The following is a 55,007-nucleotide window of genomic DNA, read 5'->3' as shown; positions in this document are numbered from 1 at the left end:
GAGCTTGCGTGATGCTCATGGCTTCACTTGCTGTTGCGGCAGTAATCATGGCCCAACATACGGACGCTGCTCGAACCAGTGCGATGGTGATTGCTCAAGCGCACGACCGGTGCATGGCCGGTTTTGCTGTGCGTCTTACCAAGACCTCAGCCACTGACGATGCAGTCTACTCTGAGGCGGTGGCGGGTTGCAGAGCGCTCCGCGAGCAGCGTGATGCTGCTGTTGCGCGGGAGTTTGCGCCCGAACAGGCTGCCCACCTAACCAGATTCTTCGAGGCGCAAGCCAAGCCAAGCTTCCTTCGTCTGCTTGAACGGATAAGGAACGACCGTCTGCAAGGAAGGAATGTAGAAGCTCATTGAGGGTAACCTTGCGAGCTACCTGCTCATGTCCGCTTTCCACCCAAAGCGGACATTCCGCTTTTGACCCATTCCGGACATCAAAGCGCGGCGCATGTTCGCTTTTACCGTTCACGATTACTCGGAGGCGGCATGGCCTCCGAGAACGAGCGTCCTCGGTTCTGAACTCGGCGGCTCGTCTCGGTCGCGGACCTTGCTATCGTGCTGGAGTGCGACCTTCCTCGACCATCGTTCCGGAAAGGACGTCGGCCACCCTGAAATAAACGATCTCGTTCCTTCCCTCGGGCGAAGCGTTTTCGCCCTCAGCAAGCATCTGTCCCACGATGCGGCACTGAGCGAAGTTGCCTCGATAGCCACAATCGCTGACCTTAATGACGGCCATCCGAGGCATGCTTTTGGCATGAGCAAGTTCCGCCATGCGAATGAGCACACCTTGCTGAACTAACTTCACGCTCATGCCGGAGCGTCCTTGCCCATAAACTCTGATTTGGTTGTTCTTCCTGTATGCTTGGTCGACACCAACCTTTTGACCATTTGGTAAGACGACCCATCCATCGCTGGCGTATGCAGGTATGGACGAGAGGAGAAGCCAAGCTAATAAGAAAGAACGCATTCCACTTCTCCTACGGGTTGGTGAGTAGCATGCTTAGCCACTACGCTGCTTGCTGCAATTGACTTGCCCGCGACATGCATCGATCCTGCGCAACTGCGGCACATCTGCATCCCTACCGCTCGCTAGAGATTCATCGCGTATGTCGGAAGCTGCGCTTACAAGCCTTGGTCGAAAGTCCGATTTCCGCCCAAAGCCGACAGTCCGCTTTCGACCCATTGCGGACATTCAGCAGATGGTTGAGAAGAGGGCCATGCGTCCGTTGCAACTTCTGGCATTCGTGTTGATGTCTGCTCATTGCGCTGTCGGCAATGCGCAGCGCACGCCCGTGATTGCTCCTCCGGCCACTCGCCAGCTTAGTGGCTTAGGGTCGCCCGAGGCCGATTCACTACTCGCCAAAGTAAAGGACGCGCAGAGGCGATTATCGGCAGGCGAAGTCCAAACCTTTGAACTCTTGGCTGGCTCGGTTGCCTCGTCTGAAGCTGCAAGAATCTCACCGCGCGAGGCTTTCTTAGGGGTGCCCTTTGACAAAGTTTGGAAGATAGAAAGAGTCCGCACCGACAATCGTCTTTGGCAGCCTTTCAAACTTGCCTACGCACCAAAGGGACTGGGTCAGCTATACTGGGATATAGAGGTGGTTCTGGGCTTCAACGGCGACATCGAACAAGTGTCTATGACATACAAAGTGCCCGCACCCTTCTGAGGCTAATGTCTGCTTTCGACCCAATTCGGACAACTCTAATCAGGAGGCGGTGCACCATCTGAGCTTTGGCCTTAGTGGCGATCGTTCAGCCCGCGATAGATCAGAATAGAGCCCAATAGGATTAAGAAAGCTGCCTCGACCCAAAACAGCAGAGGATCCTCTGCCGCGCTTATGGTGCTCCGGCGCAGCTTTATCTCGCCGTCGACAATCTGCGAGAGAACGATTGCGTGCACAAGTAGACCTAGCCCAACTGTAGCGCAGCCTCGCATAAATCGTCTTTCGCTACTTGCTTTTGCCTCAATAGCACGCTGGCGTCAGCACAAGCATAGCCGGTTGCTCAAGACAGACACTAGGTCCGTTTTCCACGCATTGCGGACGTCAATTACCAATCTCTTGTCAGAAGCACCTCGCCCAGCCTGCGCAGCACGGCGGGCAGTGTGAACCACGCGATGGAGAGCGCCAGCCAGAGAACGATTAGCAACTTGGCGGTCCGCCCGCGAAGCCAAAGACCCTGGCGGATAGGAAAATGACCGCGCTTCCAAAACCAGATTGCGAGAGCAACGGCAGCGCCGTTGAGCCACAGCCATATCAGGAGTGGATTGCTCGTTGTGAAGTCCGGAATGTCGAGATCGAGTGCGCCTCGAAGAACGGTGTAAAGGAGGCCGAAGTGGATCAGCGCTACTGGAACTGCATAGTAGCCCACTTTCGCGAACAGCCTCGCTTCTTCGATTGCAGTGGACTCCTCATCAGAACCTACGCGGGCAAAACCTTCTGCCGGTTCAGGCCCATTCTCCTCCGTCTCATGAGACTCCCGGTAACCCATGACTTTTCTCTGACAGAGCAAACGTCCGCTTTCCACCCGAAGCGGACATCAGGAAGGTGAGCAGCAGCCTGCAACCCCGGTCTCCCGTGCTTCCTGTATGGGCGGGCATGGAACGTCACCGTATGAGCAGTAAACGCAGCAATCGCCCTTGAGTGGGCGAAGGACGGCGCTGCAATGCTTGCAATCGTAGAAAAACTGACAAGCGTCGGTGGGCATCTCGTCGGTGGAAGCTCCCCCACATTCAGGGCAGGTGAGTGTCGATGCTAGAAGAGTCATGTGCCAACTACTTTCGTGAGCGGCGCTTCAATGAACGGCCACGCCGCTGCAATGACCACGAGAAGCGAGGCCACTATCAAAAGCAGAAACGTCGTTTTCGATGGAGGCGCGCAATCAACGCCCACGGCACATGCCCGACGGCGGTGCAGATAAAGAAACCATCCAGTCGCGACCGCAACAAGAGCGATGACCGACAGTGGCCAATGGAATGGCACCATCGGCGTCAAGGCGCCCGCGCCGACGCCGACACCGGCGAGCATCAACGGAAGCACGCAGCATGCCGCGCCTGCGGTTGTAGCTCCAAGGCCGGTTGCCGCCGCAATCGCAGCGAAAGTTGTTTCCGAGAACTTCATGCCGCTGCTCTAGATGTCAGGGTAGGCTTGAGCAACGTCGACAGTCGCCCCCATTGCGATCAAGGAGGAGCGGGCGTTATGCTACTCAGGGAGACCGCTAGATGGATCACGCGACGCCGAACCTGCCGAGCCGGGACTTCGAAGCGACATCGCAGTTCTATCGGAAGCTAGGTTTCGACGAGGGCTGGCGTGACGACGGGTGGATGATCCTGAAGCGCGGCGGCTCGACGCTGGAGTTCTTTCCTCATCCGGATCTGGACCCTGCAACGGGCAACTTTAGCTGCTGCCTGCGTCTAGATGACATGCAAGAACTCTACGAAATCTGCAAAGCTGCTGGATTGCCAGAGCAGTGTTGGGGGTGGCCTCGCCTTCATCCGCCAACCGAAGAAGATAGCGGTAAAACCATCGCCTACATGGTCGATCTAGACGGAACGCTCGTTCGCCTCATCCAAAACTGACGAAATGTCTGCTTTCCACCCGTAGCGGACATGAGCGCGTCAGCGCGTGTCCTCGCTCTTCTGCGCCGTGTCCGCGAAAGCGGAAGTGCAGGTCAGCCGACGAAGAAGGGCAGGGCCAGGAACATTAGACTGGTCGGCGCCAGGGCGACGGCGAAAAGCTTGAGAACTGCGGCGGCGCCCTGCCTCTTTGCCTCCTGCTGACGAGCCAACATGAGGAGCAGCGACGCGACGACCAGCAGCAGGCCCGAGATGGGGCTGATCTGAACGCCGTCGCGGCCGGCGAGATCGGCGAAGGTGCGGCTGCCGGCAACGCCGAGCCAAAGGGTCAGCGCGGCACCGCCAAGGGCCAGGGCGAGCGCCAGGACCGTGGCGAGGGCGCGGTGGCGACGCGAGGGCTGCCAGGGGGTCACGAGACGCCAGCGATGAGGACGATCGCGGCAACGATGAGCCCGCCGACGAACAAGCTGCCGAATACCCACCATAGGCCCTGCCGTTGCTCGGCCCTCGTCATCACGCGGCCGGGTCCGCGGCGCGAGTGGAGGAGGATCGCGCCCGCACCAAGCAGCAGGAAACCGGGGGCCGGGCTGCCAAGCACGGGTTCGATCCAGCCAACCTGTCCGGCCCAGTACAGACCGATGACGATGGCGCCCACGGTGTCGAGGGAAACGCCGAACCATTGCGTCCGATTATAAGGGCGCGCTGGCGGGCCCAGCGTCGTCGCCCGCGGATCGTAGGAGGAGGTGCGGTAACTCATCGCGCGATCTCCAGCAGCAGGTCGCTGCCGAGTGGGAGAGGAGTGATGACAACGCCGAGGATGGTGTATGCGATCGCCCAGCGACGGGCTGCGCGGGGGCTAAGGCGATCGTCGGGCTGCGGCTGGCTGGCCCGCAGCCACATAATGCCCGCGAAGATCCACATGAGGGGTCCGACAGTGGTGAACTTGTCTTGCCAGGCGCTCAGCGAAGGAAAGACGCCCGCGTCGAGAAGCGCCAGGAACGCCGTCAGCAGCGCGATAGCGACGGCCGCGAAGGCGAAGCGCCCCTCCGCCGGAGTCGCAGTCGCGCCAGGATCCGAGCGGTAGCCGGCCATCATCGTGCCGCTCCGAGCAGGCCGTCGAGGAAGCCAGCAAGGAACAAAGTGGCGGCAGCCGAAAGGATAGCGGAGCCAACAAGATGCTTCACCCGCTCGCGTGCGCTGTTGGTGCGGCCAAAGCACCGGCCGAACAGGAATGCCGCAGCGACAAAGCCAAGGAGCCCCGCAGACAAACGAAGACCAGACCGTGCCTCGACCGGCACGCCCAACGACGAGCCAATTGGGCTACTGGCGATTAGCAGAGCAAGGCCGAAGACTAGCGCAACGAGGCCGAGAACGAGACCGCGTCCGCCCGTCTCCGAGTGCCTGGTTTGAAGAAAAGGGTTGCGAATCATGCCCCTGCTCCTTTGGCGAGAGAACGGAAGCTTAGCCGAGCCAACCCTGCCGACGAGCAACGTCTGTCAGACGAGCCAAGGAATTCGACCAATGGCACATTGCGACTGAGGGCCGTAACGAAGCCGGTTTATGTCCGCTTTCCACCCATTGCGGACGTTGGCACTAGGACCGATTGTGCATGGGTGCCGCACGTCTTTGCTGATCTGGATGCCCTTGCTCATGCCTTAATGGAGAGGCTGGGGGCAGCCGCCATCATCGGGATCGATGGGTGGACCGGGAGTGGCAAAACCACCCTCAGCAAAGCACTAGCCGACAGAGTGGGCGGTTCCACCTTCGATCTGGATAACGCTCTTACCCGTGACCTGAGGCGGTACGTTACCGCAATCCGGCTCGATGAAGTCGCGGTCGCTCTAAGCCACACAGACCGATTGATGTTCGTGTCAGGCATATGCCTCAGGCAAGTCCTGACGAACGCAGGTTGCGCTGCTTCAGTCCACATCTACGTCAAGCGAATGGCCGCTTGGGGTTGGGCTGATGAGAATGAGCTAGTCCCTGGGCTAATACCCGAGGTTCGAGGAGCAAGCGGAGAGCTGGTGCGGCAAGAGCTCCGTTCCTACCACGAACGGTGGAGGCCACACCTTCAGGCTGACTTCGAGTTTCAGCGCCCCGGCTAGGCGTCTAAATGTCTGCTATGGGTCGGAAGCGGACTGTCGGCTTTGGGTGGAAAGCGGACCTTCGGCTAAGGTGTGCGCTAAGGATTGTCCACAGGATTAAGAAGCAATGGTTCTTTGCCAAAACCCAGGAGATACACAGGTCCGCGATAACGCCCCCCGTAGCTGTAGAAGCAGGTGAGGGCTGACAACACGTCGGCTGCGTAGCTGTCCGGCTCGCCGTGCCCGACCGCTGACTTGAACGGAAGCAGCCCCAACTCGATGCGAGCATTTGGATAGCATGATACGCTGAACGGCTCTTTGGAGGTCGGTTCTGGATGAACAAATCTCAAGCCGATCCGATTGTAGTGTAAGGGGACCGAGAACTCGCAATCAGGTGCTGCAAAGCGAAACACGGCGTAGTTCTCGTCGAAGCGCCCGCCCCTCAACTCAAGACTCAGATTGCGTTCGCGATCTACGACCTTGTCGTCAGTGTCAGCTACGAAGCCCATCTTACCATGGTAAGCTGCCACAGAACGTCCGCAATGGGTCGAACTCAGATGTCCTTCTTGGATGTCCGCATTGGGTGGAAAGCGGACTTCGGCAAGTCTATGCCATCAACATGTGGCTCGCGCTTACGGCCTTGTTTCTCGTCGCAGCAGCAATAGCCTCCGCGTCCAATGTCGTCTTCGGACAGCGTGCCGAAAGCTACTCGGCCAAGGCGGGCTGCCTTTCGATCATGCTCCCTGTGGTGATGACCTTGCTCGCGAGCTTTGGCCTTGCCTACTATCTGGCAAGTTCCTGTGCGCCTGGCTGTGACGGCGCAGGGCCAGTGATGATCGGGGCCTTCGGACTGTTGGCCACCATTCCCGCAGGACTGGGTGGAGGGACCGGATACATTCTCGCTGGTCTTTGGACTGGGAGAAAACGGCCTGACGGCGATTAGATTCGTCCTACTGTCCGCAATGGGTCGATTCGGGATTTCGAGGCGTGCTGATCTCCCAGCCCGCCGAGCAGGGGATGGCGTAGATGCGTCAGCGAAGACTATTTGGCGTTGCGGGCTTGCTGCTCCTAGGCGCAATGGTCGGGCCGCCCTTGGCTGGCTCAGCATCCACTCTGTTCTGGAATGAAGCGGCTGATGGGAACACGGCGTCCAGCGTCGCTGCGCGCATGTATGATCGCATCTACCCGCTTCCAGTCGGATTGATCTTGGTCCCCGAAGAGGAACGCATGCTCGACGTGAGTCTCGGCATATCTTGCGCGCAACCATACCTCGAGAGGATGGCGACTGGCGACTGGGGGACGATAGTGCTCGAGGAGACAGTCAGACAACACTCAGCAAGGAGGCTTGATAACCTGCTGAACGTCGAACCTGCTCATGCTGCTCTCTTGTCCGTCCCTCTTCCGGTACTCGGCGCACTTGATGCCTGCATTGGCGGCAGCCTTTTGCTCGGCGGTTTCTGCGAAGCTTTTGCGCGAAGGATCACCGACAAAGCTCGCTCAATAGCCGCTTCAAAGCGGGCGGAGTTCGCCAATGTCGTTCAGCGTGAAACCGAGCCGATCTGGTGTGCGGCTGCGCAGAAGAACAACGACGGCAATTCAAATTAAAACAGGGCCAACCGCTCATAACCGGATGTCTCCTTTGGGTGGAAAGCAGACATTGAAAATGATGACCGGAATGGGTGGGAAGCGGACGTCGGCGATTGGCTGTTTGCCTCGCATTGATAGGCGGCTCCACAAGAGATCAGTTGAGCTGCTCGTTCAGGTAACGCGCGAACTTGGTCTCTGCCTTTGCCAGGGCTGCTTGATACCCCTCGGGATCAATGAACGGCTTGGCAGGGTCCGTGCCAGCCTGCCTCTCCTGAAGCTTGCGCCAGCGTCCGAAGTCACGGGCATGCGGCGTCAGGTAGATGTCCGCCTGCAGGGCCTTCAGCCGGCCTAGACTCTGCCCGAAGGCCTGCTTGACGCCGGGGTAATCGCCTCTCCTGCCAATTGGCTCAAACGGCGACGGGCTGAGACTGCAGATATTTACCGCGAGCAGGTCGCGCCCGGCATCCCGCACCGGAAAGGACCAAGAGGTGCAACCGCGCGTGTGCCCGGGCGTGATATGCGCCGTGAGCTTCACCGGACCGACACTTGCGATCGCGCCATCAGCGATCCTTCGATCAACCTTAGCACCTGGAAAAGCGAGGAGCCCGCTTGCCGCGAGGAATCTTAGCGGACCTGACGACTGGTCCGCGGCCCCTCCACTCTCCACCGCATCGGCGTCGCCTTCGCTGACCCACAGTTGCGCGCCGCTCGCTCGTTTGAGTTCGGCGAGCCCACCGGCATGGTCGAAATGCCCGTGTGAGTTGAGCAGGAGTCTGACGTCTTCGATACGGAAGCCAAGCTTCTTGATGCTCGCAATGATCAGCCGCGCCGTGCCCGGATAGCCACCGTCGATCAGTACGTGTCCTTGCGGACCTGTAATCAGGAAGGCGGTCACGTCGTTCGCCCCGACGTAGTAGAGATTGCCGGCGATACGGAACGGGGCAACCGCCTGCTGCCCGCCATCGTAGCTGGCTGCTTTCCAGAATTGATGCGCGGTCACCAGACCTATTGCAAGAAAACTGGCGAAGACCCAGCGCCACTTAACCCTGAAGTCCTTGAGTTGCAGCATCCGACCTGTCCTTTGTTACGCGACGTCGGATCTGACTGTTTGTGCGACTGAAGACATGAGCGGAATGTGAGCATTCCATGATGCCGTAACCGGCAGGCTCGATGCACCTAGGAGGTGGCACGACCAACGCTTCAACCCCAACCAGCAAGCCATGTAGGCCACAAAGGCGGCTCGCAAGGTCGGCAGGGTGCCTACCGCTGCTAGTGCGTCCCACCTGCGTGAAGTCTTGTCGGCATATGCCATGCGCCATGAACGTGACTACACCCGCAATGTCCGCAACGGGTCGAAAGCGGACATAGCCGCTAAGCTGAACGGGCGTCAGCATTCGGCCTCCACGCGTTAGAATCGGACGGTCTCCTGGCGGCCACTTTCCGACAAAAGAGCTACCTGACCCTAGGGTCTGCTCGTGGTGGCAAGCGGACAGGCAGCTTTCGGGTTGGCACTGTCACATAGAAGACGTTCGTTCAGGTGGACGAAATTGTCAGCTTAGCGCCCATCTTAGTTGCACAGGCAAAGCTCTCGGCACGCGAATGCTGACGCAAGCGGAGCAAAACGGGCGCGAGACCCGTCAGCTAGGCTCAGAGTTCCAACGGCCTGGAGGCTGCCCGCTTGATCAGCGGAGCCGCAAAGTCGAGCTCCCGGGCCTGTCCCACCAGCTCCGCAGGCTTGGTCTCGACGTCGGCCACAATGCGCCTTCGGGCGGACGGCAGCGCCTTGTCTTGGGCTCCGCCGCTGTACCAGTCATCGATCAGCTCGATGAACGAGCGGACGAAGGTCCTCGGTTCGGTGGTCTGGATGTGTACCGGATCGATTAGTACCTGTATCCGCCTTCCATCGCGGTGGACCACTACGATGTGCGCCAGCTGGGCGTTCACCAGCCGCAGGCCGAGCGCTCCGATCTCGTCGAAGCCCCATTCCGCCATATGCCACTCGCGGTTATCGTGCAGGCCATGGATCATCCGGTCGGCCCCGACCAAGAAAAGAATGTTGCCGTGTTGCTCCTCCCGATCGTCGGCCCCAAAATTAGCGTAGGCGAGATAGATGCGGTTGGCGGCCCGCTCCCCGATTCTCTGTGCCTGATCCACCGCGGCCGCGTCGACATTGCCATGGACCTTCTTCACCATCCTGAGATGGCGCCCGCTGAGCGCAGTTCCCGCTCCCGCGACGAGCAGGAAGGTCGCAAGCACGCTGAAGCCTTCCACGGCCATGTAGAGGAAGCAGGCGACGGCAATAAGGATTCCGTAGGGCACCAGGGAATCGTAGCCCCTTGCGATCTGCGCATCTCGCTGGCGCCACAGGGGAAAGGATTGGCCCGGTCGGTAGGGCTCCGCCGCCTTCAGCCCGATGATGAGGAAGGTTGCCCCGAGCCCGCCGAAGACGAGCAGGAAGGCCCAAGACAAAAAGCCGCCGCCGCCGAGAACGAAGAGGGCGGCCAATGCCGCGATCGACAGGAAGCCGATGCAGAACTTTCGGTACCTTGCCGGGGCGAGCAGCCGGATGACCTGCAGATCGTTCAGCACCAGCATTATTCGTCCCCCTGCCCCGTCCTTCGCCCGACCCGTCGAGCTCCGCAGGACTCAGACCTCAAGCCTTCTGGCCGTGGGTGAGAAGCTGGGGGAGATTTCCTCAATGATCGGCGTGGCGAACGCGATGCCTTGCGCCTGGCCAACCAGTTCGGGCTTTCGCTCCCCCTCACTGCCCATGTCCGTCACCACCCGGCGACGCGACGCCGCAGCCGGAGTCGCAGCCCCGTCCAGTGCCCAATGGTCAATCAGCTCGAGCAGCGAACGGATGAAGGTCCGCGGCTCGGTGGTCATGATTAGCGCGGGGTCGAGGGTGATGAGGGTCGACGTGCCATCCTCAAATTCGAGGTATATGCAGCTCTCGTGCTGCTCGGTCTGGCGAAGACCGAGCGCATGGATGCGGTCGAACGGCTGCTCGGTCGAACGCCAGTCGTGGCCGTCATGATGGCAGGTGATCACCCGGTCCGCGCCGACCAGGAAGATCATGTTGCCCTTGCGCTCCTGCGGATCATCAGCCCCGTAATTGGCGTAAGCTAGGTAGATGCTGTTGCGGCCTTTCGCGCCGAGATCCGCGGCAATGCCGACTGCGGCTGCGTCGACATCGCCGTGCGCGGACTTGGCGATTAGGCCATAGTAAGCATAGCCGGCGAGGCCGAGGCCACCCAGCAGGCCCTTGGCGAGGCCAGCATTGAAGCCGGAGTTAAAGCCCCAGAGCAGGGCGGCACCGGAGAGTGCTAATCCAACAACGATCATCAGCTTGTAGCCAAGAACGATCTTGCTGTCAGTGCCGCGCCACCCTTTGAGAGAGCGCCGCGGCTGGTAAGGTTTCGGCGGCAGCAAGCCCATGAAGGTCACGACCGCGCCGCCGCCGCCGAAGAAAAGGAGGCAGGCCCAAGCGACCCAGCCGCCCTCGTCCGCGACCATAAACAGGGCGAGGACCGTGAAGGCCGCAACACCCGCGACCAAGGCCCAGAACACCCCCTTCCGTGTACGCCTCATCACGTGAACCGGATTCAGTACCAGCATCCTCTTCAGCTCCTCTCTTGCGCTCGTCTGTCAGAAATCCAGCGCGCGTCCGCCGACCGCCTGCCGGTCCTTTGCTTCGCCCGGAGCCGTCATCCTATGCTCCGGAATGGTCGCGGCCACCGCATTTTCCGACGCCCAGCGCCGCACTTTGCTGATGTCCGTTGCCCGCATTTTGGCCATAGGCACCAACCGCGCGATGGTGGTCTCGAAATCCCCCATGCCAAGGATTGAGTCACCACCCTCGAGGTGGCGCCGCCAAGCTTCTAATAAGGCATCGTTGACCCAGCTCTCCAGCTCAGCCCCCGAAAGTCTGATCTCGTCACCGAACCGCTCCTCGCCGGACGCGGCGGCGAGCCGTTCAAGGTCCAGCCCGGCCTCTGCCCGTCCGCGCCGCCGGAGGTGGATGTCTAGGATCTGCGACCGCTCCGCTCTAGTCGGCAGGTCGACGAAGAAGATCTCGTCGAAGCGACCCTTGCGAAGCAGTTCGGGGGGAAGGCCGCCGATGTCGTTCGCTGTCGCGATCACGAACACGGGGGCGCTCTTGTCCTGCATCCAGGTGAGCAGAGTTCCAAACACTCGCGCCGACGTTCCGCCGTCGCCGCCCGATCCGCCGACCCCAGAAAGGCCTTTCTCGATCTCGTCGATCCAGAGAACGGCCGGAGCGATCGACTCCGCGGTCGAGATTGCCTGCCGGACATTGGCTTCCGAGGAGCCGACAAGTCCCTGGAACACCTTGCCGACGTCCAGCCGGAGCAGCGGCAGCTGCCAGGCCGCGGCGACGCACTTTGCGACCAGCGACTTGCCGCAGCCCGGAATTCCGGTCAGCAGCACGCCCTTGGGCGCCGCCAGCCCGAAATCCCTCGCCGCCGGACTGAAGGCAGTGGCCCTGAGCGCCAGCCAGCGCTTCAGGGTCTCGAGCCCACCGACGCTCTGCAGCGACAGGCCGCCGGTGTCGACATATTCGAGGATTCCGCTCTTGCGGACTATTTGCCGCTTTTCCTCCAGAATGATCGCGACCGTGTCGGCATTCAGCGACCGGGTCGCTACCAGCGCCCGGGCAAGGCAGTTCTCCGTCTCAATGGTCGTCAGGCCGAGCGAGGCCTCGACAAGCGCCGAGATCGTCTCGGGCCTTGAGTCGATGCGCAACCGCTCGTCGCCCGCCCGCTCGCTCGCGAAGGCGCCGATCAGTTGCTGCAATTGTGACCTCGTCGGAAGCGGATAGTCGAACAAGGCGACGTCCTTGACCAGGTCCTCCGGTGGATTTGCTGACACGCCCAGAAGCAGGCAGTTGGCGCGATAGCCTTGCGTCCGGATGGCGTTGGCCAGCTCCTTCAGCCGCCGCCGGTAGATGGGTGGAGACGTCTTGGTCAGGAAGGCGTCCGCGTCGACGAACACCATGAGCAGCGGCTCGCCGCTCCGCGCGCGCTGCTCGCAATAGTCAATCGCGGCGCGGAGGTCCGAGGTCTTCTCGCCCGCTACCTTGCCGCGCACCTTGACGCCTTCGGTGGAGGTCCAAACGAGCAGGTTGTGCTGGAGTTCGCTGGCGATCCGCTCGAGGTCCGCCAAGGACCTGCTTTCCTCCGCCGACACTATCTGGATGAGCGCGTAGCGCGCGCGGATGGCACTCTTCAGTTCTTCGTAGAAGTCCACGTCTTTCTCCGTGGGTAGCCGGTGACGGTTGCATTCGGCCCCGTCCCGACCACCAGTTCGATTATATGATGGGGGGTAAGCTCGTCCGCCCGGATCCGCCCGCCACGAAGCAGCAGCGACTTGCCGGCAAAGGGATGGTCGTTCGCAGCCGAATAGCGGCCGGCTAGGACCGCATCGCAACGGGCAATGACCGCGCGCATGACGCTGCTCCGGCGAATCTCGGCAAGCTCGTGACCGGTGAACAGAAGCACGTCGAGAGCGGGGTCAAGCCTGTCGAGCAGATGCGCCACGGCCCGCGCTTGAGCGAGCGGTTCCCCGCCACTCAGCGTGAGTCCGCGGAGCCCTGAGGCGCGGGCCGAAGCGTTCACCTGCCTGGCAAGCGCCGGCACCTCGATGATCTCGCCGTTGGCCTTGGCATGGCTGTCAGGGTTGAAGCAGCCTTCGCAGGCAAGCGCGCAGCCCTGTGTCCAGACCACGAAACGTTGGCCGGGGCCGTTTGCCAACGACGATGGACAAAGGGAATGCACCCGTAGCTTCAAGCGCCCAGCCTCAGCACCTGCACCACTTCATCGTCGATGGTCTCGTGGTACGAAGGCTTCCACTCCGTCAGCAGCTCGGCGGTAGCCGACGCCAGCAGGTCCTCGAGCTCGGCGGTCAGCTCGGCGCAGCGGCCGCCCAAGACGCCGGCCACTTCTTCCTCAACGTGGTCGCCGACGCTGCGAAGGATAACTCGCCGGGCAAGATCCGGCCCGAAGCGGATGACCATCCCGTCAGGCTGCTCCTCCATAGTCCAGGGCACACCGCCATCATCGAGCGAGGCGCAGAGCGTGCGCTCGGCGGCGACGGCGAGATAAGCGAAGCGGAATGCCGCCTCTAGCGCCTCGACCCGCTCGTGGTCGGCTAGGGCGGACCGATCGTCGCTTTCGATCACTAGCTGGAAGTCGCTGCCGCTTCGCACGAGAAACAGCTGAAAGGGCGAGTGGCGCGCGCAGATAGCCCGGGACACGCCCTTTCCAGCGATCCCAATGTGCCCCAGAACGGCCTTGGCCAAGTCGCTGTCATACCACGAGATGACCGCCGTCTCCGGCCGCAGCCCGAGCCTTCGGAATGCCCCGACCGCAATGGCTTCGTCGCGGTAACTAAACTGGAAACGCGTACAGTGCGACAAGCGCCTACCCCCAATCATTAGGTCGCATCGCCGGCGCCGACCGTCAACTTGGGTGGCGAAATATTCAGCAAGCCCGTTCGTGGCGCTTGCGCTTACTGACCGGGATCGTAGATTGCATGTCCCATGCTTCATCTCCTCAGGCCAACAGCGGCCGAGGAGAAAACGAGGGGACAGGCTGCGCATTGGGCTTGCCGGCCTCAACGCGTCCCGATGAACCAACGTCCGCTCACGGGCAGCGTCGATCAACGTTTGAACGTCCGAGAGTGGGTCTTTTCGGACGCGGATGTAGCTGAGCTAAGCAGCCTGAACGATCGGAGGGCCTAGCCAATTTAGAGGTCCGCCTTGTTGTAACGTCGCCGGTTACAACAGGTGTCTGTTGCGACTGACCAGATTGGCGTCATGTGACTCAACCCTCATCTTTGAGGGTCAGCCTTGTGTCCTGTGTCGCAAAGAGCAGTTTGGACGTCAAAAAAGCGCCAGAGAGCAAGCGCTTAGCCTTCGGGCAGAGCACTGTCGTGAATGGTTCAGACAGCTGCCGAGGGCGCACGACCCAATCTGAGACAATCACTGAAGCTGAAGGCTGCCTCCCCATCATGGACGAAGAGGTCGAGTTGCTTCATCGCTTCTTCGGCCCGCAGATCCTAGCTTTGTTCGCCTGAGGAGTAACATGGCACCCGAACTTCCCGCTGTTCTCGCCAGGCCTGCTCTACGCGCCGTCGCCTATGTCCGGGTTTCCACGAGCCGCCAGGCAGAGCACGAAACCAGCCTGACTGATCAGGTCGGAGCCATCACCCGCTTCTGCGAGGGCAGGGGCATCGACCTTGCCGAGATCTATCGTGAGCCCGGGGCATCAGCCACGGACGACCATCGGCCTCAGTTCAGGGCAATGATCGAGGCAGCAACAGCTCGCGAGCGGCCATACGATCTTGTGATCGTCCACAGCTTCAGCCGCTTCTTCCGCGATCAGTTCGAGTTCGAACGCTACCGACGCAAGCTTGCGAAGGCCAAGGTCGAACTGGTCTCGATCACTCAGGATGTCGGAGAAGGCGCCACCGGAGATTTGGTGCGCTCAATCCTGAGCAAGTTCGACGAGTATCAGAGTGCTGAGAACGCAAAGCACGTGCGCCGCTCCATGCTCGCCAACGCGCAGCAGGGCTTCTGGAATGGTTCACGCCCACCGCTTGGCTACAAGGTGATCGTGGCCGAGCGACGGGGCGACAAGGACAAGAAGGTCCTTGCGATTGATGAACTTGAAGCCCCGATCATACGTCGCATCTTCTCGCTCTATCTTGAGGGTGACGGCACCAGCGGACCTCTGGGCGTCAAGAAGATCGTCTCTTTTCTGAACGGCCGCGGGTACAGGTATCGGGGTAAGCCCTTCCACGTGTCCAACGTGAACGCTGTCCTTCGCCGCACCACCTACATGGGCACTCACTACTTCAACCAGAAAGACTCCCGTGCAGGCGAGCGCCGGCCTCGCGAACAGTGGGTTGAGCTGGCTGTGCCCGTCATCATCGCCGAGGACGACTTCCAGACTGTTCAGGCGCGGCTTGCCGAGCGCAACCCGCGGCGCACGCCGGCACGGGTTGTCTCCGGCCCCACGCTGCTGATCGGCCTTGCGAAATGCCTTGGCTGCGGTGGGGCCATGACTATCCGTACCGGCAAGTCTGGCCAGTACCGATACTATGCTTGCTCTCGCCGAGCCACGCAGGGTGAAACTGCTTGCAAGGGCGGCGCAATCCGGATGGAGAAGCTGGACGACGCTGTTCTGGGAGCCCTTGAGCAGAGGATTGTGGCTCCTGAGCGCTTGCCGGACCTGCTTTCTGCGTTCCTCGAGAAGAGCGACGCTTCCGACGCTCGTCGCCGCGAGGAGCTGGCGCTGCTTCGCTCTGCCAGAACCAACAGCTCAGGTGCCCTTAATCGCCTCTACGAGCTGGTCGAGCAGGGGATGGCCTCGCCCTCAGACCGTGACTTCGCTGAGCGCCTGACCCTTCATCGCCAGCGCGTCTCAACCCTGACCAGCAACATCTGCAGTCTCGAGCGGCAACTCACTTCAGATCGCCGTCGAATCACGCCAGAGCTGGTGGAGAAATTCGGAGCTTTGCTGCGGGAAGGCCTCCGCAATGGCAACCCGGCACTCCGGCAGGCCTACACAAGGCTGCTGGTCGACGAAGTTTCCGTTGCTGCGGGCGAAGTCTGCATTCGAGGCTCTCGCAAGGCCCTCGAAACGGCAGTGCTGGCTAGCTCGGCAGCAAGCAGAGCACCGGTGCCCAGCTCTGCACGTGATGTGAGGCTGCACTAAAGCTGCGCTCCTACAAGAGGGGCCTGTTTGCTTTGCAACGAGGATCATTGGCACAAAGATGCTCCCAGGGCCGCGTCCGTTTGCAGGCGATTGCGCCGATCGCACGGGTAGAACTCACGGAGCCTGCCACAGAGGGGTAAATCAGTGGCCTGCTGGGTGGAGCGGCACCGGGTACAATGAGGACCGGCGTTCGAGATCGCGACAGTCGCATGCTTAAGCAGCTTGCCTTTCTGTTCTCTATACGTTCTCAACGGCATCATGCGGCGAGTCGACGATAAGCACCTGCGCGAGCTTGCGCTCGAAACGATTGAGGAAGCGGCCGCTGCAGCTCACATGGGTCCGGTTCGCCGAAGCAGAGGGATCGCGCTGGCCCTTGCGTGGCTCCGCCACAGGGGCAGTGAAAAGGTTCTGCCGCTCTGGCCGTTTAATGGATTTTGGGAGGGGCTGGGCAGCGAGCGACAGCATGATCGCTGGTCTGCCGTGAACGCTGCTGCCAATGCGATTTATCTGGCGCTCGATGTGCCTCGGCGTCCGGCTGTAATTTCAGCTTTCGAGTGTCAGCTGCGGCACACATCTGGAGGGAGCGAGGCTGCCGGCCCTACCAAAGGGAAAGCCGGTATGCCGGATCGCGACCTGAATCACTCAGGTGAGACCTAGCTGTCTTTCTGCAGCTTCACGACACCAACCTGCCGGGCCGAGCAGGGGCACCATCATCTCCTTGGCTAGGGCAAACGCCGTCTTCGGCGCTATGCCCAGGCGAAGAGCGATTTCGCGGCTGCTGATGTGAATTCTGCTGAGCCTGACAATTTCCGGGAAGTCCACGGCCTTGGAGTCACCGCGCACAGATGCCATCCCCTTAAGTAGCGGCGTGGAGGATTTGGGGGAGAGGTTCAGCACTTCGCCAGCATCTCGCCGCGACATCACGTTGCTAAACTTCGCGCCCTCATAGTTGGAAACTTCGAAGAAAAATGAGCGAAGGAAGCGAATGCAGGTGTGGTCTACAAGAATCTGCTCTGTCAGTGCCCCAGTGCAATGATCGAGTTTGAAGGGCAGTGCACCATCAAGCAGGGCTTTGAAGATCGGTCCCCAAGGCTTCGCTCGGCCGCCAATTGAACCCACGGCGGTTCGCAGCGTGATGGGCTCGCTTGCGAGAGAAGATCGGGATGAGGATCCGATCCTCGCGATCAGGTCGTCAAGGACGGGCCCAGCGATCTGCGGAGCGCCATACCGAGGTATGCAGAAGCAATCGCCGTGAGTTTGCAGCATCTGCATCGCGATCAGCTGTTCAACGCCGTGGTGAGAGATGCCGAGCTTCCACGCTGCGCTCTCCAATGAAACCCGGCACACAATGATTTCGGCCAACTCGTCAATCTCGGCGGCGTCGTAACGGGGTGCTGCCCGACCCTCATGCAGGGCAAAAACAGTTCCAAGCGCACCCTGCCTACGAAGATCAGCGACGCCCTTGGTAGAATATCCGAGGCGAGCCGCCGCATCCTGAGTGCTGAGTGTCTGCCTGCCCAGATGACTGGAGTTTGGACCGTCGAGATCGATAGAGGAGCGGAACTGCTCAATCGTGTCTCGTAATTGGCGTGTAAGTCCTTCGTGACTGGGTAGTCGAAGGAAGCGCATTGTGCTTCCGCCATTGCCGTCTTGATGACGGGTGGATGCGCTGCTTAGCCGGTACGCCATCAGGCCTTGAAGCGAATGGGGCCAGTCCAAAAGCATGTTCCAGGCAGCCGCGATGGCTTCGACCACCACAGATTTAGGCTGATTCCAGCTTGCATTCGTGCCGTATCGGGCTGGCGTGATGCGTGGCTGAATGACGATCGCCACCCTGACGAGCAATTCATACGTTTCAGCTAGGCCAAGATGCTGCAAGGCGGCGGGAAGTGCACCCAGGCTGTGCTGCCGGCGAGCGGTATCCGGGTGGACCAGGCCTACGGCCGCCTCAAGGCTTGGTCGAAGCTCGTTCGGTACGACGTCGGACTCGACCGCTGAGAGATCCTCAACGCACCGATCACAACGAGCGACACCATTGGTGTGGTGCCAACGCTGGATACGCTCACAGCGAGCACAGCAATCTACAAGGTATTGCCATGTCTCGCAGCAGAAGGGGAAGGCTCGGAGCTGCCACAGCGCTCTATGGTGGGGCGAGATAGACAAAGCAGCCGGCGCGAAGCGCCTTACTGCGATGTCGATATCATTTCGCGGAATGGGCACCCCAAAGAACGCACGGCGCCCGGCATTATCGGTCGGATAAGAGCGAAGCTGCAGGTCTTCGACATCGACGCGCAGGCAATCGGCAATGACAGGAAGACCATCCCAGTTCGACGTCGATAACGTCGGCTTATGGCCATAGATCACGCCAGCCAGGCTCGTGATCGTTAGGGCATTCTCGATCCAGTTGGCTGCGGCAACCCTGGCGATGTAGCCGTCCAGCGACTCCCCCATGATGACGGGCTTCGGTGCCTCGATGCGCCATGGTGCTCGGGCATGCTGACTAGCTGTCGCCATGGCCTACTTAGCCCGGAAAGGGTTGTAGGCGATGCAGTGGTTGGCGATCGACCAATCATCAACTGCGTCAGCAAGGTCTTCGCGCCCGATGGCAGCGTCGTCTCGCCGCACAGCAGCGGCGAGAGCTGTCTCGATGACGCGGCAGAGCTGGCGAAGGTTTCCGTTGGACGCCTCGCAAAGAAGGCGAGCGAGAGCTTCTTCAGCAAGTCCTGACGAGAGCCGAAGGATGCCTCGATCGACGAGTTCGCCGTCTAAGCCGCTAACGAAGCCAAGGAACAGCTCTCTGTCCTCCTCCACAAGCCAATCGAGAGGATCCATGGTAACCGGAGCATCCAATCGACCGGCAAGATCCGGGCTGCGCTTGAAAACGTCGCGTGCTTCCTCAGTAGCCAGAAACGCCATCGGGACGATGCCGCGATCCATCACGTCACGGAGAGCGGTCGCGATTGCTGAACTCATGGTCGGCCGGCGAGCCGCGCGGTTGAACTCGTCGATGATCAGCAACTGTGTCTCATAGCGCTCGAGAGCGTCGAAGGCCCGCATCCAGAGGACTGGCTCTGCACCATGCTCAGGACGTGGGACACCCATGGCTTTCAAGATGCTCGCGGGAATGGACCGAGTGGTGCCTGAGCCGTCGACCGTCGCGATGACAACAGGCTGGCTTCCTGGGGCATGCTCATCAGCCGCTTCAACGTAGGCTTTGAAACGCTCAGCTCCGACCGTCTTGCCTGAGCCAGTGTTTGCGATGAGGCGGACTCCGCCTTGTGTCTGCCCCTTCGAGAGTTGACCAGTCAATCGAAGCTCGTCGAGGGCAGCGACAAGCTCATCCTGCCGAGGGTAGGGGAGGCGGATCGCGCGAAACGAGGCCCGCGCCTCTGCCACACGACGCGAACGCTCGGAGGGGCGCTCCGCGCGCCCCTCCTTGCCGTTATCGGCCCGGACCGAGGTGTTCATCTGTTCGGCCATCTGACTGACCTCACTCATAGCTGCCGCTCACGCGGCGGGTGCGGGTGGGGCGACGGGCAGGCATCTTGCTCTCCTGACTCTCACTGGGCTGGCCCGCGTCACGACGGTCCCGTTTGTTCTTCGGCTTGCGAGATTGGTCGACAGGAAGTCGAGGAGCCAAAATCTCGTCGTCCAGCATCGTAGTTGCTGAGAGGTCGTGGGCGATGAACTCGTCGAGAGAAATGGCTTCTGGTTCGTCCATGTGGAGGTGGACGAGGTTGCCCGTGATCTGCCGGAGACGCGGGATCTCGTAGAGGCGTGCGACCGTAAGCCGCTCACGATGCTTAGCCTCCGGCGAGATGTTGCGAATGGCCTTGATGCGCCGCGAACGGAAAGCAATCCGCTCTGCCTCTGTGTTGAAGGCGGCCGCCTCTTCACGCGCACGCTCTAGGAGCTGATTGTGAAACCATAGCGGCATGCCGTTTGCATAGGTTTCGTCCGAGCAGCGAAGGATGGTGTGAGTCTTCTTGACGCGATTCCAGACGTGGACCACCGAGATATCTTGAGGGTCGTACTTCACCTTCACGGTGGCGATTGCATCTGCCCGCGACTGCCGCCGGGGTTCCACGGCAACGAGGTCTTCGAGCAAGCTCGGAACGCCGCGAATGCAGTGGTAGCGCAGGTTGAAGAGCCGCAAGCCGGTGTTGGACAGCTGCACGGCTGGTGACACATCCATGATTTCGCGTTGGAAGCCCGCAAGGTCGTGGATCAAGTCGATCCCATGCTTGGCGACACTCTTCTCGAAAACGAGCGCAGGCTGGCGGTCTTGGAGGCCGGAATGTGTCGAGATGTGATATTCCGCGATCGCGGCATTCACCAAGGCCTCCAGCTCGCGCACCGTGACGCATGCTTCCTGCTCGGGGTCGTGGCCGAGCTTACGCGCAAGCGCGATGGGCTTCGATCCGCCTGGAATCAGCTTGGTGACTTTCTCTTGCAGCGTGGGAAAAATGCGCTCGCCGATCGCGCGGTAGCGGGGCTTCTTGATGGGGCAGTGACGGACGGCAAAACCGGCCCCCTTGGCAGCGTCTTCGAGCGCCTGGCTCCGGAACTCAGCTGCGTTATCGACGATGATTTCGGCCGCCTTGCCGCAGATGCGGCGAAGGATGGGGTATCGCTCGATGAGCTTGGGCGGGGGGCGCTTCGGAAGGCTCGCACGCTTCAGCACCTCGCCTACCGTCCAGTAGGAAGGTGGGAGGTAGCTAATAACGTGGCCGAGAATCACCTCGCTGTGAACGTCAATCATGACGATCAGCCATGGCTTGCCGGCCACCATCTCGTGATCGAGGTCGAGAACGAAGAACCCGTTGATCGGCGTATGGTCGATGATCGCCAGTTCGAGGGCGCGCTTTGCCGTCAGCGGGCGGCCTGAACCCTTCCAGTCGGCGTCGCTAGCGGCTTTGCCGTCGCGAGCTTCGCGGGTAACGGCCCCAATCAGCGCCCGGCAGGCTCGCCGCACGGTAGCGTAGTGCGGAATAGGATAGGGCTTCTCGGGTTTGGGATAGAGCGACGAGTTACCAGCATTGATGTCGCGCAACTCGTTGCTGATTTCAGTGGTCACGTCCGCGTAGCTGAGCTGCTGCGTCCAATTCAGGAGAGCACCCTTCTGAAGGACTTCCTGCGGTACGTCATCGAAGTAGGGAGCGCGGCGGACCCGGCCGGTCATCCGCACCATGTCGCGGATGTTACGGTCGCCTGCGAAACCACGGTCGGTACGCCACCGCTTGATGGTATGCGGATTGTCGTGCTCGCCGTACTTTTCGCGAAGCTCAGGCGTCCAATAATCGCCCAACGCCAATCCGATCGCCTTGACGCCATTCGGTACTCCGTGATCGTCGAGGATCTCGCATTGTGCGAGCATCTTGCGGGCCTTGGGGTCCAGTTCGTCGCAATCAGCGAACGTCCACTCCGCCTCAGAAGCCATCTTACGAGCGATCGATGCCCGCTCGGTCTCTCGTACGATAAGACGGCCTTCCAAGAGCAGCTCATCATAGCCCTCGGGCGTCAGCAACCCCATGAAGCCCTCTTTGTCTTCGATGATGTAGGGCAGGCCCGTTTGGCAGTGCATCAGATGAATGCGGCCCGGCATGGGCAAGCCAACGTACTTGTAAGGCGCCTCATCGATCTCGATGATTGTGTTCAGAGGGTAATTGTAATGCGACATAGCCTTCTCCCTGTTAGGCAATAGTTGTCCAGTCCGCTGAGCGACGGGCTCAGCGGTTAGTTCGCGCTCGAAGGCGCCTCGGTTCTCCTTGAAATGGGGTGGGTCTAGACGATACGCACAGGCGTCTCGTGGAAGATGGGCTGCGTGAGATCGATGCTGATGCGACCTCTGACGAGTAGCGCCTGAAGCACTGCCATGCCGCCTGGCGCGAAGCCGGGTTCGATGACCTCGGCGAGCTCTCCGTAGCTGCTAACCAGTCCGCATTTCAAAGCGAAGCTATCCAGCCGACGGATGTGATCGGGGCTGACCCGTGCGAAGCGACGCGACTGGAAAAGCTCGACGTTGTCACGGTGGTGACGCGACACGAAGATCTCGGGCGCCAGAACAATTTTGAACGTCCAGCCGCAGCGGCGACAGATTTCGGCGACCCCGGCAAGGGTATGACGGTAATCTTCGTCTTCGAGGTCGCGCTCGTTACGCTTGAGTTCGACGATTTCGACCGAGCCGTCCGTTTTCTGGACCTCGACGTCGCAAGTGTAGCGACGGAGCCGGCCATTCAACGGAAACTCGAAACGGCGGCGCTCGCTTTGGGCCCATTCTACTTCTTGATCTACCTCGCAGCGCATGAGGTAGGCGCGCTGCGTCATGCCTTCCCAGTATTGAAGACGGCGGCGCTTGTACGATGGCCACCAACCATTCTCGTGAGCGAGGTTACCGGTAAAGGTGCGCAAGGAACCACCGTGGACGGCTACATGCATGTGAGCCATCGTTACGAGTTCGTCGCCAGCCTCAGGCAAGTTCGTGAGCGGACGCACACGGGTACGATCGGGCGTGATTGCAGGATCTAGAAGCTGGCGAGCGATAGCAAAGCGCGGGTCGACGTGCGTGGCGACCGGTGTAGCTACGATATCGTCGTTTTGCTTGTTGCTGCTCATGCCTGCGGAGCCTGACGGCTGGACACGCGCACCCAGGAACGAGCCTGCCGCCGCCGCCAGCTGAGCCGCCGCATCGCATCGGTGATCACCGGGCGAGGAACGTCAGCCTTCATGCCATGACCCGACAAGTCGACATCTGCGCTGTCGTCAACGAGCGGCTTGATCGCGACTTCGGACTGGCCCTTCCGTGTGTCTGTCATGAAGCGCTCATCCATAATCGTTTCCACTTTTCTTGTCGGTGCGTGGCCATAGCTAGGGTTGAGTTGCGCTGGGCGCAAGCTCGCTGCTGACAAAAAATGTGAAAACGATGATTGCTCGTCATATTGATCCTGCGTAGGGTCGCAGCATGATCTCGGCAGCCGACCTTGAACTCGTGGCCAAGCATTCCGCTGACCGCGCCACCTTCGAGAGCAACGAAGCCACGCTCTTGGCACTGCCGCTCGTCAGCCAATCGGCCGTTCTGCAGCGCCTAAGGGCGATGGATAAGTACGTGGGGATGCCGAGCCCGACTGCTGCGGATGCCGCCACCTTGGCGGCGGATCTCGGCACGTCTGAGCGGAATTTCTACCGGCTGGTCCGAAAGTTTCGCGAGCATGGACCCGTGGCCGGGTTAGCTCCCAATTTTCGGGTGCGTCAGCGGGCATCGGCCGCTGCAGATGGTTTGGGCAAGGTTGCAGAAATAACCTTGGAGCGGATCCTGGAAACCGAAGAGGATGCGCGCTGGAAGGACGTCGTCGATGAAGTGCTGGCCGCCTGCCGAGCAGCGAACGTAGAGCCTCCTTCGACAGCTGCAATTAGGCGCCGTCTGCTAGCTCTTCGCGCCGAAGGCCGCTTGCGGGACGCCGGCGAACGCATTTTCGGTGAAAAGTGGCTTCTGGATCAATCGGCTATAACACTGACCCGTGAGAGCGATGAGGGGGTCGAGTATGTGGTCGTCACGCTGCTCATTGATCGGCAAACCAAGCTTATCGGTGGTGTTGGGCTTTTCAGACGAGGCAACCCGCTATCCGGTGTACTGTCCGCCCTTGTTGATGCCTGGTCTCGGGTGCCTGAATTTGCTGGCGCCGGCTTGAATGTTGCTTCTCGGGTTCGCGAATTCGACTGGGTTTATCCGGAGGACGCTCATGTATCGGGTTTCATGCTGGACTATGGCGTAACGAGAACGTCAGGTCGGGGACCACGCAGGCATGGTGAAAACATCTTTCGAATGATCGGCAACCGCTTGGGTCCGTACACCTTGTTAATTCGATCAACGGCAAACCCTCAGCTCGTCGATGAGCAGCTTGCGACCGCCCCTCTGCCTTTTGCAAAGGCTGAAGAGGTCGTGCGGCACGCCGTTGCGAAGTGGAATGAAGGCATTCTTCAACAGATGAAGGCTGGCCGGTCGCGAGACGCTCGTCGGAAGCGCCTGATCGAGATCATGCGGAGCATGACGGAGTTATTTCTTCGGGCGCTCGACGACTCGTCAGCTGCAATCCTCAAGGATGCCGAGCGCAAGATCACGCACGGACCGGGCGTTCTTGGGACTCACTAAGCCCGCGCATGGCCGGCCTCCTGCGAGCGACCGTCGGGCAAGGAGTTCGCCCACAACTGCTTGAGCGTGGTGGAGCGGAACGGCGAGATCAGGACGAGCCTTCACTCGGGCTCGCGGCGCAAACGGAATGCGCCCGATTTTTCGACCGACGGCGTTTGTCAGCGCAGTGCCGGGCGCGAGGCCAAGGGAAGCAGTGGTGTCGAGACGCAATTTGGCGGCTTGAGCAAGGCTCTCAACAACTGACATGTGCGACTGCAGGGCTGTCGAGACGATCAGTCGTTGACCCCGGTGACGGGAATGGGGCCCGCTTCTCCGATGATCGATGGCGTCCACAAATGCGTGCGCCACCGCTGACGTTTCTACAGGCTGCCCATCGAGGTGGAAGCCAAGCACTTCGCCGCTGTCGACGTGGATGATCGCGGTGAGCACGGCCAATTGCGGTTCGGCAGAAGCAACATGCACGGTCAGGTCGAGGGGGCATGCATCGAGGACGAAATCAGCGTCGCGGCGCATCCGACTCCGTAAATCAGGGTTCAGCACTGGCTTGCCAGTGCGTGTCCGGACCGCGTTCCACGAAGGCGGCGTCAGACCTTGCTCTTTGCATCGCCGGCTGCATTCGGCGAATATCTCGCTGTCACGTGCACCCGGACCAAGATCGGTGATGGTGTCGTCCAAGACGCTCCGCTTGTCGTGCCGAAGTTTGCTTTGCTGTCCCTGCGAGGAAACCTTCGGCGTTCCGCCCGCGCGAAGTTCGCGGACTGCGGCGGCGAGACGGAAGAAGCTGCGCTGAACCAGATTGAGCTCAGCAGCCGATCGATCTGCGTCAGCCGTCGTCGGCTTGTCGAGGGCAAGGTAACGGTCAACTACTTCCAACCTGCGGAGAGACTCAGCCCAGAGATGCGGAGGTAACTCCGCCAACTGCCTGATGATCTCGTCGCCCATTTCTTCCTCCGATGGAGTTCATCGGAGTCCGGATCTTCCTTCTTTTGCTGGCCTTGTGTTGTGCTGGGAACGAACGAGAGAGGTAAGGACTTGAATCAGCGTTCCGAGGATAACCGTTTGATCACGCAACTTCTTCAAAGCTTGCCCTTCGCGGCACGCTCGTCGAGGATCGCGTCGTTGGTCTCAGATGACGCTGGGCTGAGAGCGCGCCAAGCAGCGAAGGCGACGAGCGTCAGCAGCAACGCTAGCAAGGCAACTGCAAAGCCTCCGAGAACAGGACGGTCGTGCTTCATTTTGTCCCTGCCTGCTTTGCCATTCTCCGCTTCGCACGCTCGGTAAGGCAGATGGTGTTCGGCCCCATAGTGATTTCCCCACTATGGTGCATGTTGGTCAGAAGAGAGGGCAAACCGCCAACCTTCGCAATTCGCTCCGAGCACGACGCGTCGGTGGCGATTTCCCGATCGAGCATTTCGCGACTGATCGCTCCTCCGGCGTTGGCAATCCTCTGCCGAATGTCATCGTAGAGCGACCCTTTCGGAGTGAAGATCGGCGGGCCGATCCGGCCGTGATGTACCATGGGGTCTCCTTCTCACTCCACCGGTGATGAAGTGGTCAGAACTTGGTATCGCCGAGTGCCGATGATCAGGGATGAAGGGCACTCGCATCCTCACATTCTCTCCGCTCAACCTGGATCGTGGAGTGCTGCAGCTCAAACCGGTCGTGCAGCATGGTGGCGATTGCAATCCGCACTGTTTCGAAGTCGGCCCCTTCTTTGAGCTCGACGTGCGTTGAAAGGCTGTTGTCATCGCTGGTGAGCGACCAGACATGGAGGTCGTGGACGCCGGCCACCCCAGGGACATCCGAGATCGCTTTCCGGACCTCGGCGAGGGTGATGCCGCTTGGCACCCCTTCCAAAAGGATGCGGGTAGTGTCCTTGAGCAGGATCCAAGTACGAGGAAGGACCCACAGGCCGATACCGATGGCGACCAGTGGATCAACCCACTGCCAGCCGGTAGCCATGATCACGCCAGCACCGACGATCACGCCCAGCGACCCGAGCATATCCGCCCAGACTTCGAGGTATGCGCCTTTGACGTTCAGGCTCTGGTCCTTGCCAGCCGACAAAAGGCGCATAGCGATGATGTTTACGACGAGGCCGATCGTAGCGACGATCAGCATGCCGGTCGACTGCACTTCGCTCGGTTCGAAGAACCGCCGGATGCCCTCGACGAGAACGTAGGCGGCCACCGCGAAGAGCAGCAGCGCGTTGAAGGCGGCCGCTAGGATCTCGAACCTCCGGTAGCCGAAGGTTCGTTTCTCGTCGGCTGGACGCTGACCGATCTTCACTGCCGCCAATGCAATCGCCAAAGCTGCGGCGTCGGTGAACATGTGCGCCGCGTCGGACAGCAGGGCGAGGCTGTTGAAGACGTAGGCCCCGACCAATTCAGCGACGAGGAAGGTGGTGGTGAGGGCCAGAGCCCAGCCCAGCATCTTGCTGTTGGCCCCTGCCGCATGGTTATGGGCATGTTCGCCGTGACTATGCGCCATGCTGGTTCTCCTGCTGATCGTGCATCACTGCTTGCTTCCGTCATCTTGAGGTCGGGCGAGCCAACGCTCGAGCTGATCGATCTCGCTTTGCTGGTCCTTGATGATCTTCGTCGCCAAGGCGCGAAGTTCGGGATCCCGGCCGAGGCGCAATTGCGCCTCGGCCATCTTTACGGCGTCGCGGTGGTGCGGGATCATCCCCTCCGCAAAGCTCCGGTCCGGATTATCCGGATCGAGGGTCATGCCCATGCCTCCATGCGAGGTCTCGGTCTTTCGCTCCGCCGTCTTCTGCTCGTCACGCTGCGCTTGCGGGGCGCAAGCGGCGAGAAGAAGCGCTGCAAACGCGATTGGTGTTGCCGCTTTCATGTGTTGACCTTTCCTCATCATTCCGCCGGGACCGGTTCGCGGCCGAACGGATCTTCATTGCGGTAATCACCTTGGACATGGCGGGCCCGAGCCTTGTGCAGAAGGAAGTGGCTGATCGCTGGCAGCACGAAGAGCGTGAGGAATGTCGCCACGATCAGACCGGCAATCACCACGACCGCCAGCGGCTTTTGCACTTCGGCACCACGGCCCATGGCCAAGGCCATCGGCACGAACCCGATTGCCGGGACGACACCCGTCATCAGGACGGCCCGAACCCGTTCCATCATTCCTCCCCGGATGCTGGCATCGATGCTTTCGCCCGCGCCGATTCGCTGCTGGATACTGGTCATCACGACCAGGCCGTTCAGAACGGTGACCCCCGACAGCACAATGAAGCCGACGGCGGCCGAGATGGAGAAAGGGAAGCCGGACAGCACTAGGCCGAAGACGCCTCCGGCAAGCCCTAGCGGCACGGCCGAGTAGACGGCGAGCGCCGAGCTGAAGCTTCGCAGAGCCATGTAGAGGATGCCGAAGATCAGAAGGAACACCGCCGGGATGACCAGCGAGAGCCTCGCCGAGGCGGCCTGGAGATTTTCGTACTGGCCACCCCACTCGATGAAGACGCCGGGTGGCAGCTTCACGTCACGCTCGACCGCAGCGCGCGCGGCCTCGACATAGGAGCCGAGGTCGCGACCACGGACGTTGGCCTGAACGACCACGCGCCGTTGTCCGTTTTCCCGGCTGACCTGGTTCACGCCGTCAGCGAAGCGGAAGCTGGCGACCTCGCGAAGAGGAACCGAGGTCCGAGCTCCGGCACCGCTGTTCTCCAGCATCACTGGGAGGGCGCCGATGGCTTCGAGATTGTCGCGCGTCGGGTTGTCGAGCCGCACCACGATATCAAACCGACGGTCGCCCTCGAAGACGATGCCGGCCTCACGGCCGCCAAGGGCTGCCGCGACCGTGTTCGCAACCTCGTCGACCGTCAGCCCATAGCTCGCGATGGCGGGGCGGTTGAACAGCACCTCCAAGGTCGGGAAGCCAGCCGTCTGTTCGGAGCGAAGATCCGCCGTGCCTTGAACCTTGCCGATCGACGATGCGACCTGTGCCGCAACGGTCTCAAGCTTGGCGAGGTCGTCGCCGAAGACCTTGATAGCTACGTCCCCCCGAACGCCCGCAATGAGCTCGTTGAAGCGCATCTCGATGGGCTGACTGACCTCGAAGGCATTGCCGGTGAGCGAACCCATCTTCTCCTCGATGCGCTCGACCACCTCGTCCTTGGTGTCGACGCCTTCCGGCCACTCCTTGCTCGGCTTCAGGATGACGAAAGAATCCGAGATGTTTTGCGGCATGGGGTCTGTGGCGACCTCAGCCGTGCCCGTCTTCGAGTAGATGAAGGCAACCTCGGGAAGCGAGGAGATCGCCCGCTCAACCCTCAGCTGCATGGCCAGGGATTGATCGAGCGATGTTGAGGGAATGCGGATTGCCTGAACCGAGGCGTCGCCTTCGTCGAGTTGCGGAATGAACTCCTGACCCAGGGTCGTGAAGAGAACACCAGCGAGGGCGAAGACCCCCAAACCTGTGCCAATCCACGGCTTCGGCCGCGAGAGCACCTTGCCGAGGAGCGGCTCATACCGTTCCTTGGTCCAGCGGATGACCGCGACATCCTTCTCCGCAACCTTGCCCTTAATCAGCACGGCGACCATCGCCGGCACGAAGGTCAGCGAGAGGATGAAGGCACCAACGAGAGCGAAGATGACGGTGATCGCCATCGGCGTGAACATCTTACCTTCGACACCCGTAAAGGTGAGCAAGGGCGCGAACACGAGAAGAATAATTGCCTGCCCGTAAAGGGTCGGGCGGACCATCTCCTTGGCGGCCTCGAAGACCTCGTGCAGCCGCTCCGAGAGTTGAAGAAGGCGACCTTCGCGGTGCTGCCGTTCTGCTAACCTTCGCAGGCAGTTCTCGATGATGATGATCGAGCCGTCGACAATGAGACCAAAGTCGAGCGCGCCGAGGCTCATCAAGTTGCCCGACACCCCGTAGCGGGTCATGCCGATCGCCATCATCAGGAATGACAGCGGGATCACCAGCGCCGCGATGATGGCGGCGCGGATATTACCGAGCAGCCAGAAGAGAACGGCGATGACGAGAAGGGCGCCCTCGATCAGGTTCTTCTCGACCGTCGAGATCGTCGCATCCACGAGTGCTGAGCGATCGTAGAGGGGTGTCACCTTAACGCCGGGAGGGAGCGATTTGGCTACTTCCTGAAGGCGCTCGGCGACGGCCTCGGCAACGATCCGGCTATTCGAGCCAGCCAGCATCAACGCCGTTCCGACGATGACTTCCTTGCCATTGGTAGATGCTGCACCCGTGCGCAGCTCACCGCCCAATCGAACCGTCGCCACGTCCGACACGCGGACTGCAACCCCGTTGCGATTGGCGATAACCGTGCCGCCGATCTCGTCGATATGCCGGATGCGGGCATCGGCGCGCACCAGGAAGGCTTCACCGGCCCGCTGGATGAAGTTGGCGCCAACCGAGATGTTCGAGCCTTCGAGGGCGTCGGCAAGCTCGGTGAACGATACCCCGTAGGATGCCAGGCGAGCCGGGTCCGGCTGGACGACGAACTGCTTCTCATATCCGCCGATGCTGTCGACGCCGGCCAGGCCGGCCACGTTGCGCAGTTGCGGGCGGATCACCCAATCCTGGATGGTCCGCAGGTAGGCAAGCTTCGAAACCTCGTCTGTGAGCCTCTCCCCTTCGATGGTGAGGTAGGATCCATCGGGCTGAAAGCCGGGGCGGCCGGCGATCTTCGGATTTTTCGCTGTGGCGGTCGGCTCGTAATCGACCGACCACATCAGCACCTCGCCAAGACCGGTGGACACCGGCCCCATCTGCGGCTGAACGCCATCCGGCAGGCTTTCGCTCGCCTGGGCCAGCCGTTCCGCGACCTGTTGCCGGGCGAAGTAGATGTCGACCTTCTCGTCGAACACCGCTGTCACCTGCGCGAAGCCATTGCGCGAGATCGACCTCGTATAATCGAGGCCAGGAATGCCAGCGAGCGTGGTTTCCATCGGGAAGGTGACAAGCCGCTCCATGTCGAGCGGGCTGAACTGCGGGGCAGAGACGTTGACCTGCACCTGCTTGTTAGTGATGTCGGGAACGGCGTCGATGGGCAGCTTGAAAAGCTGGAAGGCGCCATACAGCGCGATCACCAAGGTCAGGCCTATTGTGGCCCAGCGGAAGCGGATCGCAGCGTCGAGAATACGCTCAATCATGTGGGATCAATCCTGATGAGATGGGGCGAGGAGCGGGCAACACGATCAGTGTTCCGCTTCACTCGCTCCAAGCTGCGACTTGAGGGCGAAGGCACCGCGCGAGACGACTGCCTGACCGGGCTGAAGGCCTTTCAGGATCTCGACCCGGCCGCCGCTGCGTTGGCCGATCTGGACCGGAACGGCTTGGAAGCCGCCCTTCACCTGGACAAACACGGTGTCGCGGCCCTCGATCTGCTGGATGGCATCTTCGGGAAGGATGATGCCGGTGACCTCGCTGTTGCTCGGTGTGATGCGGGTACGGACCGCCTGGCCCTGGCGCAGACCGCCAGGAGCACCGGAAAGTTGCAGGACGACTCCTACCGCCCGGCTCTGCGCGTCGGCCGATGGAGTGATCGAGCGAACCCGAGCCTCGACGATGCCGCCTCCGGGAAGCTCCACGACCGCTCGATCGCCCGGTTGGAGCCGCTGCGCTTCGGGCACGGGAACAGCCGCCTCAACCTGGATGCTATTGGGATTGGAGACGTTGAAGAGCTCCGCGCCAGCAGCCACATAGGCGCCGAGCTGCGTGTCCACCTCGGTGATCCTGCCGCCAATCGGTGACCGTACTGCAAGGTAGCGGCCGTCGCCGGTAACGCCGGCTGTCCTGACGGCTGCTTCGGCACGTTGCAGTTCGGCTTCGGCCGTCTGCCGAACGGCGACGGCGGCTTCCAGGTCTTGCCGGGCGGTCACCTTTGCGTTGAATAGCCGTTGCTCGCGGGCCGCAGCAGCTCGCGCTGCCTGAGCCCGGGCTGCGGCAGCGTTGCGCTCGGCGACGAAGGCTGCCGCTTCACGGCTTTCCAGCAGGGCGATCGTCTCACCGGCGCCGACAGGATCGCCAAGCCGCTTGTTGATGCGGGTGATAGCGCCGTCGGCCCTGGCAGTGACTAGCGCTTGCCCTTCGGGTGGCGCGGTCACGATTGCCTGCGAGATGACTTCTGAGAGGATGGAGCCCGAGGAGACCCGCTCGACGGCAATGCCGTTTGTCGCCAGCTGAACCGGCGTCATGGGAATAAAGCCCTCGGGACCGTGCTCCTCGCCTTCTTCCGCTTCGGCAGCAGGGGCTTCGGCGCTCCTCGCGACGGGTTCGGGTGCCATGCTCCTGCCAATCAGCACGCCGCCCAGGCCGGCGAGTAGGGCGAGCGCGGCTCCGCCAGCCATGAACTTGGAGCGGCCATCACGGATACGGATGGCGGTGGTTGCGCGTTCGATCACGGTCATTGGGGATCCTGTTGTGCTGCGACCCGGCCGAGTTCGGCGGTCGCGAGAGCCTGCGCGAGGCGGGCATCGATGAGGGCTGCTTGAGCTTCGCGGTACGCCGACTGGGCATCGAGCAATTCGACCAGCGAAGCCCGGCCTTGAATGTAGGCTAGGCGCGACAGCCGAAGCGCCTCGGTGGCCTCCGGAATGGCGGACCGCTCGAGCGCTTCCACCCGTGTCGTGGCCGACTGAACGTTGGTCACAGCATTCGCAGCTCTGACCTGCACCGACGCGCGAATGTTGGCGAGATTGGCTTCAGCAGAGCGGATGCCGGCCCGAGCGGCTTCGATATTGCCCCGGTTGCGGTCGAAAACCGGCAGTGGTAGCGACACTCCGCCCACGAGCGCCACGGCGCCCGCCTCTCGCACATGGCGGATACCCAATCCTACGGCGGGGTCGAGCCGGCTGGCGGCCTGCTCTTGTCTCAGCGTCGCTTCGGCAACGAGGCGTTCGGCCTCGGCTAGGCGCACCTCGAGGCTGATCCCGGGGTTTACGAGCCTCGGCGTGAGATCGATGAGACCCCCGCTCAGGCTCTGGACCGGATCGGTAACGCCAAAGAGCGAAACCAAGGTCGCTCGGGAAGACCGCTCCTCGGCACGCGCTGCCTCAAGGTCTGCGGCAGCTTGTGTCGCCGCCGATCTCGCGCGGAGGGCGCGAAGGGGAGGCTCACGGCCATTGTCGACCAAGATCTGGGCGATGCGTGCGAGTTCTCGGGCGCGCTCATTGTTGTCTTCCGCCAAGCGGAGACGGTCGCGAGCCACGATGGCGCGAGCGAACTGTTCCCTCACCGATTGGGCGAGGTCTGCGCGGGCGATGCTGAGCCGGATGCGTTCGGCCGTCAGCGCGGCTTGCGCCGCCGTAACGCGGGCTCGCCGGCGCCCGCCGAGATCGAGGCGCTGGTTCACTGCGACCGTAGTCTCGGTCGCCCGCAACCCGGCCAGATCGCCGGTCCCGAGAAAGTTCTCGACCTCGACGCTGAGCTCCGGGTTGGACCGAAGACCGGCCTGTCCGATGCGGGCGGATGCCGCCTCGACGCGAGCGCGGGCAGCAAGCACTGCCGGTGATCGGGCTTCGGCTTCCTCCAATGCTTGAACAAGCGTCAGCGACGATGGAAGCGGTCCGCTTCGCGGCACCAGCACGGGAAGGTTCGCAGAAGGTAAGGGCGCTGGAGGCCCAGCGCGGGGTGTAGCAGTGGGCGAGCCGACGCGCGGCGTAGCAGGCGTACTCACCTGCGCACCGGCACCCGCCACGGGTACGAAGGCTACGGCGATAGCCGCAGCGAGAAAACGAGACATGTAGAAGGACTCCTGACGGCACTGAAAGAGCCAGCCGGACCGCATCCAGCCAGCGTCAGCGTGTCGTCAGGCGATCGGGGGGCGCAATGCGGTCCCGGGGTCGTTGCCGAAGTGGAACGCGGCCGTGGGCGCGATCACATTCGCGGCGGCAACGTTTGGAAGAGCGTCGCTGGTGTCTTCCAACGGTGTGCCCACACAGTGACCATGGCAGGCACTGTGATGATGCGGTGTCGCCTTGTCGCCGTCTGCAGGGACCTCATCGCTGTCCCCGTCGAAGTGGCCCTCGGCGCTCGCCGACAACTCGGCGCAGCCAAACGCCTCGGCCGCATGCGCTACGCTGCCCGTCCAAAGGACAAGCATCAGCATCAGGGCACTGACCAAGGGTAGAATGCGACGCATCGTGAGCCGGCCTCTACCAGCGATGCTTGGAAAAGGGAAAGCCCATGCCTTTACGGGTGCACTGCAGCTTGGGTCGAAGCCGTTCGAAGCTCCGCCATTGCGAGCCGCACGATCTTCCAGCCGCCGGCAAAACTGAGGGCCGCCATCAAGCCAGCCACGATCAGATCAGGCCACCGCGTGCCGCTTCCGAATACCCCCACTGCGGCGGCCACAACCGCTATATTCGCGATCGCGTCGTTGCGGCTGCAGATCCAGACGGACTGCATGTTGGCATCACCCGAACGCCAGCGGAACAGCATCACAGCGACAGCGATGTTGGCCACGAGCGCCGCGATGCCGACGCCGCCCATGACGAATGGTTCGGGACTGGACCCCTGCAAGGCAGCAACGACGACGGCGGTGACCACGTAAGCGCCGAGCAGAAGGAGGGTGATGCCCTTGAAGAGGGCGGCACGCGCGCGCCAGGCGAGCGCCATACCCGCAACGCCGAGCGATATGGCGTAATTGGCGGCGTCCGAAAAGAAGTCGAGCGCATCGGCCTGAAGCGACTTGCTGTCGGCCATGACGCCGGCGATAAGCTCGATGGCAAACATCCCGCCATTTACCGCCAGTGCAATCCACAGCGCTTGACGCCAGAGCGCATCGGTCGCCGCGTTGGACACCTCCGACGGACAGTGATTGCAAGCCATTTGTCACCTCGACCGAATCGGTGTGATAGGTTTATGGACCTTGTAGCAAGTACAGGGTCAAGCGCCGATCCGAACGTCGGCACCGCTTCATCAACGCCAAGGCTGACACTCGGGCATTTCGATGATGCGTTGGAGATCGTGAAACCCTGAAGCCAAGATTCAGCAAGGAATGAGTCGACGGACTTGGGCTGGGCGTTTTATCGCCGGTCCGAGGGGACACTGACATGGCATTGAAAATCGGTCAGCTCGGAAAGGCGACCGGGACGAACACGGAAACCATCCGCTATTACGAACGAATTGGCCTTCTTCCGAAGGCCGGGCGGACAGACGGAAACTACCGTAACTACGATGTCCGAGACGTTGAACGCCTGACGTTCATTCGCCACGCGAGAGGCCTCGGTTTTGAGATCGCAGATATTCGGTCGCTGCTCGAGTTATCGGAATCCCCGGACCAAGATTGCAGTGAGGCCGACCGGATCGCAAGCCAGCAACTTACGGCCGTCAAACGAAAGATTGGGCAGCTCACTAAGCTACAGGCCGAGCTCAAGCGCATGATCTCGCAGTGTAGAGGTGGGCAGATTTCAGATTGCCGGATCATGCTTTCATTGGCTGATCACGAGCAATGCATGGATGACCACGCTTAGCACTTAAACCTTGTAGTCGCTATAACCTTTTCTATGTTTCGCAGCTCCATTCATCGAGCAGGGACATGGTGATCAAGCGAGGGACACACCGCGATCTCAGTGGAGCCGGACTGCGAACATTCGGCCGAATCGCTGAAGGTTGGGGTTTGAACGAGGCTGAGCAGACAGCCATTTTGAGCCTGAATCTGAATGATAGATCGGTTGTATCGGCCGCAGATCATGTCCCTCCGCTCAGCGAGGACACTCTTCTCAGACTTTCATACATATTCCGGATCTACCGGGCGATAAACACGCTCTTACCTGCCGAAGGTCGCGCGGCCCAGTGGATGCGTTCGCCGGGGAAGGTGCCGATGTTCGAGGGGCGCTCGGCAATCGAAACCCTTACAACCGGCCATTTAGACGTCCTGCGCATGCTAGCCGAGTACCTCGAAGCCCAATGCCAATAAGACCATGATGGTGGCGCTCATAATGCTCACCCTGTAAACCTTGTAGTTACTTTAAGGTTAACCTACCTTCGTCTGCGGCCGTTCGATTGCGGTCAGACAGGGAGCATAGGATGCAAGATTGGATTGATTGCCCGGCCTCGGCGATGGCGCCTTTTGATCCAGCGCGAGTGCGTCAGCATCATGAGAGCGATGTCCAAAGCATCTCTTTCTGCGATCCGCTCGAGCCAGATTCCCCCAGCGACATCAGGATTACCCTGACGCATCGCCAGCTCGGTCGACTGGTATTCGTTGCGGCGGAGACCGGCTCACGCTTCGCTCGGGAACGTTCGTCCTATGACCCCGCCGCCTGGATGGCGGCACCCAGGAGCCTGTTCGGTGGTCGCAACGCACTGACTGCGTGCGTGGATCGCACCATGTTCATGCGGGCGATCGTTCTGCATGGAGCAACAGCTGTTTATGACATGGCGCCGCAGGACATGTCTGAGCTGCTTTCCTCTTCGGACTGCGATGACGAAGCTCCGATCGTGATCCGACATGCTGACCGCAGCCTCAAACGGGATGACATTGCGCTGATGCAGTGGGGACCGACACTCTTCACGGCGACGTACGCTGAGCAGGGTCAGGACGGGGTTCTTCACGTATTCTTCGCAACGATGGCAACCGACGAAGGTGCTGCAAGAGAGCAGTTGCGGGAACGGCTCGGGGGGCGGGTGTCGAGCATCGCCACCGTCCGGGCTGGATTCGACCCCTCTCAGCCTGTGGCCATTTCCCTGCTCTCCGAGGCAATGGCGTACTTGCTGGCCCAAATCACACATGAGCCGAACTCAGCGCTCGCGGCTGGCTTCAACGTCCTGATTGAACACCGTTTCGATCAATAGCTGCTGAGCCCGGCAGCTTGCGCGCTGATCGATTGCGACTGCTCCTGTGAGGGGAAGGCAGACGGTCGACGCGCAAGCTGCCAATGGGCAATACCTCGCCCGGAAGGACATCTTCGAAATCCCTATACCGAACTCAACTGACAGACCGCCAATCGCCCAACGGCGAACCCTCGACTGGCGGCCACAAGCAATTGCATTCGACTGCTACGACACGCTGCTGACGATCACGAACAGGAGAGGGCCCTATCAGCAGCTCGCGGCACTTGCTGGCGGCCGCTTGGACCCGTCACCGATGACTTTGCCCATGTCGCTTAGGGATGTTGTCGAGCGCAACATGCCTCGGATTGAACTTCGGGCTGGCATACTGGAAAAACTCGAAGCCGATCTGCTGAATGAACTCGCCTCCGTTCAGCCTTTGCCAGGTGCAATCGAAGCGCTGCAGCATTTGCGTGACCTGGGATATCGCCTTGCGGTCGCATCCACCTCGCCCTGCCGTACTCCGAGCCACTCAAAAACTGGCTGGGCAGTCTGGTCGACGTCCAGATTCTTTCCTTTGAGGTAGGCTCGGCCAAGCCATCAGCCCTCTTCTATGAAGAGACATGCAAGCGCTTAGCTGTAGAACCTTCGGAGGTCCTGATGGTGGGGAACTCGCTGAAGAACGACGTTGTCGCAGCCGAAGCCGCCGGGTTGCAAGCTCGACACCTTCGGCTTGGGGAACGCCTTCAGCAAACCTTGCGAGATCTTCTGCAAGGCTGAAGTGCGTATCGCTTTCCGCAGGCCTCGGGGCTAGGTTTCTTGGTGAAACAGCGGCCAGAGTCCATGACGACCCTCAACCTTCAAGCGAAGCAAGATTTCTTGGAACGGGACGCGGCGACCCGCGATCCGCTCCGGGCGCTTTCTGAGTTCGTTTGGAATGCCCTTGATGCCGACGCCAGCAAGGTCGAGATCCAGCTTGAGCGCAACGATCTAGGTGGTCTGGCAGCGATCCGCATTGTCGACGACGGAACCGGCATCAGCGCTCAGCATGCAGAAGTCGACTTCGGCAATCTCGGCGCAAGCTGGAAACGGGATGCACACCGTACGTCAAACCTAGGCCGAGCCATACACGGTAAGGAAGGGCGGGGACGCCTTCGCTTCTTCTCGCTTGCGCAGCGCGCCCGGTGGTTCTCCACCACGAGGGAGATCGTGCCGGGTGCGGAAGAGGGGCCGCTAACGTCGCGAGCGATCGAGATACACTCGAAATCCCTAGAGCGCTGCGAGGTGAGCGAGGCAGAGAGCCCATTTGCCGAAACGCCCGGCACAAGCGTAGTGCTTACAATGTTGAAGAGCACGTTCGACGAGCTATCCAGCACCGAGGCATTCAGCAGGTTCAGCACGCTATTTGCGCCCTACGTGCTGCAGTACCCAAACGTCGAGATCTGGTACAACGGCTTCAAGGTCGATCCGAACCTGACCATCCGGCGGTGCGAGGACCTTCCGGCCTTAATCGTCCAGCTTTCAGATCGGACGATCAACGACCTCAAGGTGAAGGTCATCGAGTGGAAGGCGGCCACGGACACCCGTCAGATCCATTTCGGGGGCGAAGACGGTATCGTGCTGGGATCGCAGCCGGCGCATGTCACCGCGCCCGGTTTTGAGTTTTCGGCTTATGCGTACAGCGCCTATTTCCAAGAAGTCGCCGACCATAACTTGCTGGAGCTCGACGACCTCAACGAGCCAGATTTCGTTGTCGTCCTGTCACATATTCGGGAGGCTTTGTCCGAGTATTTCCGCGCTCGGCTCAGCGAACAATCCCTCGGCATTATTCAAGATCTGAAGGACCAGGGCGCATACCCCTATGAGGGCGAGCCGCGTGACCAGATCGAACGGCGAGAGCGTCAGGTCTTCGACATCGCCACCTATGCCATCAATTCACATTCCCGCGATTTTTCCAAGGCGGAAGCGTCGCTGAAGAAGATGACGCTGACGCTGCTCAAGGAGGCTATCAAGCGTAATCCCGACGACCTTTCGACCATCCTGAAGGCCGTTGTGAACCTGCCAAAGGGCAAGCAGTCGGAATTCTCCTCGCTTCTCAAGAAGACCGAGCTGGGCAACATCATCGGTGCATCGAGCCTGATCTCGGACCGGGTTACCGCGCTCGAAGTTCTGAAAGGTATCATCTTCGACCCGAGGCACCGGCAGAAGGTGAGGGAACGGGGCGAACTCGACGCGCTGATTCGCGACCATACATGGCTCTTCGGCGAGCGATTTCACATCACCATGGGCGAGTCCGGCCTGAGCAAGGTCATGAACCGCGTGGCGGAGGATCTCGGCCAAAAACGCAATGGGAGGAAGGTCACGAAGAAGAACGGCTCAGTGGCGCGAGTTGACGTGTTCCTCGGCAGGTCAGTGCCACACTCCGACGCTGGCAAGCGCGAATTCCTGCTCATCGAGCTCAAGCGCCCGTCGCTGAAGCTCGGTCGCAAGGAACTCGATCAAGTCGAGGATTACGTCACCGCAATTAGGTCGGAGCCCGAGTTTCTCCACACTGACACCACGTGGAACTTCTTCTTGGTGGCCAGCGAGTACGAGCCAGAAGTCGCTGGGAGGATTCACCAAGCCGATCGCCCACCAGGGCTGTTCCTCTACGGCGATAACTTCAAGTTCTGGGTCAAGACCTGGGCAGAGATCGTCCGCGAGAATGAGGCTAGACTGCACTTCGTGCAGGAGAAGCTGCAGGTGGATGTCTCGGACGCAGAGATTGAGACAAAGATTGAGGATCTGAGAAGACTTGTGACCCAGTAGGATTCCGAGTGCAAAGATGCGTCTATCTACACTGGGAGGTTCGTGCGACGTGTGCCAGACGGCGCCGAGTGGACTTGAAGGCGAAAGGGCAGGGTTGACCCACTTTCAGACGTTCAGGCCTTAATCGACGCTGCCCGCGAGCGGACGTTCGTTCATCGAGGCGGCTTCGGCCGCAAAGACCCAGAAACTGACGTTCAGGGCTGCCCGCCTCATACCCGTAAGCGGACGATCGTTCATTCAAGCGGGCTACGGCCCGAAAGACCCACGCTCGGACGCTCAGGCTCCTATCGGGACCGCTCATAAGCGGACGCCTGTTCATTGAGGCGAGCTGCGGCCGCTGAGACCCACAAGTTGACGTCCGGAGAGGCTTCGCCGCGTCCTGTAAGCGGAAATACGCTAATTCGTCCAAATCCACCTAAGTGCGCTGTTGCAGTCGCGCTGCTCTCCCGCAATCTGACGGATAGTTGAGGCTGGTGTGGAGGGAGCATTCAGTGGCTAAGGATGACACGGAGAGTGGCATGATACACTTTGCCATGAACCCCACTCCCGAAGGCGCGCGGTTGTTGACCGACTACCGCCTGCACGAGGCGATTAGGTTGTCTGACCGTGGGCAGTACCACGTTCAAGCAATTGCGGAGGCTGAGCTTCGGCGTCGGGAGGCCTGGCGTGCGCCAGCTGGACGAGCGTTCTGGATTTCGATCGTGTCAGTATTGATAGCTTTCGGCGCCCTGGCAATTGCGATCATCAAGTGACATTGGCAGTCAGGTCGCAAGGGCTTGGTGCCAAAGACAATCTCACCAGTTCATGCGAACGATTGTTACCCGCGTTCCTGCGATGCTGGCGCCGCACTCGCCTCACTCAGGCCGTCAAAACCCCAGCTTGCTCATAACGCGTTGGAGCCGCGCTGAGATCATTGATGGTGTAGGTCCAGCTCCTACCGAGTGGGGGTGTGTCGGTCTCTACATAGGAGCCGGGCACGCGGCATACGAGCGTGAAGTGAGATCGTAACTGCGCCGCTATGCCAAAGCCGAGCGCCTGAGGCTTGGTGCCAAGGCATAGACCGACCTCGTTGAAGCGTTTGTCGCTATCAAGCACTGAGATCACAGCAGCGCTCGTGGCAACAACACCTCCAGCTGAACACTGGATCACATCCTCGATTGGGACATCCAAATTGCTCGCCAGTGCCTGTGACTCAGCTTCACTACGCTCTTCATATTCGACGGTGAAGCCAGGTTTAGGAGTGACGAGGATGTGGCGCTCCGCCTCGTATGACCGGATGAACTTGCGAGCTTGGAAAGTCTCGAATCCGACAGATGCAATAATGCGGATCTTGCGGTCAGGATTAAGCTCCCCCTCTAGATAGGGGACCGGAAAAGACGTCCATTCGCCTTGGGTGAAAGCATGATCTGCCGCGAGCGTGCTGTTTGCCCCTACCGGTGCATACTGGCCTTCGGCGTAGAAGAAAGTGATCGACCGAACGGCGCCCGCCTTCACCGAAAATCCGAGAATTAAGAGCAGATAGTATTTCGGCAAGCACGTCATATCGACAACTAAGTCAATCGGTCGTTCAAGTCGCGCCTTAACGGCGACAATAAATTTGCCGAACGCATCCCGCCAGCCGAAAAAATCGTGCACGGTGAGGCTGGGAAGGTCGATATAGTTGTTGGTATGGCTGCGTGCGTGCTCGATAAGAACCGCATCGTGCTCCGCGCGACGTCCCGATTTGCCGGCTTCAACAAAGCGGACGACTGCTGCAGAGTCGAACGTATCCATTTTTGCAGTCCGGATCTCCGTACACCGTCGCTCCCAACTCGAAACACATATTAGTGCATCGCCGCGCAACGAATGCTCGACGGTGGGAGCGCAAGCTTCTGTGATCGCGAGGTGGCCGTAGCGGCCGGCCGAAATACTCGACGAATTCATGTCGGCGCTCACAACAGCTTGGGGTGGTCTAAAGGTGTGTCTCGCGAGATGCGTTGGTAAGCGCGGTCAACGAGCGCATCGAGCGTTTCGCTAGAGCCCACGCACATCTCGGCAAACTCCCCCATCGGCATGCGCAGCAAGCCGTATGGTCCACGATAGGAAAAGCCGAACTCAGGCGCGAAGCGACGATGCAAGTGGAAGGCGAGTTCATGCGCCTCATCATCATCATTCTGGTCGCTGCGGGCGGGCCGGAGAAGGCCATCAGCTTCGCACCGGCGCAGCACGCGAGTGACGAAGGCTCGGCGGCCTGGATGATCTCCATTGTCATCGTCGAGGAGCGACAGGTCGAAGATGAAGTTGCCTCGTTCGGGTGTCGCTAGGGTGGACTCGACGTTGGGATTAGATTGGAGCAGGGCCGTTAGCTTCCCGATAAACTCGACGGTCCGAGTGGCCTCGGCCCAGTCGCGCTCAATTATGTTGCGAATACCGTCTAGTTTGGCCCTGCTGGAAGCCCGCACCCCAACGCGCTGAGCGTCGAGAGACAAAGGAACCTCGCGCTGGCGTAGGTCAGCAACGCTACGAATCTCCCTGCGGCGTAGAGCCTCATCAAAGATAGACCCTATGAGTTCGAGATAGTCTCGAATGCAGCCATTACTCAGCGACACGATAGTCGTTGCGCCAACGTAGGGGATGTTTGTGATCCTGAACTCGGCACAGATAGCTAGCAAGGCTGCAACGTTTTTCCGACGGAGATAGGCACCCAAATTGGCTTCTCGGTCATCCGCAAGCCTATGGCCTAATTTCTCGAGTACATAGGTTTCAAAGATGGAAGGCACGCGGTTGCTCCCGCGACGCTTGTCTCTAGCCTTGGCGCGCTCAACTAGCTGAGTGAACTCGGCGGACAGTGAGTGCTGCGCCTGATTTGCAAGAAGTGCGTTGATCGACACCTTTCCGAGCAGCGACTCTAGCTCAAAGAAATCCCGCGGAAGAGCGTTGAGGGGCGTGTCGCGGAGGCCGGGATCGGAGTAGTAAACGCGCAGCAGACTAACGCCTTCACAAAGTCGGTAGAAATCCGAGTTCCCCATGTCGTCGAGAAGCAGTTGGGTGCGGTCTGCGTCACTTAGAGTCTGATTGAAGTGAACTGTATTGGTCGAGTCATAATCTACTGAAACGTAGCTCACGACCCAAAAGAGTGGGTTTTGAGTGCTTCGAACTAGCGAGTTCAGGAATTTCTGTTGAACAGGCTGCAGCGTCTCACAATCGTCAATACAGATTTTTAGATGAAAGCTGGTGGAACAGCTTCCTTCGGCGGCGCAGGCAAGATCGCGAAGCCGCGCTGCCAGCTCGTTTATGAAGACGCCGGGCTGCGCCTCGAGCGAGAGCGCTAACGCATCGTGAACTTGGCCTCTCGTAATGAGAACGTTGAGGCGCTGGTGCAAACGGCGAAAGATCAGCGACAATCCATCCAGGCCCTCGCAACCATCCTGCCCAACGGCTTCAGCAAGTGCTGGATAACGGGCGAGGACAGCAGCGACTAGCGCATCCTCGTCGTTGGTCGAATAAGAAAACCGCTGTGCAGCCCGGAGAGAGCTTATTGCTTCGCAAATAAGTTGCGCACCAACGAACTCTATCAGCTGGCTGAAGATCTCGTAGCCCACTAAATCAGGGGTCGGGCTGTCCGGAAAACAATGCTCCCAGTTAATCAGCCCGATTGCTGACGTTAGAAAGTCCGGTAGCCGAAAGTAGACTGCGACATAGTCAGGCGGGTTGGCTCCGAGCTGATCTCGCACAGTCGGGTTATAGAGGCGCTCGCGCCAGTTGATGGCCTTCAACAAGCTGGTCTTGCCACTGCCTCGAGTTCCGGCAACGTAGACGGACTTGAGGCCTTCAAGCAGCCGCACGTTGGGCGACAGCCAGATCAGCGGGTGATCGTGGTGCTCAAATCGTGTCGGCCTGAAGGGATTGGTGGGCGTCATCAGATACTCCTCGTGACACGCCAATGAATTGCAGGCCGATCGTGGTTGGGTATCTCGACAGCACCGAGCCAGCGCAGCTCCGTAAGCGCGTCGTCAAGAACCATCTCGGGCCAACTGAGCCGCGCAAGGAGGTCACTCCGCGGCACAACAGCGTCGGGTTCCAGCACCTTCATCAGCTCTCGCGCGCGAAAAGTAGTGAGGCGAAGACCTTCGGCAGCGGTCCAGGCTGGAATGATATTTGAGCTCGCTATGCGGCACTGACTTCCATCCAGCCTGTGAGCAATGACACGGCAACCGAGCGGCACCGCTTCTTGGTTGAAGGCGATCTCGATCACATTGAAGCCCTCGCGGAGGAGCGGTGCCGAGATGGAGATGATCGCTGAGCGGGTGTGCTCCGGCACCCGCACAACCTCGATCGGACTAGTGTGGAGATGACCATGGAGGTAGAGAAGTGGCCGATTCAGGTTGAGGAGCGCAGCGCGGATTGCACCGCCATTGATCAGCTCTGAGTAGGGCGCGATGCGAGGCATGGCTTGCGGCAACAGATTATGGTGCGCGCAGATTACGGGCATCACTGTTTCGCCGACGTGCGAGAGGCTATTTGCGAGTAGAGCTATGGTGTGTTCGTCAATCGCGGGGGTATCGATTTGCTCGTATAACTCGTCGAGTTCGGCACCGCTGCCGCCCTCTACGAGAAGCTTGCGGATTGCAGGGCCTGCATGCTTCTCGAGAATGCTACCAAGCAGGCGAAGCTGACCGCACCCTCGACAGCTATTGATGCCAAACACCCGCACCTCAGCGGCATCGTCACTAGGGATAACGGACTCGCAGGGGGCAAGAATGCTGGCGGCCTTGAAGCCTGCTCCGGTTAGCACCGCATTGATGCGCTCAAAGCGATCATCGCTATCAGGATCTAAGCGCCGATCAATGTCGTGGTTACCAATTATCAGCTTACAATCGGGACCTTCGCCAGGCCAAGTCTCGGCAAACAGTCCGCGAATGTACCGCGCACATTCGTTAAGTGCCGTGCTGTCGCCTCGGGTCGTGAAATCACCCATAAAGGTGACGAAGTCGATGCCCCCCGTTTCGAGGACGTGACTAAGGCTACGGAAGACGGCCTGAAGCGGGGCCGTTCCAATTGACTCACGCAGAGCGGCCGGAAAACCGGGATCCTTGTTGTCCACGGGAGACTGAAAGTTTTCCGAGTCAGAGTAGTGGATGTCGCCTACTTGTACGACACGAAACACACGCAATTCGGAACCCCTAACCGTGGCTTTGTCTCAGTTGTATCCAGCGATCGATGCGGCTGCCATAGCTTACCAGCGGCTTGTTCCTAATCTTCTGCCATTATGGCCCGGCCACCTCTGGTTTGAATGATTTCTAGGTTAGCCGAAGTATGGATGGCGTAGGCGAATGTCTTCTTTCCGCCTCTGCCCGCCCGGAAGCCGCCGTTCCGCTTTCCACCACCAACCGACTTTCAGACAGCCACTTAATACGACTGGCAATGGCCGGTAGCTGCCGGTCCGCAAAAGAAAGCATGGATCGCAAACTCGGACATTCATTCGAACGCTGCGAGCTCAGCGACGTTCGTGCCGCACAGCCTTTATCTCTTCAGCCAGCATCGCCCGCGACAGCTCGCCCACATGCACCGACTTAACCTTCCCAGCTGCGTCGATGAAGATCGTGGCGGGATACCCGGCGGCGCCGATGACGGTGGCAAGAGAGGCAGTGTCGTCGAGGTAAACCAAATCGTCGGGCAGGCGGTTTGCAACTAGGAATCGCTCGGCAACCGCCCGCTCTTCGCCGCTGTTGACGAGCAAGATGGGGACTGGTGAGCGTAACGCCGTGTCGATCAACATCGGCATCTCTCGGCGACATGGCAGACACCAGCTCGCCCAAAGATTGATTACCAGTGGCCGGCCACGCCATGCGGAGAGATTGACGTGCTTACCGGTCAGTGTCTGCACAGCGAGGCCGGCCGGCAGCGGTCTTGGTGCGGGTCTCAGAAGGTGAGAAGCGCCGATGTAGGCGCTCGTCACGCCGAGTATCGCACCCACCATAACCAGTGACGAAGTGCGCAGGCGCAAGAACCGCAGAGTGACGAGGACGGCAGCCGCCACTCCGGCCGGCAGCGAGAAGCCTCCCTGCCAGATCGCGAGAATGGATGCGGGCTCGATCGCGAAGGCTTCCCAATTGCCGACGACATAGCCGATCCTCGCGGCCACGAGCCCGACTACCAGCGCCCACCAGCCCGCACGCTCTGCGGACGCATCGTATTTCCTGGCCAAGATGGCGGCGATGACGAGGAAGACCGAGACGAGAACGAGCGCCAGTGCTCGATCGGCTGCCAGCAAGAGGGGGCCGATCTGTACGGCTTGCGGAAGCGACATGAGCTAGAATGCCGCTCCCGCGCTTTTCCATAGCATGTAGGCGGCGACGACGAAGATCAGGACCGCGAAGATGTTGGTCAGCTGACCCGAGCTTGACAGACGCTTGGCGGCGCGCGTGCCTGCGAAGGAGCCGATGACACCGCCCGCAATGAACACACCCGCGAGCAGCCAGTCGACGAGACCCGAGAAAGCATAGTTGGCGGCGGTCGTGAGGCCAAAGGCGGTCACTGCCACAAGGCTGGTGCCGACTGCATTGATCATCGGCATGCCGGTCGACGCGATCAGGCCGGGCACGATGAGGAAGCCGCCGCCGATCCCGAAGAAGCCCGAAAAGCCGCCGGTGCCAAGACCAGCCCCGAGCACCTTTCCGGCGTTGCTGCGGTCGCACTGGGCCCCCGCCTCGCCTTCGTGCTTGCGGCGGCGGAGCATCAGGATGCCGACCACAATCATCACGATGGCAAAGAGGAACAGCAGCTTCTGCCCATCGAACGCTTTGCCGGCGGTCGAGCCGAAGAACGCGCCGATGACGCCGGCCCCGGCATACATCAAGCCGCAGCGCCATTTCACCGTGTCCGCGCGGGCGTGATTGGCGAGACCGGTCGCGGCATTGGCGGCCACCGCGAGGGCACTGGTGCCGATCGCGACATGCGGGCTCTGGACGCCGACCAGATAGACCATCAGCGGCACGGCGAGGATTGATCCGCCGCCGCCGACCAGGCCGAGCGTGAAGCCGACGAGGCTGCCCGACAGAAGGCCGAGGATGTATTGGACGGTATCGAGCATCATGCGGCCTTCTTCAGCTCGGCGGGCGCGGCCAACCACTCCCGGCCCTTCAGCGTGGCGTCCCAGTAGATGGCAGGAAGCAGGTCCTTCTTGAGGTGCCAGGCGAGTCGCGAGGGCTTCGTGCCGTCGATCACGAACTTCGGAAAACTCGGCAGGAGCGCGCCACCGTAACCGAATTCGGCCAGCAGGATCTTGCCATTCTCGACGGTGAGCGGGCAGCTGCCATAACCATCGTAGGCGGCCTTGAGCGGCCTTTTGGCCAAAACAGCAAGGACATTGCCCGCGACAACCGGCGCCTGCTTGCGCACCGCCGCAGCCGTCTTGGCGTTGGGCATGTTGCCGATGTCGCCGATGGCAAAGACGTTTGCGAACAGGCGATGCTGGAGCGTCTGCTGATCGACGTCGACGTACCCGCCCTTGTCCGACAGGAAGCTGTTCGCAACCACTTCCACCGCCTTCTGCGGCGGGGTCACATGCAGCATATCGAAACTGCGAGTTTCCACCGTGTCGCCGGACTTGAAGGTAGCAAGGCGCGCTTCACCATCGACGGCGATGAGGTTGTTCCCGAAATGGGTCTCGATGCCGTAGCGATCGATCGTCTGCTCGAGTGCCGGGACGTACTCCTTGACGCCGAAGAGCGTAGGCGCAGCGCTGTGGAAAGTGACCTGGACGTTGCCGAGGACGCCTTCGCGCTCCCAATGGTTGGCCGACAGATACATCGCTTTCTGCGGCGCCCCAGCGCATTTGATCGGCATGGGCGGCTGGGTGAACAGGGCCGCACCCGACCGGAGATTGCGAACCAGATCCCACGTGTAAGGCGCAAGGTCGGGGCGATAGTTCGAAGTCACGCCATTGCGACCGAGCGTCTCCTTCAGGCCATCAATGGCCTCGAAGTCGAGCCGGTTGCCAGTGGCGACGATAAGGACACGGTAGGACAGGATCTGACCATCAGCGAGAATGATCTCGTCCTTGCCCGGGTCAAAGGCCTGCACCGATGTTTTCAGCCATGTCACTCCCTTTGGCATGACCTTGGCCATTGGCCTGCGAACATCACCGATGGTGAAGACGCCAGCGCCGATCAGGGTGTAGCCCGGCTGATAGTCGTGGGTTTCGCGCGGCTCGACCACCGCGATGTCGAGGCTAGGCTGGCGGCGCAGCAGCGACGCCGCCGCAGCGAGGCCGCCGGCACCGCCGCCGACGATGACGACGTCATGCTTGAGCATCGTCGGTACCCTAAGACAGGCGTTGGCGGAAGGGCTCGAGATCGTAGCCTTCCTTGGCGGCAATCGCGATCCGCTCATCGACGGTGAGATTGGCCTGGTTGGCCAGAGCCCACAGCAGGGCGGCGCGGGTACCGGTACGGCAGAAGACGGCGATCGGCTTCGGCAGCGTTTCTAAGGCTTCACGGAACTCGGCGACCTGCTCGTCGGTGATCTGACCCATGACGACGGGGATGTGGCGCGATTCGAGGCCCTGCTGCGCTGCGGCGGCTTCGAGCTCGGCCCATGACGGCTGGTCATCGCTTTCGCCGTCAGGGCGATTGCAGATGACCGAACGATAGCCGCGCTGGGCCAGGTCGGCGATGTCGTGGGCCGACGGCTGGGCCAAGGCGGTCACGTTTGGGGTGAGGACGGCGAGCTTCATGGTTCAGGCTCCTTGAGCAGCGAGCGCACGGCGCTCGGGGATGAGGCGATGAGCGGCCATGCCGACGAGCATGGCTGCGACGAAAGGAAGGACGGCCGTGGGCGCCAGTGCGAGCGAGGCGACGGCCGGTCCGGGGCACAGGCCCGCGATGCCCCACCCGATGCCGAACAGCGCGGAGCCGACGATCAGCTTGCCATCGAGGTCGGTCCGATCCGGCAAGGCGAAGCGCTCGCCGAACAGCGGCCGGGCCATCCTCGCCTGCAGCCGCCAGGCGATCGCCATGACGATCACCGCACCGCCCATGACGAAGGCGAGGGTCGGGTCCCACGCGCCGAACAGGTCGAGGAAGCCTCGTACCCGCGCGGGGTCGGTCATCCCGCCGATGCTGAGACCGCCGCCGAATAGCGCGCCGGACAATAGCGGCGGAAAGAAGCGTCGTGCGACACTCATCACAGGCCTCCGATGAGATTGATGACGGCAACGGTCGCGATGCCCGCAGCCATGAAGGTGGCGGTGGCGATCATGGAGCGTTGTGACAGCCGGCTGACGCCGCACACGCCGTGTCCGCTGGTGCAACCGCTTCCCATCCGGGTGCCGATGCCGACAAGCAGGCCAGCGGCGACGAGGACGGGCCTCGAGGCGAACTCGGCCTCACCCTGCCCGGTGATCGAAGCGACCAGCAAAGCCCCAAGCGGCAGCCCGATCAAAAACATCCACGCGCTACTGCGCGACATGCCGCTGTCGGCAAGACCCGTGGCGCGCGCGATGATGCCCGACACGCCGGCGATCCGGCCCGCCCCGAGCAGCATCAGCGCCGCGGCAAGGCCGATCATCACGCCGCCGATCAGCCCGTGCAGCGGCTGCGCGTTGGCGAACAGCGCGCTCACAGCAGGTCGATCGGCTGCTTGAGGTAGCGGACGCCATTGTCTTCCGGCTCGGGCATGTGCCCGCCGCGCATGTTCACCTGCAGCGAGGGCAGGATCAGCTTGGGCATCGACAGGGTCGCGTCGCGCTGGGTGCGCATGGCGACGAAATCCTCCTCGCTCACGCCCTCGTGGATGTGGACGTTGGCGGTGCGCTCGGCGAGCATGGTGGTCTCCCACACAAACTCGTCACGGTTCGGCGCCTTATAGTCGTGGCACAGGAACACGCGGGTCTCGTCCGGCAGTTTCATCAGCCGGCGAACCGAGCGATACAGTTGGCGCGCATCGCCGCCCGGAAAGTCGGCGCGGGCCGAGCCATAGTCCGGCATGAACATGGTATCGCCGGTGAACAGCGCGTCGCCCACGACATAAGCCATGTCCGCCGGGGTGTGCCCGGGCACATGCAGCGCGATCAGCGGGATGCCGCCGATGTCGAGCACGTCGCCATCGTCGAGCAGCCGGTCGAACTGCGAGCCATCACGGGCAAACTCGGTGCCTTCGTTGAAGATCTTTCCGAACACGCCCTGCACGGTCACGATCTCGCGCCCGATCGCCATCTTCCCACCCAGCTTCTGCTGAAGGTACGGCGCTGCCGACAAGTGATCGGCATGGGCGTGGGTCTCGAGGATCCAGTCGACCGTCAGGCCTTCTTTCTCGACATAGGCGACGATCTTGTCGGCGCTATCGAAGCTGGTCCGACCCGACGCATGATCAAAGTTCCAGACGCTGTCGATGATGGCCGCGCGCTTGGTGGCGGCATCGCTGACGACGTAGCTCACGGTGAAGGTCGGCTCGTCGAAAAAGGCCTTCACCTGCGGGGCGCGAAGCTCGCCGTGGAGCACGTCGGCGACCTGCGCGACGGCGTGCTCGATGTGGCGATCGTTGGTTGAAGCGGTGGTCATCAGCCTAGCTCCTGCTGGAATTGGAGGCCCCGAGCTCGGGGCAGAAAAGGTCGTGGAGAAGCGCGAGCACCTGCTGCGCCTTGGGATCGCAGACGCTGTAGAAAACCGTCTGCGACTCCTTGCGGGTGGCGACGAGGCCTTCCTCGCGCAGCTTGGCGAGGTGCTGCGACAGGGCCGACTGGCCGAGGCCGACGCGGTCCTGCAATTGCCCGACCGACAGCTCGCCCTCCGCCGCGAGGTGACAGAGCACCAGCAGCCGGCATTCGTTGGCCATCGATTTAAGCAGACCCACAGCTTTTTCGGCCTGGGCGCCAAATTGAGCCAGAAGCTCCGTATCCATTCGGCTCTCCATAAGACGTCGCTTATTTAGGATGTTCTAATGTTGTGTCAAGTCTTGGCGTTCACGGCCCGCTCAATGAGCATCCGAGATGTCAGCAATTGCGGCATGATCTCGGGCGATTTCCCTGGTGCCACGAAGAGGTAGAAGGGGATGCTGTTGCGGCCCTGGCGGGCCAGGAAGCGGGTGATCGTGGGATCCCCGTTGGTCCAATCCCCTCGCAGCGTCACTACGCCAGCCTTACCGAACGCGGCTCTCGTCTCCGGCCGCTCAATGGCGACCTTCTCGTTGACCTTGCAGGTCAGGCACCAGTCGGCGGTGAAGTCGACGAAAACGGGAGTGCCCGCGCTACGAAGCTCCGCAAGGCGCTTCTCGGTAAAGGGCTCGATCCCGCCGATCGCAGGCGCAGGCGCGGCGGCGACCGTTCGCGGTGGAGCTGTCACAATGAGCAGGCCGATCGCCAAAGCGGACGCCGAAAGGGGAAGCCAGCTCCGCGATCGGCCAGCTTGTTGGCGCAGGCCGACCCACCACAAACCAACCGCGATCGACAGTGCGGCAAGCGCTCCTGCCGTCATCGCGGCCGTTCCGCCTTGTCGGCCCAACAGCCACAGCAACCCGACAGTCGTCAGGAGCATCGGAAGCGCCAGGATGCGGCGGAAGGTCAACATCCACGGTCCAGGCTTGGGCAGCCAGCGACGGCTCGCGGGAACATAGGCGAGGATCAGGAACGGCAAGGCGAGGCCAAGCCCTAGTCCAAGGAAAATCGTCATCGCGCCCATCGATGACAGCAGCATTGCGGCTCCGAGAGCCGTCGCCATGAACGGGCCGCTGCACGGCGTGGCGATTAAGGCCGCCATCGCTCCGGTGGCGACGGATCCAGTCACACCCTTACCGCCGGTCTTGCCCACGCTCAGCGAGGGCAACTCGAACAGGCCGGCGAAATTGAGCGCAATCGCGAAGCTGAGAAGCAGAAGGCCGAAGATCACCCCCGGGTTCTGGAGCTGGAAGGACCAGCCCACCTCCACCCCGGCCTGCCGCAGGAGGAGGATGATCACGCCGAGTGCACCCGTACCGAGCAGCGCTCCCGCCGTGTAACCGAGCGCATCACGCCGGGCGCCGCGCTCCGAGCCTCCCGACCGCGCAAGGCTGAGCGCCTTCAGGCTGAGGATGGGGAATACACACGGCATGAGATTGAGCAGCAAACCGCCAAGGATCGCGCCTGCGACCGCCAGGAGCAGCGAAATTGTGGGAGTTAAGGAGACGGGCTGGTCGGAGGCGCCGATGATGGGACCAGTAGGCGACGCAGGTACGGAGGCCAGCTGGCGTGCCTCCGCCGGCGTCTCGGCACTTTCCGGAGCAGCAGGATCGGCAGCAACTTCTTCGCCCTTGGGCGTTGCGTCGAGAGGCGATCTCTCGCTGCCCGTCTCCGTCGCCGCCGCAGCCCGCACGAACCGCATCCGAAATGCCGCGGCTCCGTCATCGACAATCCCGCTGATCGTCGCCGGGGGCTTACCGGAAAGTGTGCCCGTCAACTTGCCGGCGACCGGGCCCGTCGTTGATGCATCGAGGTAGCCGTTTTCGTCCGGGAAAAAGCGAGGTCGGCTCGATCCCAGGCGCACGCCCTTGGGCAACAGGAGAAGCAGCTTGCGCCCCTCTACCGTGTAACTGCCCGCCGCAGCGACCACGCGCGGCAAGGCAGCCTGCGCCTTTCGGATCGCCGGAGCATCGCTGCTCGCTTCTCCGTCGCCCGCCGTGAGCTCGACCTCGACGGTGGCGCGCTCTGGGACGCACAGGCTGTCCGAGCAGGCCAGCCAACTCACGTTTGCCTTGACCCGGAGTCTAGTGCCCGGCGCCACACTCGCCGGCACCCCAACAGTCGAGAGCAGGATGTGCTCGCCCGCGTGCACGTTGCTGGTGATCCCGGCCACCCGCAGGATTGTCGGCGCAGGATGTCGTAAGGGGCCGAAGGTCAGGCCGCCTGGGGCGGTCCACTCCACCTGCGGCGGCAACCCGCTGTCGCCGGGATTGCTCCAATAGCCGTGCCACCCGGCCTTCGGCTGAAAGCGGAGGCCCAGCGTAATCGTGCTGCCGGGCTCCGGCTTCGCTGTGCTGGCCACGAGCGAAACAGCAATGCGCTGCTCACGCGCCTCGGCAGCAGTGGACCAGGAGAGCAGAGCCAGCAGAGCAAGAACCAGCTGCATGGCGGCCTCAGATCCCTTCGGGCTGCGGAGGAATGAAGTTCTTGGGCTTGGCCGACTTGCGAGCGATCGCCACCGCTTTCTTGAGGTCTTTCAGGTCCAGCCCGCCCGCGTAGAGGGTGTCCTCGACGATGAAGCCCGGCGTCCCCGCGAGATCGAGCTGTATCGCCTGCGCATCGTTGCGCTCCAGCAGGTTGTCGACTTCACTCCCTCGCGTTTTGAGATCGCTCTCAAGCTTTGCCCAGTCCACGCCCGCCTTGATGGCCGCAGCTTTGATCGACTGCTCCGAAAGCGGACGCGGCGACTTCATCAGGGCATCGTGGAATGAAGCATGTTTGTTCTGCCACTGGCTGGCGATTGCCAGGCGTGCCGCTCGTCGCGATTGCGGGCCGAAGATCGGCCAGTCGCGATAGATGATCCGAACCTTCTTGTCGGCTGCCACCAGCTTCATCAGGGCATCGTGCGAGGTTCGGCATACCGGGCATTGATAGTCGGTATATTCGACGATCGTGACGTCGTAGCCGGCCGGCTTCACAGTGGGCGCGAGGGCATCCTCGAGGAAGAATTTGCGGGTTTCCTCGGCGCTAGGCTCAACCTCGGTGCCCACCTCGGCCTGGCTCTGCGGAACCTTGGCGGGCTCGCCGCTCGAGAAAGCGATGGCGGACGCCGATCCAGCCCCAACAAGGGCCAAGGCTGCAAGGAAGCTTTTCAATGTCTCTCTCCAACAAGGAGATGGCGCGCAGGCCATCAAGCCTCGCGGAACCAGACGCTTAGGCTTAAGTCAGCCTTAAGTCGGGGGGCGCAGCGACAGCCCTGGCAAGTGAGCGAGACGCGATGAGAGTGTTGGTTGTCGAAGATGATGAGGTGTTGCGTGAGGCGGTTGAAGCCGGGCTCGCGCTCGCCGGATTCACCGTCGATGCCGTCGACAATTTGCATGATGCGAAGGCGGCTGCGACCGACTGGAGCTACGACGCCATCGTTCTCGATCTCGCCCTTCCAGACGGCTTCGGGCTGGAACTTTTGCAGGAGTGGCGAAAGGCCGGAAGTTCGACGCCGGTGCTGCTCCTCACTGCCAGGAACGCAACCTTCGATAGGATCACTGGCCTGGATAGCGGGGCCGACGATTACCTCGGCAAGCCGTTCGACCTGGACGAACTTGCGGCACGGCTTCGCGCCATCGTCCGTCGCGGCCAAGGACGTGCAACTCCCGTGCTTGAATGGGCCGACCTGAGCCTCGATCCTGCCAATCGCGTGGTGACCAAGGCCGGGGAGAGCCTCACCCTTTCCCGCCGCGAGTTCACGGTCCTCGAGACCCTGATGGAGCATCCTCAGAAACTGTCATCCAGGGCGCAACTCGAGGAACGGCTCTACGGCTGGCAGGAAGAAGTCGAGAGCAATGCGGTCGAGGTGCACATCCACAACCTCCGGGCCAAACTCGGACGCGGCTGCATCGAAACCGTCCGGGGTGAAGGCTACAGGATGGGCCGCGCATGACCTCAATCCGCTGGCGCCTCTTCGCGCTTCTCCTTTCCGCCACGGTGCTTGTATGGTCTGCGGCCGCCGCATGGATTTACGTCAGCACGCGGAGCGACGTTCAACGGGTCCTCGATAATCGCCTTGTCGAGGCCGCAGGCATGGTTGCTTCCCTGGCGCGCAACAGTGCCAGAGCACTGCAGGCGGCCCCCGACGAACGCACGTTGCCGGTCGAAACGCATGTCGGACGACAGCTGTCCTGCCAGATATGGACTCTCGATGGACGACTGGTGGGTCGCTCGGGGAGCGCTCCGACCGTCCCTCTGTCGGCGGGCGACAACGGCTTTTCCGAGCGGATCATCAACGGCGAGGAATGGCGCGTCTACACGCTGGTCGAGCCCGAAGCCGGGCTGCGGATCCTGGTCGGCGACAACCTCAAAGTCCGCCGCAATCTGACGGCCGATGTCATGGCCGGCCTGCTTTTCCCTGCGCTGGCTGGCATTCTCGCCCTTGCTGTCCTCCTCTGGTCGGCCGTAGGCAAGGGGCTGTCGCCATTACGTAGGGTCGCAGGGGAGCTGGCGCGGCGGGATCCCGGAGACACGAACGCGCTGACCGTTGAGAAGCCAAGTTGTGAATTGCTTCCGTTGGTCGACGCGATCAACGGTCTCTTCGAACGGCTGGAGGAGCTTCGCGCCACCGAACGCCACTTTATCGCCAGCGCGGCTCACGAACTGCAAACGCCCTTGGCTGGCCTGAAGGCCCATGCACAAGTCGCTCTCGCTGCCAACGACGCTACCCTCCGAAACAAGTCGTTGCGAAGCATTCAGCTTTCGGTGGACCGCACATCACGCCTGGTTGAACAGTTGCTCGACCTTGCCCGCGAGGAAGCCGGCGCGTCGGCGACGGGTAACAGGTGGAGCTCTCTCGGCGCGGTTGTTCGGATGGTCGAGGAAGAGATGCGGATCGATCTCGACCGGCGAGCGGTGCGTCTCGAACTCGATCCGAAGGCGGCAAGCACCGAAGTGCGGGCGGATGATGCATCACTGACTCTCGCCTTGCGGAATCTCATTCGCAACGCTGTGGAGCACGCACCAGAACAGTCGCGTGTCTTCGTCAATGTCACAGATCGGGGCGCTTCTGCCGCGATCCAGGTCCTGGACACAGGCCCCGGCATACGGCCTGACGAACTACCGCAAATCCGTGATCGCTTCGTTCGAGGCCGCCACGCAAAAGGCCCGGGGAGTGGTCTTGGCCTCTCCATCGTCGAGCTGGTCGCCGCCCGTTTCGAGGCCGTGCTGCGGCTCACCAATCGGCCCGGCAGCGGCCTGGAGGCAAGTCTGGAGCTTCCTTCCGAGGCGATCAGGGCAAAGCCATAAGCTTGGCTTAAGGCTGGGCTTCCACCCGTCAGCTCCCTTGGAGCCCGACGCCATGAAATTTCGACCTTTCCTCGCGCCCGTCGCAGCCCTTTCCTTGCTCGGAGTGGGAACCCCGGCATCGGCTCAACCCTCGCCCTCTGCGGCGCAGATCTCTGCGGAAGTCGAGGCGTTCCACCAATACCGCTTCGACCAGCCCTTCTGGACGCCGGCCGCCGTGGAAGCGTTGCTTCGACTTCTCGAAACCAGCGCGGTAGATGGTCTCGCGCCGCAAGGTTACCAGGTCGCAAGGCTGCGCGACCTAGCGGCCAAGACGATGGCAGACCCTCGCCGCGACCGGCGCGCAATGGACCTGGCCCTGTCAGCGGCCTTTGTTCGCTATGCGGCAG

At 61.3% G+C, this 55,007-nt stretch carries 59 protein-coding genes (1 of these 59 only partly in view); 15 read left to right on the top strand and 44 right to left on the bottom strand.

All coding sequences use genetic code 11. From position 1 onward, the window contains the following. Positions 1-47 precede the first annotated feature (47 nt). Complete coding sequence (locus ABD727_RS11055) at positions 48-359, top strand: hypothetical protein (protein WP_344707435.1); 312 nt, start codon at positions 48-50, stop codon at positions 357-359. Between the two features lie 193 nt (positions 360-552). Here ABD727_RS11055 and ABD727_RS11050 read toward each other — a convergent pair whose 3' ends face one another. After that, complete coding sequence (locus ABD727_RS11050) at positions 553-969, bottom strand: hypothetical protein (RefSeq protein WP_344707434.1); 417 nt, start codon at positions 967-969, stop codon at positions 553-555. Positions 970-1,219: 250 nt separating this feature from the next. On the opposite strand from ABD727_RS11050, the gene ABD727_RS11045 reads away from it, so the two are divergent. Next, positions 1,220-1,669 (top strand): hypothetical protein, encoded by a 450-nt coding sequence (locus ABD727_RS11045; RefSeq protein ID WP_344707433.1) that lies wholly within the window; start codon positions 1,220-1,222, stop codon positions 1,667-1,669. Positions 1,670-2,051: 382 nt separating this feature from the next. On the opposite strand, the gene ABD727_RS11040 is transcribed toward ABD727_RS11045, so the two are convergent. Genes ABD727_RS11040 through ABD727_RS11030 form a run of 3 tightly spaced genes read right to left on the bottom strand, consistent with a single transcriptional unit; the run spans position 2,052 to position 3,121 of the window. Continuing rightward, positions 2,052-2,492 carry a hypothetical protein gene (locus tag ABD727_RS11040; protein ID WP_344707432.1) on the bottom strand — a complete coding sequence of 147 codons (441 nt, stop codon included), beginning with the start codon at positions 2,490-2,492 and terminating at the stop codon, positions 2,052-2,054. Between the two features lie 48 nt (positions 2,493-2,540). After that, a complete protein-coding gene (locus ABD727_RS11035) occupies positions 2,541-2,768 on the bottom strand; it encodes a GDCCVxC domain-containing (seleno)protein (protein WP_168067879.1) in 228 nt (75 codons plus the stop codon). Then, complete coding sequence (locus ABD727_RS11030; RefSeq protein WP_344707431.1) at positions 2,765-3,121, bottom strand: hypothetical protein; 357 nt, start codon at positions 3,119-3,121, stop codon at positions 2,765-2,767. The genes ABD727_RS11035 and ABD727_RS11030 overlap by 4 nt, the downstream gene beginning before the upstream one ends. 101 nt (positions 3,122-3,222) lie before the next feature. Here ABD727_RS11030 and ABD727_RS11025 point away from each other — a divergent pair, with 101 nt between their 5' ends. Further along, complete coding sequence (locus tag ABD727_RS11025) at positions 3,223-3,579, top strand: bleomycin resistance protein (RefSeq protein ID WP_168067877.1); 357 nt, start codon at positions 3,223-3,225, stop codon at positions 3,577-3,579. Positions 3,580-3,671: 92 nt separating this feature from the next. On the opposite strand, the gene ABD727_RS11020 is transcribed toward ABD727_RS11025, so the two are convergent. The 5 genes from ABD727_RS11020 to ABD727_RS11000 form a co-directional block, all read right to left on the bottom strand. After that, entirely contained in the window at positions 3,672-3,989 is a 318-nt protein-coding gene (locus ABD727_RS11020; protein ID WP_344707430.1) for a hypothetical protein, read from the bottom strand. Beyond that, a complete protein-coding gene (locus tag ABD727_RS11015) occupies positions 3,986-4,333 on the bottom strand; it encodes a hypothetical protein (protein WP_344707429.1) in 348 nt (115 codons plus the stop codon). Before ABD727_RS11015 ends, ABD727_RS11020 begins: the two co-directional genes overlap by 4 nt. Next, positions 4,330-4,671 (bottom strand): hypothetical protein, encoded by a 342-nt coding sequence (locus ABD727_RS11010; protein WP_344707428.1) that lies wholly within the window; start codon positions 4,669-4,671, stop codon positions 4,330-4,332. Before ABD727_RS11010 ends, ABD727_RS11015 begins: the two co-directional genes overlap by 4 nt. Next, positions 4,668-5,006, bottom strand: coding sequence for a hypothetical protein (locus ABD727_RS11005; protein WP_344707427.1), 339 nt, complete (start codon positions 5,004-5,006; stop codon positions 4,668-4,670). Before ABD727_RS11005 ends, ABD727_RS11010 begins: the two co-directional genes overlap by 4 nt. Before the next feature lie 752 nt (positions 5,007-5,758). Then, on the bottom strand, positions 5,759-6,169 hold the full coding sequence (locus ABD727_RS11000; RefSeq protein ID WP_344707426.1) for a hypothetical protein: 411 nt from the start codon (positions 6,167-6,169) through the stop codon (positions 5,759-5,761). A 658-nt stretch (positions 6,170-6,827) separates the two neighbouring features. On the opposite strand from ABD727_RS11000, the gene ABD727_RS10995 reads away from it, so the two are divergent. After that, entirely contained in the window at positions 6,828-7,265 is a 438-nt protein-coding gene (locus ABD727_RS10995) for a hypothetical protein (protein WP_344707425.1), read from the top strand. 136 nt (positions 7,266-7,401) lie between these two features. Here ABD727_RS10995 and bla read toward each other — a convergent pair whose 3' ends face one another. The 6 genes from bla to ABD727_RS10965 all read right to left on the bottom strand — a co-directional run bounded on the left by bla (position 7,402) and on the right by ABD727_RS10965 (position 13,566). Next, positions 7,402-8,316 carry a subclass B3 metallo-beta-lactamase gene (gene bla, locus ABD727_RS10990; protein ID WP_344707424.1) on the bottom strand — a complete coding sequence of 305 codons (915 nt, stop codon included), beginning with the start codon at positions 8,314-8,316 and terminating at the stop codon, positions 7,402-7,404. A gap of 578 nt (positions 8,317-8,894) precedes the next feature. Beyond that, positions 8,895-9,842, bottom strand: a complete 948-nt coding sequence (locus ABD727_RS10985) for a hypothetical protein (protein ID WP_344707423.1) — start codon at positions 9,840-9,842, stop codon at positions 8,895-8,897. Positions 9,843-9,893: 51 nt separating this feature from the next. Continuing rightward, on the bottom strand, positions 9,894-10,865 hold the full coding sequence (locus ABD727_RS10980) for a hypothetical protein (protein ID WP_344707422.1): 972 nt from the start codon (positions 10,863-10,865) through the stop codon (positions 9,894-9,896). 30 nt (positions 10,866-10,895) lie between these two features. Further along, positions 10,896-12,515 (bottom strand): AAA family ATPase, encoded by a 1,620-nt coding sequence (locus ABD727_RS10975; protein WP_344707421.1) that lies wholly within the window; start codon positions 12,513-12,515, stop codon positions 10,896-10,898. Continuing rightward, a complete protein-coding gene (locus ABD727_RS10970) occupies positions 12,494-13,054 on the bottom strand; it encodes a 4Fe-4S single cluster domain-containing protein (RefSeq protein WP_344707420.1) in 561 nt (186 codons plus the stop codon). Before ABD727_RS10970 ends, ABD727_RS10975 begins: the two co-directional genes overlap by 22 nt. Then, on the bottom strand, positions 13,051-13,566 hold the full coding sequence (locus ABD727_RS10965) for a DUF2997 domain-containing protein (RefSeq protein ID WP_344707419.1): 516 nt from the start codon (positions 13,564-13,566) through the stop codon (positions 13,051-13,053). The genes ABD727_RS10970 and ABD727_RS10965 overlap by 4 nt, the downstream gene beginning before the upstream one ends. Positions 13,567-14,350: 784 nt before the next feature. Between ABD727_RS10965 and ABD727_RS10960 the strand changes: the two genes are divergently transcribed. Beyond that, positions 14,351-15,985, top strand: coding sequence for a recombinase family protein (locus ABD727_RS10960; protein WP_344707418.1), 1,635 nt, complete (start codon positions 14,351-14,353; stop codon positions 15,983-15,985). A 258-nt stretch (positions 15,986-16,243) separates the two neighbouring features. Then, the gene (locus ABD727_RS10955) at positions 16,244-16,642 is read left to right on the top strand and encodes a hypothetical protein (protein WP_344707417.1); all 399 of its coding nucleotides are present in this window, start codon (positions 16,244-16,246) and stop codon (positions 16,640-16,642) included. Here ABD727_RS10955 and ABD727_RS10950 read toward each other — a convergent pair. The 5 genes from ABD727_RS10950 to ABD727_RS10930 form a co-directional block, all read right to left on the bottom strand. Then, on the bottom strand, positions 16,628-18,499 hold the full coding sequence (locus ABD727_RS10950) for a hypothetical protein (protein ID WP_344707416.1): 1,872 nt from the start codon (positions 18,497-18,499) through the stop codon (positions 16,628-16,630). The genes ABD727_RS10955 and ABD727_RS10950 overlap by 15 nt on opposite strands. A 3-nt stretch (positions 18,500-18,502) precedes the next feature. Next, the gene (locus tag ABD727_RS10945; protein WP_344707415.1) at positions 18,503-19,465 is read right to left on the bottom strand and encodes a TniB family NTP-binding protein; all 963 of its coding nucleotides are present in this window, start codon (positions 19,463-19,465) and stop codon (positions 18,503-18,505) included. Between the two features lie 10 nt (positions 19,466-19,475). Next, positions 19,476-21,665 carry an integrase catalytic domain-containing protein gene (locus tag ABD727_RS10940; RefSeq protein ID WP_344707414.1) on the bottom strand — a complete coding sequence of 730 codons (2,190 nt, stop codon included), beginning with the start codon at positions 21,663-21,665 and terminating at the stop codon, positions 19,476-19,478. Positions 21,666-21,769: 104 nt separating this feature from the next. Next, positions 21,770-22,600: a hypothetical protein gene (locus ABD727_RS10935; protein WP_168068253.1), complete on the bottom strand. Its 831-nt coding sequence runs from the start codon at positions 22,598-22,600 to the stop codon at positions 21,770-21,772. Beyond that, a complete protein-coding gene (locus tag ABD727_RS10930) occupies positions 22,597-22,815 on the bottom strand; it encodes a hypothetical protein (protein ID WP_168068254.1) in 219 nt (72 codons plus the stop codon). The genes ABD727_RS10935 and ABD727_RS10930 overlap by 4 nt, the downstream gene beginning before the upstream one ends. A 131-nt stretch (positions 22,816-22,946) precedes the next feature. Between ABD727_RS10930 and ABD727_RS10925 the strand changes: the two genes are divergently transcribed. Then, complete coding sequence (locus tag ABD727_RS10925) at positions 22,947-24,134, top strand: hypothetical protein (protein ID WP_168068255.1); 1,188 nt, start codon at positions 22,947-22,949, stop codon at positions 24,132-24,134. Here the strand turns inward: ABD727_RS10925 and ABD727_RS10920 are convergent. The 10 genes from ABD727_RS10920 to ABD727_RS10875 all read right to left on the bottom strand — a co-directional run bounded on the left by ABD727_RS10920 (position 24,066) and on the right by ABD727_RS10875 (position 33,944). Beyond that, a complete protein-coding gene (locus tag ABD727_RS10920; protein ID WP_168068256.1) occupies positions 24,066-25,076 on the bottom strand; it encodes a hypothetical protein in 1,011 nt (336 codons plus the stop codon). The two genes, ABD727_RS10925 and ABD727_RS10920, sit on opposite strands and share 69 nt — an antisense overlap. A gap of 134 nt (positions 25,077-25,210) precedes the next feature. After that, a complete protein-coding gene (locus tag ABD727_RS10915; protein ID WP_168068257.1) occupies positions 25,211-25,369 on the bottom strand; it encodes a hypothetical protein in 159 nt (52 codons plus the stop codon). Continuing rightward, entirely contained in the window at positions 25,366-25,653 is a 288-nt protein-coding gene (locus tag ABD727_RS10910) for a hypothetical protein (protein ID WP_168068258.1), read from the bottom strand. The genes ABD727_RS10915 and ABD727_RS10910 overlap by 4 nt, the downstream gene beginning before the upstream one ends. Before the next feature lie 65 nt (positions 25,654-25,718). Continuing rightward, a complete protein-coding gene (locus ABD727_RS10905; RefSeq protein ID WP_168068259.1) occupies positions 25,719-26,624 on the bottom strand; it encodes a cation diffusion facilitator family transporter in 906 nt (301 codons plus the stop codon). 24 nt (positions 26,625-26,648) lie between these two features. Beyond that, positions 26,649-26,987, bottom strand: coding sequence for a CopM family metallochaperone (copM, locus tag ABD727_RS10900; RefSeq protein ID WP_168068260.1), 339 nt, complete (start codon positions 26,985-26,987; stop codon positions 26,649-26,651). Between the two features lie 17 nt (positions 26,988-27,004). Then, on the bottom strand, positions 27,005-30,265 hold the full coding sequence (locus ABD727_RS10895; protein ID WP_168068261.1) for an efflux RND transporter permease subunit: 3,261 nt from the start codon (positions 30,263-30,265) through the stop codon (positions 27,005-27,007). Between the two features lie 45 nt (positions 30,266-30,310). Further along, positions 30,311-31,522, bottom strand: coding sequence for an efflux RND transporter periplasmic adaptor subunit (locus ABD727_RS10890; RefSeq protein ID WP_344707413.1), 1,212 nt, complete (start codon positions 31,520-31,522; stop codon positions 30,311-30,313). Further along, positions 31,519-32,646 carry a TolC family protein gene (locus ABD727_RS10885; RefSeq protein ID WP_344707412.1) on the bottom strand — a complete coding sequence of 376 codons (1,128 nt, stop codon included), beginning with the start codon at positions 32,644-32,646 and terminating at the stop codon, positions 31,519-31,521. The genes ABD727_RS10890 and ABD727_RS10885 overlap by 4 nt, the downstream gene beginning before the upstream one ends. A 276-nt stretch (positions 32,647-32,922) precedes the next feature. After that, positions 32,923-33,237: a hypothetical protein gene (locus ABD727_RS10880; RefSeq protein ID WP_344707411.1), complete on the bottom strand. Its 315-nt coding sequence runs from the start codon at positions 33,235-33,237 to the stop codon at positions 32,923-32,925. Between the two features lie 68 nt (positions 33,238-33,305). Next, on the bottom strand, positions 33,306-33,944 hold the full coding sequence (locus ABD727_RS10875) for a cation efflux transmembrane domain-containing protein (protein WP_192585808.1): 639 nt from the start codon (positions 33,942-33,944) through the stop codon (positions 33,306-33,308). Positions 33,945-34,168: 224 nt separating this feature from the next. Between ABD727_RS10875 and ABD727_RS10870 the strand changes: the two genes are divergently transcribed. After that, positions 34,169-34,588: a MerR family DNA-binding protein gene (locus ABD727_RS10870; RefSeq protein ID WP_168068265.1), complete on the top strand. Its 420-nt coding sequence runs from the start codon at positions 34,169-34,171 to the stop codon at positions 34,586-34,588. A 556-nt stretch (positions 34,589-35,144) separates the two neighbouring features. Next, positions 35,145-35,912, top strand: a complete 768-nt coding sequence (locus ABD727_RS10865; RefSeq protein ID WP_168068267.1) for a hypothetical protein — start codon at positions 35,145-35,147, stop codon at positions 35,910-35,912. A gap of 286 nt (positions 35,913-36,198) precedes the next feature. On the opposite strand, the gene ABD727_RS10860 is transcribed toward ABD727_RS10865, so the two are convergent. Continuing rightward, positions 36,199-36,357, bottom strand: coding sequence for a hypothetical protein (locus ABD727_RS10860; protein ID WP_344707410.1), 159 nt, complete (start codon positions 36,355-36,357; stop codon positions 36,199-36,201). Between the two features lie 14 nt (positions 36,358-36,371). Between ABD727_RS10860 and ABD727_RS13975 the strand changes: the two genes are divergently transcribed. The 3 genes from ABD727_RS13975 (at position 36,372) to ABD727_RS10850 (ending at position 39,448) form a co-directional block, all read left to right on the top strand. Further along, on the top strand, positions 36,372-36,668 hold the full coding sequence (locus ABD727_RS13975; RefSeq protein ID WP_168070810.1) for an HAD family hydrolase: 297 nt from the start codon (positions 36,372-36,374) through the stop codon (positions 36,666-36,668). Positions 36,669-36,731: 63 nt separating this feature from the next. Continuing rightward, the gene (locus ABD727_RS10855; RefSeq protein ID WP_344707409.1) at positions 36,732-38,696 is read left to right on the top strand and encodes an ATP-binding protein; all 1,965 of its coding nucleotides are present in this window, start codon (positions 36,732-36,734) and stop codon (positions 38,694-38,696) included. Between the two features lie 518 nt (positions 38,697-39,214). Beyond that, a complete protein-coding gene (locus tag ABD727_RS10850) occupies positions 39,215-39,448 on the top strand; it encodes a hypothetical protein (protein WP_344707407.1) in 234 nt (77 codons plus the stop codon). A 106-nt stretch (positions 39,449-39,554) separates the two neighbouring features. Here the strand turns inward: ABD727_RS10850 and ABD727_RS10845 are convergent, their stop codons facing one another. The 13 genes from ABD727_RS10845 to ABD727_RS10785 form a co-directional block, all read right to left on the bottom strand. Next, positions 39,555-40,469 (bottom strand): hypothetical protein, encoded by a 915-nt coding sequence (locus tag ABD727_RS10845; protein WP_192585811.1) that lies wholly within the window; start codon positions 40,467-40,469, stop codon positions 39,555-39,557. A gap of 158 nt (positions 40,470-40,627) precedes the next feature. Continuing rightward, a complete protein-coding gene (locus ABD727_RS10840; RefSeq protein ID WP_192585812.1) occupies positions 40,628-42,595 on the bottom strand; it encodes an ORC-CDC6 family AAA ATPase in 1,968 nt (655 codons plus the stop codon). Continuing rightward, positions 42,595-43,842: a metallophosphoesterase family protein gene (locus tag ABD727_RS10835; RefSeq protein WP_344708073.1), complete on the bottom strand. Its 1,248-nt coding sequence runs from the start codon at positions 43,840-43,842 to the stop codon at positions 42,595-42,597. Before ABD727_RS10835 ends, ABD727_RS10840 begins: the two co-directional genes overlap by 1 nt. Before the next feature lie 330 nt (positions 43,843-44,172). After that, complete coding sequence (locus ABD727_RS10830; RefSeq protein WP_344707406.1) at positions 44,173-44,985, bottom strand: prolipoprotein diacylglyceryl transferase family protein; 813 nt, start codon at positions 44,983-44,985, stop codon at positions 44,173-44,175. Between the two features lie 3 nt (positions 44,986-44,988). Then, complete coding sequence (locus ABD727_RS10825) at positions 44,989-45,771, bottom strand: sulfite exporter TauE/SafE family protein (RefSeq protein WP_344707405.1); 783 nt, start codon at positions 45,769-45,771, stop codon at positions 44,989-44,991. Beyond that, positions 45,768-46,991 carry an NAD(P)/FAD-dependent oxidoreductase gene (locus tag ABD727_RS10820; RefSeq protein ID WP_344707404.1) on the bottom strand — a complete coding sequence of 408 codons (1,224 nt, stop codon included), beginning with the start codon at positions 46,989-46,991 and terminating at the stop codon, positions 45,768-45,770. Before ABD727_RS10820 ends, ABD727_RS10825 begins: the two co-directional genes overlap by 4 nt. Positions 46,992-47,001: 10 nt before the next feature. Next, complete coding sequence (locus ABD727_RS10815) at positions 47,002-47,412, bottom strand: protein tyrosine phosphatase family protein (RefSeq protein WP_344707403.1); 411 nt, start codon at positions 47,410-47,412, stop codon at positions 47,002-47,004. A 3-nt stretch (positions 47,413-47,415) separates the two neighbouring features. Beyond that, complete coding sequence (locus tag ABD727_RS10810; protein WP_344707402.1) at positions 47,416-47,862, bottom strand: DUF6691 family protein; 447 nt, start codon at positions 47,860-47,862, stop codon at positions 47,416-47,418. Further along, complete coding sequence (locus ABD727_RS10805) at positions 47,862-48,299, bottom strand: YeeE/YedE family protein (protein WP_344707401.1); 438 nt, start codon at positions 48,297-48,299, stop codon at positions 47,862-47,864. Before ABD727_RS10805 ends, ABD727_RS10810 begins: the two co-directional genes overlap by 1 nt. Beyond that, a complete protein-coding gene (locus tag ABD727_RS10800; protein ID WP_344707400.1) occupies positions 48,296-49,237 on the bottom strand; it encodes an MBL fold metallo-hydrolase in 942 nt (313 codons plus the stop codon). Before ABD727_RS10800 ends, ABD727_RS10805 begins: the two co-directional genes overlap by 4 nt. 4 nt (positions 49,238-49,241) lie before the next feature. Next, the gene (locus ABD727_RS10795; protein ID WP_300975015.1) at positions 49,242-49,577 is read right to left on the bottom strand and encodes an ArsR/SmtB family transcription factor; all 336 of its coding nucleotides are present in this window, start codon (positions 49,575-49,577) and stop codon (positions 49,242-49,244) included. A 47-nt stretch (positions 49,578-49,624) separates the two neighbouring features. Beyond that, positions 49,625-51,775: a protein-disulfide reductase DsbD family protein gene (locus ABD727_RS10790; protein WP_344707399.1), complete on the bottom strand. Its 2,151-nt coding sequence runs from the start codon at positions 51,773-51,775 to the stop codon at positions 49,625-49,627. A gap of 7 nt (positions 51,776-51,782) precedes the next feature. Further along, the gene (locus ABD727_RS10785; protein WP_344707398.1) at positions 51,783-52,484 is read right to left on the bottom strand and encodes a DsbA family protein; all 702 of its coding nucleotides are present in this window, start codon (positions 52,482-52,484) and stop codon (positions 51,783-51,785) included. 122 nt (positions 52,485-52,606) lie between these two features. On the opposite strand from ABD727_RS10785, the gene ABD727_RS10780 reads away from it, so the two are divergent. The 3 genes in view from ABD727_RS10780 to ABD727_RS10770 are tightly spaced (at most 37 nt apart) and all read left to right on the top strand, a layout consistent with a single transcriptional unit that may run on beyond the window. After that, entirely contained in the window at positions 52,607-53,266 is a 660-nt protein-coding gene (locus ABD727_RS10780) for a response regulator (protein ID WP_344707397.1), read from the top strand. Then, positions 53,263-54,621 carry an ATP-binding protein gene (locus ABD727_RS10775; protein WP_344707396.1) on the top strand — a complete coding sequence of 453 codons (1,359 nt, stop codon included), beginning with the start codon at positions 53,263-53,265 and terminating at the stop codon, positions 54,619-54,621. The genes ABD727_RS10780 and ABD727_RS10775 overlap by 4 nt, the downstream gene beginning before the upstream one ends. Positions 54,622-54,658: 37 nt before the next feature. Further along, a protein-coding gene (locus tag ABD727_RS10770; RefSeq protein ID WP_344707395.1) for a L,D-transpeptidase family protein crosses the window boundary here: on the top strand, positions 54,659-55,007 show its 5' portion. Its footprint extends 947 nt past the window's final position; the window shows 349 of its 1,296 coding nt (coding positions 1-349); the start codon lies at positions 54,659-54,661; the stop codon falls past the right edge of the window.

This window comes from Sphingomonas swuensis (assembly GCF_039538045.1).
Lineage (GTDB): Bacteria > Pseudomonadota > Alphaproteobacteria > Sphingomonadales > Sphingomonadaceae > Sphingomicrobium > Sphingomicrobium swuense.
The sequence above is the reverse complement of the archived record's forward strand: the minus strand, read 5'-3'. Positions and strand labels throughout refer to the sequence as shown.

Excerpts from the sequence above, each read along its gene's own strand:
- ABD727_RS10775 (WP_344707396.1), top strand. The coding sequence starts at position 53,263 with ATGACCTCAATCCGCTGGCGCCTCTTCGCGCTTCTCCTTTCCGCCACG.
- ABD727_RS10840 (WP_192585812.1), bottom strand. The coding sequence starts at position 42,595 with ATGACGCCCACCAATCCCTTCAGGCCGACACGATTTGAGCACCACGAT.
- ABD727_RS11030 (WP_344707431.1), bottom strand. The coding sequence starts at position 3,121 with ATGAAGTTCTCGGAAACAACTTTCGCTGCGATTGCGGCGGCAACCGGC.
- ABD727_RS10940 (WP_344707414.1), bottom strand. The coding sequence starts at position 21,665 with ATGTCGCATTACAATTACCCTCTGAACACAATCATCGAGATCGATGAG.
- ABD727_RS10920 (WP_168068256.1), bottom strand. The coding sequence starts at position 25,076 with ATGGGCGACGAGATCATCAGGCAGTTGGCGGAGTTACCTCCGCATCTC.
- ABD727_RS10855 (WP_344707409.1), top strand. The coding sequence starts at position 36,732 with ATGACGACCCTCAACCTTCAAGCGAAGCAAGATTTCTTGGAACGGGAC.
- ABD727_RS11040 (WP_344707432.1), bottom strand. The coding sequence starts at position 2,492 with ATGGGTTACCGGGAGTCTCATGAGACGGAGGAGAATGGGCCTGAACCG.
- ABD727_RS10870 (WP_168068265.1), top strand. The coding sequence starts at position 34,169 with ATGGCATTGAAAATCGGTCAGCTCGGAAAGGCGACCGGGACGAACACG.
- ABD727_RS10845 (WP_192585811.1), bottom strand. The coding sequence starts at position 40,469 with ATGGATACGTTCGACTCTGCAGCAGTCGTCCGCTTTGTTGAAGCCGGC.
- ABD727_RS10820 (WP_344707404.1), bottom strand. The coding sequence starts at position 46,991 with ATGCTCAAGCATGACGTCGTCATCGTCGGCGGCGGTGCCGGCGGCCTC.
- ABD727_RS10945 (WP_344707415.1), bottom strand. The coding sequence starts at position 19,465 with ATGGCCGAACAGATGAACACCTCGGTCCGGGCCGATAACGGCAAGGAG.
- ABD727_RS10875 (WP_192585808.1), bottom strand. The coding sequence starts at position 33,944 with ATGGCTTGCAATCACTGTCCGTCGGAGGTGTCCAACGCGGCGACCGAT.
- ABD727_RS10800 (WP_344707400.1), bottom strand. The coding sequence starts at position 49,237 with ATGACCACCGCTTCAACCAACGATCGCCACATCGAGCACGCCGTCGCG.
- ABD727_RS10890 (WP_344707413.1), bottom strand. The coding sequence starts at position 31,522 with ATGACCGTGATCGAACGCGCAACCACCGCCATCCGTATCCGTGATGGC.
- bla (WP_344707424.1), bottom strand. The coding sequence starts at position 8,316 with ATGCTGCAACTCAAGGACTTCAGGGTTAAGTGGCGCTGGGTCTTCGCC.
- ABD727_RS11045 (WP_344707433.1), top strand. The coding sequence starts at position 1,220 with ATGCGTCCGTTGCAACTTCTGGCATTCGTGTTGATGTCTGCTCATTGC.
- ABD727_RS10960 (WP_344707418.1), top strand. The coding sequence starts at position 14,351 with ATGGCACCCGAACTTCCCGCTGTTCTCGCCAGGCCTGCTCTACGCGCC.
- ABD727_RS11025 (WP_168067877.1), top strand. The coding sequence starts at position 3,223 with ATGGATCACGCGACGCCGAACCTGCCGAGCCGGGACTTCGAAGCGACA.
- ABD727_RS10860 (WP_344707410.1), bottom strand. The coding sequence starts at position 36,357 with ATGCTGCAGCGCTTCGATTGCACCTGGCAAAGGCTGAACGGAGGCGAG.
- ABD727_RS10795 (WP_300975015.1), bottom strand. The coding sequence starts at position 49,577 with ATGGATACGGAGCTTCTGGCTCAATTTGGCGCCCAGGCCGAAAAAGCT.
- ABD727_RS11055 (WP_344707435.1), top strand. The coding sequence starts at position 48 with ATGGCCCAACATACGGACGCTGCTCGAACCAGTGCGATGGTGATTGCT.
- ABD727_RS10915 (WP_168068257.1), bottom strand. The coding sequence starts at position 25,369 with ATGAAGCACGACCGTCCTGTTCTCGGAGGCTTTGCAGTTGCCTTGCTA.
- ABD727_RS11010 (WP_344707428.1), bottom strand. The coding sequence starts at position 4,671 with ATGATGGCCGGCTACCGCTCGGATCCTGGCGCGACTGCGACTCCGGCG.
- ABD727_RS10825 (WP_344707405.1), bottom strand. The coding sequence starts at position 45,771 with ATGATGCTCGATACCGTCCAATACATCCTCGGCCTTCTGTCGGGCAGC.
- ABD727_RS10905 (WP_168068259.1), bottom strand. The coding sequence starts at position 26,624 with ATGGCGCATAGTCACGGCGAACATGCCCATAACCATGCGGCAGGGGCC.
- ABD727_RS10790 (WP_344707399.1), bottom strand. The coding sequence starts at position 51,775 with ATGCAGCTGGTTCTTGCTCTGCTGGCTCTGCTCTCCTGGTCCACTGCT.
- ABD727_RS10925 (WP_168068255.1), top strand. The coding sequence starts at position 22,947 with ATGATCTCGGCAGCCGACCTTGAACTCGTGGCCAAGCATTCCGCTGAC.
- ABD727_RS10830 (WP_344707406.1), bottom strand. The coding sequence starts at position 44,985 with ATGTCGCTTCCGCAAGCCGTACAGATCGGCCCCCTCTTGCTGGCAGCC.
- ABD727_RS10955 (WP_344707417.1), top strand. The coding sequence starts at position 16,244 with ATGCGGCGAGTCGACGATAAGCACCTGCGCGAGCTTGCGCTCGAAACG.
- ABD727_RS10810 (WP_344707402.1), bottom strand. The coding sequence starts at position 47,862 with ATGAGTGTCGCACGACGCTTCTTTCCGCCGCTATTGTCCGGCGCGCTA.
- ABD727_RS11015 (WP_344707429.1), bottom strand. The coding sequence starts at position 4,333 with ATGAGTTACCGCACCTCCTCCTACGATCCGCGGGCGACGACGCTGGGC.
- ABD727_RS11035 (WP_168067879.1), bottom strand. The coding sequence starts at position 2,768 with ATGACTCTTCTAGCATCGACACTCACCTGCCCTGAATGTGGGGGAGCT.
- ABD727_RS10935 (WP_168068253.1), bottom strand. The coding sequence starts at position 22,600 with ATGAGCAGCAACAAGCAAAACGACGATATCGTAGCTACACCGGTCGCC.
- copM (WP_168068260.1), bottom strand. The coding sequence starts at position 26,987 with ATGAAAGCGGCAACACCAATCGCGTTTGCAGCGCTTCTTCTCGCCGCT.
- ABD727_RS10910 (WP_168068258.1), bottom strand. The coding sequence starts at position 25,653 with ATGGTACATCACGGCCGGATCGGCCCGCCGATCTTCACTCCGAAAGGG.
- ABD727_RS10985 (WP_344707423.1), bottom strand. The coding sequence starts at position 9,842 with ATGCTGGTGCTGAACGATCTGCAGGTCATCCGGCTGCTCGCCCCGGCA.
- ABD727_RS10995 (WP_344707425.1), top strand. The coding sequence starts at position 6,828 with ATGTATGATCGCATCTACCCGCTTCCAGTCGGATTGATCTTGGTCCCC.
- ABD727_RS11005 (WP_344707427.1), bottom strand. The coding sequence starts at position 5,006 with ATGATTCGCAACCCTTTTCTTCAAACCAGGCACTCGGAGACGGGCGGA.
- ABD727_RS10895 (WP_168068261.1), bottom strand. The coding sequence starts at position 30,265 with ATGATTGAGCGTATTCTCGACGCTGCGATCCGCTTCCGCTGGGCCACA.
- ABD727_RS10950 (WP_344707416.1), bottom strand. The coding sequence starts at position 18,499 with ATGGCGACAGCTAGTCAGCATGCCCGAGCACCATGGCGCATCGAGGCA.
- ABD727_RS10930 (WP_168068254.1), bottom strand. The coding sequence starts at position 22,815 with ATGGATGAGCGCTTCATGACAGACACACGGAAGGGCCAGTCCGAAGTC.
- ABD727_RS10980 (WP_344707422.1), bottom strand. The coding sequence starts at position 10,865 with ATGCTGGTACTGAATCCGGTTCACGTGATGAGGCGTACACGGAAGGGG.
- ABD727_RS10865 (WP_168068267.1), top strand. The coding sequence starts at position 35,145 with ATGCAAGATTGGATTGATTGCCCGGCCTCGGCGATGGCGCCTTTTGAT.
- ABD727_RS10850 (WP_344707407.1), top strand. The coding sequence starts at position 39,215 with ATGATACACTTTGCCATGAACCCCACTCCCGAAGGCGCGCGGTTGTTG.
- ABD727_RS11050 (WP_344707434.1), bottom strand. The coding sequence starts at position 969 with ATGCGTTCTTTCTTATTAGCTTGGCTTCTCCTCTCGTCCATACCTGCA.
- ABD727_RS11000 (WP_344707426.1), bottom strand. The coding sequence starts at position 6,169 with ATGGGCTTCGTAGCTGACACTGACGACAAGGTCGTAGATCGCGAACGC.
- ABD727_RS10780 (WP_344707397.1), top strand. The coding sequence starts at position 52,607 with ATGAGAGTGTTGGTTGTCGAAGATGATGAGGTGTTGCGTGAGGCGGTT.
- ABD727_RS10815 (WP_344707403.1), bottom strand. The coding sequence starts at position 47,412 with ATGAAGCTCGCCGTCCTCACCCCAAACGTGACCGCCTTGGCCCAGCCG.